We start from the raw sequence: 55,833 nt of genomic DNA, 5'->3' as shown, positions 1-55,833 counted from the left end.
ATGCCAATCCCTGATTCTGATGTGTTGTCCCGCAAGGCGCGCGTGGTCGAGCGGTTGCGCGGTGTTCTCCCTGCGGATGCGGTCATTGATGATCCGATGGAAACCCGCGCCTATGAATGCGACGCGCTGACGGCGTACCGTTGTCCGCCGATGGTTGCGGTGCTGCCCAGCACAACGGCCCAAGTGTCTGACGTCTTGCGTATTTGTCATGCCGAGGGCGTGCCTGTCGTGCCCCGTGGGTCGGGCACATCGCTGGCTGGCGGCGCGTTGCCCACCGCCGATTGCGTCATCCTGGGCGTGGCGCGCATGAACGATGTGCTTGAGACCGACTATGACAACCGCTTTGTCCGGGTGCAGACCGGCCGCACCAATCTGAGCGTGACGGGGGCGGTCGAATCGGATGGGTTCTTTTACGCCCCGGATCCGTCGAGCCAGCTCGCCTGTGCAATTGCCGGGAACATCGCGATGAATTCGGGCGGTGCCCATTGTTTGAAATATGGTGTGACAACCAACAATCTCATGGGTGTCACTTTGGTGCAGATGGACGGGACCATTGTCGAAATTGGTGGAGCGCATCTGGATTCGGGTGGTCTCGACCTGCTGGGGGTGGTTTGCGGCTCCGAAGGGCAGTTGGGTGTCGTGACCGAGGCCACCTTGCGCATTCTGCACAAACCCGAAGGCGCACGCCCCGTCTTGATGGGTTTTGACAGTGCCGAGATTGCGGGGGCCTGTGTGGGCGACATCATCAAGGCCGGTGTCCTGCCTGTCGCCATTGAGTTCATGGACAAGCTGCTGATCGAGGTCTGCGAGGATTTCGCCAAGGCGGACTATCCCATGTGCGAAGCCTTGCTGATCGTCGAAGTTGAGGGGGCCGAGACCGAGATCAACGACCAGCTCGCGCTGATCACTGAAATTGCCCGTCGACACGATCCCGTTGCGCTGCGCGAAAGCGCATCCCCCGAGGAAAGCGCGCGCATCTGGGCGGGGCGCAAGGCGGCGTTTTCGGCTATTGGCCGTGTCAGTGATTACATGTGTCTGGACGGCACCATTCCTGTCAGCGAGCTGCCTTATGTTCTGCGCCGCATTGGCGAGATGTCTCAGAAATACGGGTTGCCGGTTGGCAATGTGTTCCATGCGGGCGACGGCAATATGCACCCGCTGATCTGTTATGACGCCAACAAGCCCGGCGATCTTGAGATTTGCGAAGAGTTCGGGGCGGAGGTTTTGAAGTTGTGCGTCGAGGTCGGTGGGTGCCTGACCGGAGAGCATGGTGTTGGCATCGAAAAGCGCGATCTCATGACCTATCAATATGCCCCCTCCGATCTGGAAGCGCAGATGGCGATCAAGGACGTGTTTGACCCCAAGTGGCTGCTGAACCCCGCCAAAGTGTTTCCGCTTGCCGTATCGCAACCGCGTCGCAGCGCGCCTTTGGCCGCCGAGTAAGCGGCCAGCCCTTTCCGGATTTTTGGGAACAAGAAACATATGACCCTTTTGACAACTGAAGCGGATGTGGCCGAGGCGGTATCGGGCGCGACAGGCCCATTGGTTGTGCGCGGCGGTGGCACCCGCGCTGTAGGCCGCCCGGTGGCAGGCGACGTGCTGGAAGTGTCAGGCCTGTCCGGCATCACGCTATACGAACCCGGTGCCCTGACCATCGTGGCGCAAGCCGGCACGCCCTTGGCTGACATCGAGGCCGCATTGGCGGCTGAGAACCAGCGCCTTGCGTTCGAACCCTATGATCTGACCGGGCTTTTGGGCACGGCAGGTGCCTCGACCATTGGGGGCGTGGTTGCCACCAATGCCAGCGGTCCGCGCCGTATTCAGGCGGGTGCTGCGCGCGATTTTGCCCTTGGGGTGCGCTTTGTCGATGGCGCCGGCAATGTGGTCAAGAATGGTGGTCGCGTGATGAAGAATGTCACCGGCTATGATCTGGTGAAGTTGATGTCCGGCTCATGGGGCACTTTGGGTGTCTTGACCGAGGTGAGCCTGAAGGTGCTTCCGGCTGTTGAAGCGACCACCACACTTGTGATTGAGGGCCTCAGCCGGGAACGTGCCGTTACTGCGATGAGCGCGGCGCTTGGATCGCCTTTCGAGATTTCGGGGGCGGCATGGATCGACGGTGCCGTTTGGTTGCGCCTTGAGGGGTTTGCAAGTTCGGTGGCGTACCGTGCGACGTCTTTGCAGGATGCCTTGCGAGGCTTTGGCGACGTGATGCGGACGGATGACGCGGATTGGACCCGGGTGCGGGATGCGGTGCCTTTGCATGACCTGCCGAGGGTGTGGCGCGTTTCGGTCAAGCCGAGTGATGGGCCCGCAGTGATCGCGGCGTTACCCGAGAGATGCCAGAGCATGATGGACTGGGGCGGCGGCCTGATCTGGGTTGGTCAGGGTGATGGAGACGGCGCGGCGACCCACCGCACTCTGCAAGAGGCGGTTGCCCGGTTGGGTGGTCACGCGACGCTGATGAAGGGGCCGGATGATTTACGCGCTGCCGTTCCCGTTTTTCAGCCCGAAGTCCCGGGAGTGGCCACACTCAGCGCAGCTCTGCGCGCCCGCTTTGATCCGCGCGGTATTTTGAACCCTGGCTTGATGGTGGCCTGACATGCAAACGAACTTCAGCCCCGAGCAACTGACCAAGCCTGCAATCCAACGCTCAAACGAAATCCTGCGCAACTGTGTGCATTGCGGGTTCTGCACCGCGACCTGCCCTACATATCAGGTGCTTGGTGATGAATTGGACAGCCCCCGTGGCCGTATCTACCTGATCAAGGACATGCTCGAAAATGATCGGGAACCGGACGAAAAGGTCGTCAAACACATTGATCGTTGTCTGAGTTGTCTGGCTTGCATGACCACGTGCCCGTCCGGGGTTCACTACATGCATTTGGTTGATCACGCGCGCGAGTATATCGAAGATCGCTATAAACGCCCGCTCACGGACCGCGTGCTGCGATGGGTGCTGGCCCAGATCCTGCCCTATCCGATGCGGTTTCGGGTGGCATTGCTGGGGGCCAAGATTGGCCGCCCGTTCGCGCGGCTGATGCCCGACGCCCGCCTGCGCGCGATGCTTGAGATGGCCCCTGATCACATCCCGCCGGTCAGCCGCAATGATGACCCGCAGACATTTGCGCCCAAGGCGGCAAAAAAGATGCGCGTGGCGCTGATGACGGGCTGCGCGCAAAAGGCGCTCAACACTGACATCAATGATGCCACCATCCGGCTTCTGACCCGATTGGGCTGCGAGGTTGTCGTGGCCGAAGGGGCGGGATGTTGCGGGGCGCTGACGCACCACATGGGCAAGACCGCGGAAAGCCACGCAACAGCAGCCAAGAACATCACGGCATGGGCGCGCGAGATGGATGGTGACGGGTTGGATGCGATTGTGATCAACACGTCCGGGTGTGGCACGACGGTGAAGGACTACGGGCACATGTTCCGCAATGAACCACTGGCCGAGGATGCGGCGCGCGTCGCCGGCATTGCCATGGATGTTAGCGAAGTCTTGATGAAGCTGGACCTGCCAAGTGGTGCCCCTCAGGACATGACAATTGCCTATCACGCGGCCTGTTCGCTGCAGCACGGCCAGCAGATCAAGACCTATCCCAAGGACTTGCTCACGAAAGCCGGGTTCAAGGTCGTCGAACCTGCGGACAGCCACCTGTGCTGTGGATCGGCGGGCACGTACAACCTGATGCAGCCTGAGATCTCAGCGCAACTGAAAGAGCGCAAAGTGCGCACGCTTGAGGCCAAAAATCCCGACATTATCGCCGCAGGCAATATCGGCTGCATGATGCAGATCGGTTCGGCTGCGGGGGTGCCGGTGGTGCATACGGTCGAGCTGCTGGATTGGGCGACTGGCGGGCCACGACCAGCGGCCCTGGACCGGTCCAAATCGGATGTCCCAATTTTGCGATAAATTTGAGCACTGCCCTAATTTTGCCCCCTTTGCTTTTTAGACCGTAGGTCCAAGCCTCGGGACTTAGTTAGGTAGTGTATGCGCCGTTGGATGGCACTTTCGATTATGGCGTTGGTGGTCACGTCAACGGCCTTTGCGCAGGATGCGCACCTGCGCCGCTTGTCCACGGGGGAAGACGCCAAAGCGTGGGAAGCGGTCGGGCGGCTTAATATCGGCGGCACCGGGTTTTGCACGGGCGCGCTGATTGCGCCGAACATGGTGCTCACAGCAGCACATTGCCTGTTTGACAAAGAAACCCGCGCGCGCATCGACCACACGGATGTTGAATTTCTTGCCGGTTGGCGTGATGGCCGTGCCTCCGCCTATCGGACCGTGCGCCGCGCTGTGGTGCATCCCGACTACTCCTATGCGGGCCATGTCAACTCTGACGGAGTGCGCAATGATCTGGCGCTGCTCGAGTTGGATCATCCCATTCGCGACGGCAAAATTCGCCCTTTTGAAACCACCGCACGTCCCCGTCGCGGATCGCAGGTGGCTGTGGTGAGCTATGGCAAGGGACGCTCGGAAGCGCCGTCCTTGCAGGAATTGTGCACCGTGATGGCGCAGCAAGAAGGTGTTCTTGTGACCTCGTGCAGCGTGGATTCGGGCAGTTCCGGCGCGCCGATCTTTCTGATGCAGGACGGGCAGGTGCATATCGTGTCCGTGGTGTCCGCCAAGGCCGAGTTCGAGGGCGAGGCCGTGTCCCTCGGTACCTCGCTTGGCGCGCCCCTGGCGCAGTTGCAGGCCGAGATGACGGCCCGCAAGGATACGCTGTCTTCGCGCGTTTTGGTCGGGAAACGCCATCAGACAGGCGCAAAGTTCGTGACGCCATGATCCGGTTTCTTGTGATCCTTTGCATGGCCCTGAGCACGGGTGCGACAGCCCAAACGACGGACCTGCGCACGTTGGATACCGATTATGCAGCGGCCAGTTGGAAGGCCGTGGGCCGCCTTGATTTTGGCCGTGGCGCGTTTTGTTCGGGCACTTTGATTGCGCCCGACCTTGTGCTGACGGCGGCGCATTGTCTTTACCGCGCGGGCAGCGCTGAGGTGTGGGAAGCACAGGACATCCGCTTCAGCGCCGGATTGCGTAACGGAGAGGCGGCGGCTGTGCGCCGCGCCTCGGCCGCTGCGGCGCATGTGAAGTTTGACCCCACCGGCCCGTTGACCGACACCAACGTCGCCTATGACGTGGCGCTGATCCGCTTGGCAGAGCCGATTTCGACATTCGAGGTGCCACCGTTCTACGTCCACAACGACCGGATCGCACCGGGCCCTGTGAGCATCGTGTCCTATGGCCGGGGCCGCGCAAACGCGCAGTCGCGCCAAAAGGAATGCCAGATGCTCGAACGCTATGGCGATGCGATGGTGTTTGATTGTGATGTGACCTACGGCTCGTCCGGCAGCCCGGTGTTTTCGCACCTCAACGGGCGCGGTCGGATCATCGCGGTCGTGTCCGGTATGTTCGACCACAAGGGTCAGAAACGCTCGATTGGCATGGTGTTGCCCGACCGGGTCACCGAGCTGAAATCCCAGCTTGGCATGTCCATCGCGCCCCCGACCGCCAAGATCCGCCGGATCACCGTTGGCGGGGGCGCGCGCAGCAATATCGGGGCCAAGTTCGTTAGACCCTAGAAGGGTCTTGAACGGCTGAAAATCCTTCCCACATCATGTGCATCGGATGCCCAAACGGGGTCCGGTACCTAGCAACCCTGGGCTGCCTGTCCGACTGGAAGGGGCCCTGTCATCGCTCAAATGAGGATAAGACATGCGTACATATGATTTTGCACCGCTTTACCGCGCAACTGTCGGATTTGATCAGATCGCCGATCTGATGGACCGGGTCACTGCGACCGAGGCGAGCGCCAACAGCTACCCCCCCTACAATATCGAAAAGACCGATGAGGATGCCTATCGCATTTCGATTGCCGTGGCGGGTTTTTCGGAAGCCGACCTGAGTGTTGAGGTCAAGGAAAAGAGCCTGATCGTATCGGCGAAGAAGGTCGAGGATGAGGGTCGCACCTACCTGCACCGTGGCATCGCGACCCGCGCCTTTGATCGCAAGTTCCATCTGGCCGATCACGTGGTCGTCACCGGCGCGTCCCATGCGGACGGCATGCTGCACATCGATCTGGTCAAGGAAGTGCCTGAAGCGCTGAAGCCCCGTCAGATCCAGATTTCGAGCCAGAAGGCCATCGAGACGGATGTGGTTGACGCCAAGGCCGTGAACTAAACCAAACGGAGGCCCGGAGTGCTGGCGCACCCCGGGCCGCTTCACGTTCAGGGGGCTTTGCCCCCGTCCTGACGGACTCCCCCAAGGTATTTTTTGCGAAAGGAAGTGCTGAAGGGGCTCAGACGGTCGGCGTCTCGCCTGCCAGCACGGATTTGAACCATCCGGTGTCGATATTGCCGCCGCACAGGATCACGCCGACCTTTTTTCCCTGCATCTTTGTTCGCTCTTGCATCAGCCCGGCAAGTGGCGCGGCACCTGCCCCTTCGGCGACGTTGTGTGTTGCGGTGAAGTAGAGCCGGATCGCCTCGGCAACTTCGTCGTCCGTCACGGTGATGATCCGTTCTGCACCGGGTCCGTAGATGTCTAGGGCGGCTTGCACCGGCACCCGGACGGCCATGCCGTCGGCGAATGTGTCCGCTGCGTTGGTTTCGATCAGGCGGCCTGCCTCGACCGACAGTTTCGCCGTTTGCGCCCGGTCCGACACCACGCCGACGATTTTGGTGTCGAGCCCCAGAGCGTCCCGCGCGATGATCGTCCCACAAATGCCCGACCCGCAGCCGATGGGCACATAGACCGTGTGCAGGTCGGGTTGCGCGCTGAAAAGCTCGTAGGCATAGGTTGCGACGCCCCGCACCAGTTCGGGATGAAAGGCGGGCACGACGAACAGCCCTTCGGCTTCGGCCACGCGCAAGGCTTCGAGCCGTGCGGTGTCGAAGTCATCGCCATGTTCGATCAGCTTGGCTCCGAAAGCGCGCATGGCCGCGTTCTTTTCCACGGAGTTGCCGCGCGGCACATAGACCTTGGCCGTCAGACCGGCGTTGGTTGCCGCCCATGCCTGACCTTGCCCGTGGTTGCCGCGTGTGGCGGTGCAGATGCCCGTCACACCCGGGTGGGTGCGCGTCAGCCAGTCGATGAAGGTAAGCGCGCCGCGGACCTTGAAGGCCCCGGTCGGTGTGTGGTTTTCGTGTTTGACCCAGACCCGCGCGCCGGTGGCTGCGCTCAGCAGAGGCCAATGATGCTGCGCGGTGGGGGCCATGCGTGCGTGGACAAAGGCTGCGGCATCTTCGAGGTCGTGGGCGGTGAACATCGGCAGGTTCCTCGGGCTGTCAGAGCGTAAGGGTAAGGGGGCAGTGGTCGGACACGACCGGAGCCTGCACAACGTGGAAGTCGCGCACGGCGGTGGCGTTGCTGATCAGCATGTAGTCGGCGAATTTGCCCGGCTTGGTGTAGTGCGCCGTGCGCGTGCTGGTGAAGCCGCGCGTTGTGATGAGATCGCTCAGCCCGGCATCGCCAAGTATCTGCAAGGTCTCGCTGTCCGGTTCGACGTTGAAGTCACCGCAGATGATGCGCAGGTCGCCCGCTTCGCTGAGTTGTGCCGAGAGCGCGGCAAGTTTGTGGGCCTGTGTTGCGCGCGCTGCCGTGTCCATCTTGCCGGCCAGATCGCGCAATCCGTGCATATGCGTGATGCTGATCGCGCGGCTTGCGCCATGGTCGAACACCCGCACACCATGCGCACTGCGCGAGCGGGGATGATCACCGTACCCGTCCGGCCCATAGCTTTTGTGGACGAACCCCTGCACCTGCCCGATGATGGGCAGGGCGCGATGCACAAAGGTCGCAAGCCCCCAGTAAGACGGCACTGACGTGTCGCCGTCCCAAAGCACGCCGCGCGCCGCCGGGCAGAAGGTGGCGATGTGATCGGGCAATGCGGCGCAGACATCGGCGAAGAAGTTCGCGCGCTGGGCCAATACATGATCGCCATCGCGATAGGTGAGCCAGTCTTGATCGCTGTCGGGGCTGTGCACGACCTCTTGCAGGCACAGGATCTCGGGCCTCTCTTGAGATAGATAGGGCAGCAAGTCGCCATGCAGTTTGCCACCCCACCCATTGAGGCACATGATCTCCATCAGATGCTCATGCAGATGTATTTCATCTCCATGAAATCCTCGATCCCGTGATGCGATCCTTCGCGGCCCAGGCCGGACTGTTTGACCCCGCCAAAAGGGGCCACCTCTGTCGAGATGATGCCGGTGTTGACCCCGACGATCCCGTATTCCAACGCTTCGGCGACCTTATAGACGCGGCTGAGATCCTTGGCATAGAAATAGGAGGCGAGGCCGAAGATCGTGTCGTTCGCCATCGCGATCACATCGTCTTCATCCTCGAACCTGAACAGCGGCGCCAGAGGGCCAAAGGTTTCTTCTTGCGCCACGGCCATGTCTTGGGTCACGCCGGTGATGATGGTGGGCGCAAAGAAGTTGCTATCCATGTCGTCCTGCGCATCACCCAAGATCACTTTGCCGCCCTTGTCCTTGGCGTCTTTGATATGCTCGATCACCTTGTCGGAGGCTTCTGGGTTGATCAGTGGCCCGAGGTCGGTGCCGTCCTCAAGTCCGTCGCCCACCTTCATCTTGGCCACACGGTCTTTGAGCTTGTCGGCGAAGGTATCATAGACGCCCGCCTGCACGTAAATCCGGTTGGCGCAGACGCAGGTTTGCCCGTTGTTGCGGAACTTACACAGGATTGCGCCTTCGACTGCGGCGTCCAGATCGGCGTCGTCGAACACGATGAAGGGTGCGTTGCCGCCCAACTCCATCGAGCATTTCATGACCTGATCGGCGGCCTGTTTGAGCAGGATGCGCCCGACTTCGGTCGAGCCGGTGAAGGTCAGCTTGCGCACGGCGGGGTTTTCGCAGAACTCCTTGCCCACCTCCGAGGATGAGGAGGACGTAACCACGTTGAACACGCCCGCCGGGATGCCTGCGCGTTCGGCCAGTACGGCCATAACGATGGCCGACAATGGCGTTTCAGCGGCAGGCCGGGCGACAAACGCGCAACCGGCAGCCAGGGCTGGCCCGGCCTTTCGGGTGATCATCGCGTTGGGAAAATTCCATGGGGTGATGGAGGCCGCAACACCGATGGGCTGTTTGATCACCATGATACGCTTATCGCGCTGGTGGCCGGGGATCGTCTCGCCATAGATGCGCTTGGCCTCTTCGGCAAAGAATTCTATGAAACCCGCCCCGTAGGCGACCTCGCCTTTGGCTTCGGCCAGCGGTTTGCCTTGTTCGGCTGTCAGGATCGTGCCCAGATCATCCTGATTTTCCATCATCAGATCGAACCATTTGCGCAGCACGCCCGCGCGTTCCTTGCCGGTCCACTTCGCCCACTCCTTTTGCGCGGTCTCGGCGGCGGCGATGGCGTCGGCGACCTGCGCGCGGCTGAGGTCGGTGACCTGCGCGATCACGTCGCCACGGGCGGGGTTGGTGACGTCGAATGTGCCGTCATCCCCTTCGATCCATGTGCCGTTCACATAGGCACGCGTTTCCAGCAGCGAAGGGTCCTTGAGCAGCGATTTGAGGTCAGTCGATTGGTCGAGCATGCGGTGATCTCCTGTTCCGGGGCTGGTGCATGTGAACCAACCCGGGCTAGCATTGTCCAGTTCCAAAGGAGGACAGCGCAGTGACGGACATGGACGACGCCTATGCGAACGGGGCCTATATCGATGGGGCGGCCGACTATGTGCCCCGATGGGCGCAGACTGCAGAGGCGTTTCGGATCGGTCTGGGTGCGCGCGCGCGTCTGGGCTTGTCTTACGGCCCGTCCGAGCGGATGGCGCTGGATATGTTTCGTCCCGAAGGGGTCGAGCAAGGCACGCTGATCTTTGTGCACGGGGGCTATTGGCTGAAATTTGACCGATCCTATTGGTCGCATCTGGCGGCAGGTGCCTTGGCGAGGGGATGGGCGGTTGCGATGCCGTCCTATGATTTGTGCCCAAGCGTGCGGATCGCAGGGATCACTCAACAGATTGCCCAAGCGGTGATCGAAGTGGCAGGCGGCAGCACGGGGCCGATCAGCCTCGCGGGCCATTCTGCGGGTGGCCATCTGGTGTCGCGGATGCTTGCGCCGGGGATGTTGCCGGAGGTCGTACGCGCCCGGTTGACGCATGTGGTGCCGATCTCGCCCGTGGCGAATCTGGAACCGTTGTTGCGCACCAGCATGAACGCCGATTTCGGGATGGATACCGGCATGGCGCGCGCCGAAAGCCCGGCGCATCAGCCCAAGCCCGCGGTGCCGGTCACGGTCTGGGTTGGCGGCGAGGAACGGCCCGCCTTTCTGGAACAGGCTCAACTGCTGGCAGAGGCGTGGGGCTGCGATCACGTTGTGACGCCGGGTGAACACCATTTCAACGTGATAGACGCCTTGGCCGACCCACACAGTGACCTCATCGCCCGCTTGACGAACGGGGCCTAAATCGTCAAAGCCTGCGACAGGCTGCGGACGATGGCGTCGCCCGCGCACATATGCCGTTCCGTCCTGGACGCCGGGACCTTTCTGAAAAGGAGGGTCATCCATGACCGCTCGCCCCGATTTTTACCGCTTTCATAATGGCCCCCAAGGCGTTTTGCCTTTTGAGAATGCCGAATACGAGGCCCGCCTGTCCGAGCTGCGCGACCGGATGGAGGCGTCAGGGGCCACTGCCGCCGTGTTCACCTCGATGCACAACATCGCTTACTATTCGGGCTTTCTCTATTGTGCCTTTGGTCGCCCCTATGGCTTGGTCGTAACCGAAGACGCAGGCGTGACCATCAGTGCAGGCATTGATGCGGGCCAGCCCTGGCGGCGCTGTTATGGCGATAACATCACCTACACCGATTGGCAGCGCGACAACTTCTGGCGCGCGGTGCGTGAGGTGACGGGTGAAGGGGCCGTGATCGGCGTCGAATCCGACCATCTGACCCTCATGCAGCAGGCCAAGATGGAGGATTTCCTGAAACCTGTCGCCTCCGTCGACCTTTTTGAGACGACAATGAACCAGCGGATGCACAAATCCGAGGCCGAGATCGCGTTGATCCGGCAAGGCGCGCAGGTGGCAGATGTGGGTGGTTATGCCATCCGTGACGCCATCAAGGTCGGCACCCGTGAGATTGATGTGGCCATGGCGGGGCGTGATGCGATGGAGCTTGAGATTGCGGCACGCTTTCCCGATGCGGAATATCGCGACACATGGGTGTGGTTCCAGTCGGGGCTGAACACGGATGGGGCGCACAACCCGGTCACGGCGCGGGCGCTCGAGCGGGGCGATATCCTGTCGCTCAACACCTTCCCGATGATCTCGGCTTACTACACCGCACTTGAACGCACGCTGTTTGTCGAAACGGTGGACGACGCCAGCCTGAAACTGTGGGAGGCCAATGTCGGCGCGCATGAATTGGGCATGTCGCTGCTGAAACCCGGCGCGACCTGCGCTGAGGTGACGGCGGGCGTGAATGCGTTTTTCGAAGGCCGCGATCTGCTGCAATACCGCACCTTCGGATATGGGCACTCGTTCGGGGTATTGTCGCATTTCTATGGGCGCGAGGCCGGGCTGGAACTGCGTGAGGACGTGGATACCGTGCTGGAGCCGGGCATGGTCATTTCGATGGAGCCGATGCTGACAATCCCCGAAGGGCAACCGGGTGCGGGTGGATACCGCGAACACGACATTCTGGTCATCACCGAGGACGGAGCCGAGAATATCACCGGGTTCCCTTACGGGCCGGACCACAACGTCGTGGCATAAAAGATGGGCCGCCCCATGACAGGGCGGCCCGTTTTGCATCAGGCGATGTCTTTGACCTCGCCCACGTAGTCTTCAAGCAGCTTTTCGTTTCGGGCCTCTTCGATCCGGTTGATCCGGTCGATGCGTTGCTGATTGTCGAAGCGGTATTTGACAAAGTTCACAAGACTCAGCGTCAGCATCAGGATGCCGATGCCCCAAAACCCCTTGGTCGAAAGCGGCACGTCGGTGGACAGGTACAAGGACAGGGCAAGCAGCGCATAGGCGGCAACAACGCCTGCCAGATTGAACATCATGATCGTGGTGTTGTCGGATTTATCGTTGTGCATTGGTGTATTCCTCTTTGATGGTTTTGAAGTCGTGTTACTTGGTCAAACGGTCCAGTACGTCGCGCGCTGTCACCTTGGTCGAGGGGCCAAAGCCGGCCTCCGCCATGCGATCCTCAAGCCCGGTGTGATCCAGACCTGCGTTGATGTCCGCAAGGATTTGGGACTGCTCGAGCGGGTCATCCTTGCCCACGACGCGGTCAATCAACTCCTGCGCTTCATCTGCTGCGGACTGCCCTTGGACCGTGGTGTGCAGTTGCGATTGCATGGATTGTTCGCGGCGCATGGCGCGGGCCTGCAATGCCCCTTGCTTAAGGTCGATGACCTTGCGATGGCCACGCTCAACGGAACTGCGCAAACGGGTGGTTTGAGTGTCCAGCCTGTCAATCGTGCCCTGCCGGACAAGGCTCTCGTTTTCCATTTCCGCAACGGCGCTGGCGGCCTCGTGGGCAAGCTCCTCGCGTCCGGCCGCGATGGCAGCTTGTGCCCGCTCGGTCAACGTCGCGATCCGGGTGCGCAACATATCCAGCAGCTTTTGCTCTGATCTGCGCCGTTGGATCAGGCTGGCAAGCGTGGCTTTGGCGGCGTGAACCTGCCCTTCGGTCTCACGGATTTTCTGGTCGATAAGCTCGATGGCATAGACATCGCGCACACGGTCTTCGGCGCGGGCATTTGCCCCGGCAAAGAGTGTTCGGAACGTAGATAACATGGCGTTTCCCTTTCATGAACATCGTTCACGAAATGAGATAGGACAAACTTGAACGCCGTTCAAGAAAAAAGTTGAACAATGTTCAAAACACTGTGTTTCCAGTTGCAGAACGCAGCATCATTGCGATCATGCGGTGGATCTGGTCGCGCGGCACGCCGCTGATCCGGTTTTCAAGGCCAAGCATGACGATCCCGTGGATTGATGAAAACAGCGCCCGTGTCATCAATCGCACCTCGCTGTCGTCCAATGTCGCAAAGCATTCGCGGACGGGGCCATCGATGTAGTCGAACAACTGCCCCAACTCGGCCAGGTACCAATCCGGCACGTCCATATCCGTCGACATGCGCAGATCAAACAGGGCCCGCCATAGCCGTGGATGGGTCACCGCATAATCCAGATACGCATAAGACATTTCGATCAACCGGTCCGTCGCGGGCAACTCCTCTTTGCCTTGCAAGGCGGTTGCCACATGTTGGCCCAGCTTGCCGAATGTGCGGCCGTTCACCGCGATTATGATATCTTCGAGGTCGTCAAAGACGTTGTAGATGGCCCCCACCGAACACCCCGCCGCTTCGGCCAGGCCTCGCGCTTTGATCGCGGCCAGCCCGTCTGCCTCGATCTGAGCTTCGGCAACGTTGATCAACGTATCGCGCAAGGCGCTGCGACGTTCTTCGACCTTGGATCCCATGTTTGCCCCTGTGTGAACCGCGTTCAAGCCATACAGCCGCAGGCGAGAGACGAAAACCCCGGCTTGGCGCTTTATTTCTCGGGATGGTTTTGCAACAGTTTGGAGGAATTCGGGACAGTAGATGATGTAAATGCGTGTTACATTGCCTATATGTTTCTCAACACATTGATACGAGGGGAGAATTTTATGGCCGATTTTGACAGTCAGGTGCGCGAGTCCCAAGCGCAGGTGGCCGAGGCGCAAACCAAGATTGCCGAACTGACCAGCCGGATCGAGGTGGCGCGGTCCAAGATGAAATCGGGCGACGATATCGCCATCGACATCGAAAATGCGACCTTGGATGACGTGCACGCCCATACGGACGTGATGAACGCCAATATCGCCGAGCTGATCATGGGCCTTGATGACGTCACTGCGGCCTTTTCCAAAGACTTTGACGAAATGCGCAACAAGACGGGGATGGAGTCCTTCATTGGGATATTCTCCAAGGCCAAGTCCGACAGCATGCGCCAAGAGCGCGTGCGCACTGCCTCGATTGACGACAAGTTGCAGGACCTGATTTCGAAATCCGACGTGATCGTGCAGCTGCTGCAAGGCCAGTTGACCATGCTCGAAGAGCAGAAGGTCAAGGTTGAGGGCAACCTGACTGAAACACTGGATGAGCGTGAAATGACGGTGCAGGAACTTGCGGCCCTGCAAGGTGAAATACAAGGAATGGACCCCAAGATCATCACGCTGGAAAACCAGATCGCTTCCGAAACCGATGCGGCCAAACGCACAGCACTCGAGACTGAGCTGGCAGAGATGAACAGCGCTTATAACCAGATGGTGCAGGACGAACAGGTTAAGCTCGCCAAGTCCCAAACGCTGGAACGCTACATCGAAAAGGGCAAAACCTGGATCGACTCGTTACAGAATCAGGCGGCGACCCAGATGGTGCTGATCAACAAGTTGCAGACGGACACGAAGCAACGCGTGGTGCTCTATGACGCCCTCACCAAATCGTTGAAAACCGCGCAGCAGCAGGACGTCGCTCACCGCATCAACGAGATCGGCGTGCAGACGGATCAGGAGGCGCAAACGGCTATGGCCGGGATTGGTGCGGCGACCAACAAACGGATGGCCGACATGCTTGAGGCGCACGAGGATCACATGGTGTTCGCCCGTGATGTCCTGGAGCAAAAGGCCAAGGCCGACGAACGCTTTGCCCGCCGGTTCGCGCAGATTGTCGAGAAACACGACAGCAATGCGTATGGAGGTTAGGCCATGAAACTCGGCCTGATCTGTGTCGCGGTTTCAGTGTTATGCCTTGTGGGGTCGATGGCCTTCGGCGCGCCCTTGTGGGTGAACGGCGTGGGGCTGGTGGCCGGGATTGCGGGGTTGTTTCTGCTCAGCCGGAGGCGCAAGGGCTGAATGACGCTGTCACGATCCAAACAAGCTAGTCCTGGACGTCAAATGTTGCGGCGGGTGCTGTTTCTGGCCGGTGCACTGCTCGCACTCTTCGGCACCCATTTTTTCGAGGCGCCATGGTGGGGCTATCTGCCGGGCATTGCGTTGACGTTGTTTGCCTTGGTTTGGCTCGGCGCATCAAATGTTGAAGCTGACCGAAGTGGCCAACAGTTTTGGGCTGGTGGCGGTGGATCGACCGGCGGTGATAGTGGTGGGGGATGTTGACACAATCCGAGACCATAGGCCTCACGGATCTCTTCGCCTCGCGCCGCTATTTCCGCAAGTTCGAGACGATCATCTCGCATCTGGGTCGTGTCGCCGGAGTCATGGAGGCCGACGGCAATCTGGACCGGGCCGAGGTCAAGATCCTGACCCGCTATATCACCGAACTGACGTTCACTTTTCGCGCCCTATCCCTGAAATACCTGCTGGTGGGGCGGGATACAGGCCGGTTCTTTGGCTCGCTTTCCATTGACGCGCACGAGAGCGGCTTTCCGGCCGCGGACGAGATCATCACGATGGCCAGCGACACCCAACAGGCCGAGCGCCATCTGGCGGGCATGCCCTCGGCGCACGAGCTGAAAAAACAGATGGTCGAAGTGATTGTCGGCGAACGGGTGGTGCCAACCAAGCTGCAATTCGCGATGTCGCAGCGGCTCTATTACGAAGAGTTGCTGCGTGGGCAGTTGTTCTGGCCGCGCAATGATCCACAGGCGGTCTGGACGGGCAATCTCACCGAAGAAAGGCGCACGTTCCGCCTGCACTGGGCGGTCTATGACAGTCAGGTCAACCTGCCCGTGATCTACATGATGGATGTCGAGGACACCGGGCGCACCGCCTTGCCCAAGGATCAGCGCCGCTGGCCCGAAGCGCAGGCGCATTTGATGGCGCAGGCACTCGGCGGGTTGAAACTGGTGACAATTGCCAAAGGCTTTGACGAGGATTTTGACGACCTGCACCCCAAGCGGCTGCGCCGGTTTCATGTGGGGCCGATGTATTCCTCGGCCTTCACCAAGCAGTCGGGGCCGATTTCGCAAGTGCTTGAGGCGGCGCGCGCGCCGGAAGGGCAGGATTGGTCGCTGGTCTGGACCGAAGAGGATTTACGCTCCGAACGGGTGATGACCGAACGGTCGGGCTGGTTTTCGTCTGTTGAGCGGCAGGTGTTCGCGCTGGATCCGTTTGCGGGGCGGGGCGCGGAAACCGGCGCCACCCGGATGGAGCGCAGCATCGTGTTGCCCGCCCGGGTCTATCAGGCGCTTGAGGAAATGGGGCCACCGGGATTTGCGTCGGTGCGCAAGTTTGTGGTCAGCCCGACGGGCCGAGTGTTGCGGTATTGAACGGATGCGCGCGCCGGGCTGTAGAGCCTCCGGCGGGAGTATTTGAAGAACAATGAAAGAGGGACAGAGATGAGCCAGACGTCGGATCAGATGGAGTTGCGTGAGGCCGAGATTGTCGCGCATTACCCGGTGGCTCTGGCGCTGTTGCAGGGGTTTGACCACGCGCCGCGGATCGGCAAGGCCGAGGTTGCAGCAGCGCCCGAGCGGTCGTCCGGCATCGGAACCCGCCGTCGATTTCGCACGACCACCCCGGGCCTTGTGACCCGCCGGTCCGTGCCCACAGGTGCAGTGCAGTTGATGGCCACAATCGAAGGGGCGGATGATGACGATGCGCTGGTCTCACCGATGCAGGCGACGGTTTTGAATGCGCTGCGCCGGGCGGTGTCGATCGCGCTGGCTGTGGCCGAGAATTACGCGGCCGTGTCTGGGTTGGGGGACCTCAAGCGCGCCAATCTTGAGGGGGCTTTGCCCGCCGCGCGCAAGGCTGAGTTTGCCGAACTACTGGCGGCAGAGGCGTTGATCACCCTTTACGTTTTTGCCAATGCGACCGCGTACCTTCTGTCTGCGCATCAGTCGGAAACAGTCGTAGAGGTGGGCGAGGTCGAAGAGGTGTTGACCGACAATGGCCAAACCGCCCTGCATGGGGCCTTGTGGGAACTTGACCGCAACATTCAGACCTATGCGCCGGACGACGTGCATCTGGTGGCCTGTGTGGCTGCCTATGCCGAGGCGTTGATGGAAAAGGTTGCCTTGCGCGCGCAGAACGCCCCTCGGCTTGAGGCATTCCTGAATGCAAGCTGGCATGTCGAGGCGGATGATTTCACGGTTCAGGGGTTCTCGCCGGCGTCCAAGGCGAAGTCCTCCACCCTGACCATGACCTTCAAGAAGCCGCATGAGGTCGTGGGCAACCACATCGCCAAATATCAGGCCATGAAACTGGCCAAGATGTTGATGGCTTACGACTTTGATCGCCGTCTAAACCCGTTTGCAGAACTGGGCGGGTTTATCTTTACCTTCATGGGCGATGGCAAACCGGGCACGGGCAAGACGACGCTGATCCAGATGATGGCAGGGCTGCTGAATGATTATTGTCAGGTCGCAGGCTATCCGTTTCGCTATCAGAACCTCTCTACCGACAACATCGACAGCTATCAGGGCAAGTCGGGTCAGAACGCCAAGGCGTTCATCAACAATGTGCTTGATCCGTCCGTGATCGGCTTTGGCACCATCGACGATATCGACCAATTGGCGGGCAAGCGGGGCGACCGGCAATCCAGCGCCGGGCAACTCGAAATCACCGCCGTACTGATGGAAAGCTTTGCCGGGGCCAACACCGTCGTGCGCGGCAACTGCACCTTTGGCATGTTCTCGAACTACCCTGAGAATGTTGACGATGCGCTGCGCCAGCGGGCCGGGGCGCGGTTTCTGGTGGATGGGCCGCAGACGCGCGAGGACTACATCGACATCCTCTATCTGTTGATGGGCAAGAACCACGACATCCCGCTTGGCGCGCATGAGGTGTTTTCAGCGCAAGAAATCAAGAAAGCCGTCGCCGCCAGTTTCGAGTCTCATTCCCGCCCGCACGAACCGGGGTTGATGGAGGTGTTTGACCGGGTCGATGCGCAGGTGGGCGCGCTGGATACGATTGCGAAACTGGGCACTTACCTAAAGGCGATTCAGGAAGCGGATGACCGGTTCACGGGCCGTGCGATCAAGAATATCACCGATGCGGTCAAGGTCCGGGCGATGGATTTTGAGCTGCCCGATGAGTGGATGGAGGACCCCGAGTTGTTCCTGTTCCACGACTACGACACCAAGAAGTCGATGATTTCAGAGCTGCGCGTGCCCATCACGGTCGACATGGTGGTGCAGGAAATCAACCGCTACGCCGACAGCGAATTCCGCTATGCGGACAAGTCGGATGAGGTGGCCGTGGAGGCAATGGTGCGCGACTTCGGGCGGCAGGAAGCGGCGAAGAAACGGTGGTTGGAGAGTAAGACGTGAGCGCCGAGCCGCATGTCAACGAGCGGTATTTACCATGATGCTGGTGCTATGGATATCTGCTTTGGCGCTGGTGTTGGGTTGTGTATTGCCGTTGCACTGGGGCGTCCTTGGCTTTCTGAGCGGCGCGTTGGTTTTGTTCGTGGTGCAGGTCACGATCAATGCCGCGACAGGCTTTGCCGGGGAGTCGATTGAGGACTCTCTCTTGCTCTTTAACGGGTCGTGGGTGGCGTATATCGGGTTCAATTTACAGATCAGCTATCGGGCCTTCGCGGTTCCGGCGATTGCACTGGCCGCGGCACTGATTTTTAGGTTGGGCAGGGCCGCATCATGATCCGCCTCATCCAATCTGGTCTCATGTACGGCAACCTCTTCCATGTCGCCTCGCCCGCGCTGGTCGACCGCTATAACCGTGCGCTCAAGCATCTGACTGGGCAAACCACGACACTCACTGATTTCTACATCGACATCTCTGGCTTCTCGCCCGAGGTGGGCAATGACCTCAACGACCCGCTCTACCTCAACCACAATGGGGTCAATCGACAGTTCATCCTACTAAGCACGGAGCAGCGCAATTGCCCGTTGCTGGATGCCAAATTCTCGACCTCGCTGCCGATCCTGCAACGGTTTATTGCGGAAAACGAGGCGGCCTTGTTTGCGCTTACGGCCCGCGATGCAGTGGCCGGGGAGTTGATTAATTCGATCTATGATCTGAAGGACCCCAAGCGGCTGTTCGACATTCGCGCCATCACGGTCGAGGCGGATACGACCATGGGCACGGTGCGCAATGCGGCTGACCTTGCGGCCAAGGTCGACACGTTTCTGACCCAAGAGGATGCGTGGTTTGACGATGTTCTGATCGGCGAGATGATCACGCTTGCAGGCCAAACCGGGGATGTGACGCGCAATCCTGTGCAGTTGAAACCGCTGAAGGTCGAGCAGGGCAATTTCTGGACGGCGCATTTCGGTGGGCTTTATGTGTTCCAGTCGGTTGATCACCCGGCCACCATTGCAGTCGGGGATAAGCCTGACGATTTGCCCACCAAATACACGTTCGATCTGACCGAGCGGAACCGGATCGCCAAGTTCCTCGAGTTCAATGACCTGGTCGAACCTGTGGTCAAGGCGCGCGGCATCGACGGGGCCGCGATCCTGCGTCAGAAGATGGACTTCATCCTTGTTGCAGCCGTGACGGCAGCGGGCGTTGATCTGGCAGGCACCACGCGGCGCGATATGCGGATGTTGGCGCGGCGGCACTCGGATCTGTTGCCGGAGGCGTTTCATGGGTTGGCCGCACTGGTGAACTGGGCGGAGAACGGCGGGTCATGGCCGCGCATTTCGTCGGACCACCCGGCCTATTTCTACACATTGCGGGCGGCCGATACGCCGGATCATGCGCTGGTGAATATGTTGCTGTCGGAACTGTCGCCCCTTGATGTGCGCCAGCTGTTCATCTGTCACAAACAGGCATTTTACGCGGCCTATGCCACGTGGCCCGAGCGGCAGAAGGAATATGTCGCGCGCTATCTCGAAGCCGAGTACAAGGCCGACAAAGCGGGTGCGCGCGAAGCCCTGTTCGGCCACGACGCGCCCTTGACGGAACCGCAACCAAAACCCCGGGATCTGATCGAACGTGTCGGGCCGTGGGGCGCTGTGAGGAGGTAAGATATGGCTTTGATCCGATTGTTTTTTATCGCCTTTGTGGTGCTCAGCATCGTTTACCTCAGCCTGTCGCTGTATTCGCGAGCGCGGGCACGCGCCCGGTTGGAGGGCGAATGGGACGAAAGCGACAAGACCATGCCGCGCGATGCTTTCGTGCGCGAAGGTCTGCAGGACTACGACGGGTCGCTGCGTCGTAAACTGATCTGGGGGGTTTATATCGTGCCTATGGCGCTGGTGTGCCTTACCATCTATCTCGTGAACTTTGCCTGATTGGGGACCTTGATGCGCTATATCGGTTGGACTTTGCTGATCATTTTCTGGGTCGGGTTGGGGGCGTTCCTGCACTACACGCTGCCGCAACGCGACATCGTGCGCTTTGTGAACACCTATGAGGAACGCCAAGACCTGAGCGACTGGACCCGCATGTTCTGGTCGCGCCCGGATGAACAATCCGACACGCTGGTCAACCGAGACGTCCAGTTCCTGCAAGCGGTTCGGGCCAACGGCAAACCCATCGTCTATCGCAACGAAGACACGGGCTGGAGCTGGCCGCCCTATTTCAAATTCGACACGGCCAACCTCTATACGGAGGCCAACGATGCGATTTCGACCCGCGCGGCCCCGGAATGGTACGTCATCACCCATTACGGGTGGCGCAACGAATTCCTGACGGTGTTTCCCAATGCGATTTCGATCCGTGAGGTCGAAGGGCCTGATGCGTCCAAGGGTATCCCATGGGTGAACATCATTGTGCTGACCCTGCTGGCCGCCCTGTTCTATGGGATTTGGGTGCGCTGGCGTCGGTTCCGTCGCGCACGGATCGACCCAAAGATCGAGGAATTGCAGGACAGTTGGGAGGCCGCAGGAGACGCGGTTCAGGACCGGCGCGGTCGGTTCCGTCGCTGGTTGGGGACGTGGCAATCCAAGTGATTGACGGGGGCGGAGGACACCTCCGCCTTACGCTGTCAGGGCAGGGGATCGGTACGATACAGGCGGATCCGCAATCCGCCATGCGCGATTGTCGGACCGTCCGGCAAGAACGGCAGATCGGTCGCGTTCGCCAATCCGCCTTCGCTGGTCACAATGCCCACGCGCCAGCCGCTGAACCGTTCGCGCAAAACTTGCCCGAGCCGTCCGTAAACCGGATACAGCGCCTTCTTGTTGCCGATCCGCGCCCCATAGGGCGGGTTGACGATCACGATACCGCTTGGGCCCTCGGGTGGGGTGATCTCGCCGGCATTGGCGGTCTGGAACGTGGCCAGATCAGAGACCGCGGCCCGTTCAGCGTTGGAGGTGGCCATTCCAATGACCCCTTGATCGCGGTCTGATCCATAAAATTGCGCCTGTGGTGTGTTGCGCCGGGCATGGGTGCGCAGTGCCGCAAAGGCGGCGGGATCAAAGCCAGCGAACTGCTCAAACGCAAAGTGGCGCGCGCGGCCCGCCTGAAGGTTGGCTGCAATCTCTGCCGCTTCGATCACGAATGTGCCCGACCCACACATCGGGTCAAAGACCGGTTGCGAACCGTCAAAACCGCATTGGTGCAGGAACATCGCAGCCAGCGTTTCGCGCATGGGGGCCTTGCCCACCGCCGTTTTGTGCCCGCGCTTGTGCAACGGGTCGCCGGACGTATCCACGCTTAGGATCACGCGATTGTCGTCAATGCGGACCTTGAGCGTCACGGGCGCATCCGCTGCAACCTGCATACCGGCGCTTTCGATCAGAGCGGTCTCGATCCGTTTGGTCGCTGCACCTGCGTGGTAAATCTTGGATTTGCGAGAGGTTGCGACCTCGACCCGGATCGGGACATCTGCGCGCAGCACGTCGCCCCACGGAAACTTGCGGGCGCGTTTGTCGAGTTGGGCCAGATGAAAGGCCATGAATTCACCGATCCGCACAAGGATGCGGGTTGCGCCCCGCAGCTCGAGGTTGGCGCGCCAGAGCTCGGGCCAATCTCCCGCCAGTGTCACACCGCCCGGAGTGATGTTGCGGACATCAAAGCCCGCAGCACGGGCCTCGTCCGCCAGCGTGGCCTCAAGGCCGGGCAAAGTGATCGCAAACAGGGTGAGGGCGGGATCAGCAGACATGAGCGTCTGCATAAAGCGTCATGGGCCAGGGTTCGAGGGGTTTCTGAACCGGGTCGCGGTCAGTCTGAAAACAGATAATCGGCGGATGCAACTTCGCGCGCCTTGTCGTCGGACATGGTGAGAAAATTCGCGAGGGCTTTGGTGTTGTCCTCGATATCGGCGGTTTCGCGGATGCGGTCGAAGTGTTCGAAATCGGCATCACGGATCCGGTCGGATTCAAACACCATGTCGTTGCGGATCGTTGGCAACAGCCGCTCAAGCGTTTCTTGCGAGGTCTGTTCGCCCGCCAGACCGACGCGCATGGCGTGTCCCACAAGGTAGTCATCGCTAAAGTCGCACTGGATTTCGAGCATGCGTGTAATGGACCGGTCGCCTGCGAAATCCTGCAACAGATCGAGGTTGCTTGGGTCCATGCAGACGATCAGGCGGTCGGTTTCGTAATAGTCGAACAACATCCGCATCAAGGCCCGCCGGTGCCGCGTGCGTTTTTCGAGCGTCTTTTGAATGCCGCCCAGATCAGGCAGAGGGGTATGCTCTTCGTTAAAGACATATTCCATCGCGGGCACATTCGTGACCTGCCGGATCTGTTCGAGCAGGCGTTTTGCGACGTGCCATTTCTTGCAAATGATCACCAGCAACTCGCGATTTCGGCCCAAGGTGCTTTCGGTTTCCCAGAAACGCGTGGCAAAACGGCGCCCGATCCGACCCCGTCCGGTTAGAAACTTGAACAGGCTCGCCCCTTCGTTCGAAACCTGGAATTGGACATTCTCGGCCGCATAGAGCAGACCGAGGCGCCGCTTGAGGTCATGGCTTTCGGCACTGATCTTGCGGGCGAACAGAAAGTCCTGGCTGAGCAGCAGGTCATAGTGATCATCGTAGAACGTGACCGGCATCCCATAATCCGTGAACAGCAAAAAGGTCAGGGTGCGGGTGCGAATTTCGTCTTCGGGCACCACATGGCGCACGACGGTCTGAAAGAAAGTCTCATCCGGGATCCAGGTGCTGCGGAAAAACCGCATCACGTCGCGGCGCTGGCGGGTGAATTCCAGCACCCATTCGATGGTGCGTCGGCGCAGACACCACCACTGGCTGCCGATCTGGACCTGAATGTCCGCCGGGATGTCGCGGGTCAGGCCGAGGCGTCGTTGGGCGTTGAAGGCCGCGTAAAACCGGCGCTTTTGCGTGCGCTCGTTGAAGAAATGGCGATAGATCAGCCGCTCTTCCTTCATCCCGGTCTTGATCCAGTCGCTTTCGAAATAATCGAAGCTTTCGATAAAGTCGGCGTCGTTGTCGTCGAGGAAACGATGGGTGTATTCGGCAGACTTGATCGCCATGCAGTCGCCCGACAGCATGTAAAAATGGGTGGCGCGCGGGAACGCCTCAACTGCGCTTTCGACGGCATAAAGGGTGGCTTGCACGAGGCTCCACTCCCCCCAGCCACATCGGATACGACGGTGGGCAAAGGTGACGTTGGCGTTGTCTTTGAGAGCGGCGTGGATTTTGGCAAATTGGGCGCTGTCAGAGCGCGCGTCGAAGTGGATCGACATGTAATCGCCAGCTGTCGTCAATCGTTCCGCCTGTTTGATGATGGCGTCCGGGTCCTTGTGACACAGAAGTATGTAGGCGATTTTTGCCATTTTGGAAACTTAACTGCCTCTTTACCTGCTATTGTCTACGTAGATAAAGCTAAGGAGAGATTGAATAAACCTGATTTCTTTGGTTTTTTGAGAACAGTGAAAGTCACACAGGGATGTGACGGCGTAAAAGGGACGAGCAGTATGGGATTTCCCGGCACTTGGATGACGGAGAGCGAGAGCGTGGTGTACCGCGTGGTGCCCAAATGCGCCTGCTCGACCATCGGCCAGATCATGTATTATTCGGATCATGGTGAGTTCTTTGACGGTGATATTCACGACGCCAAGGGTGGCATGCACAAATGGGCGCTCGAGCAGAGTCAGCCGATCATTACCGAAAACGTAAAGGCCCATGAAAGCTACTCGTTCACCTGCGTGCGCAATCCTTACACGCGCATCCTCAGTTCCTTCTTCGACAAGATTTGCGGCATCCAGCGCAACGGCAAACGGTATCGGGGCAACCTCGTCCCGCTCTTGATCCAGAAATACGGGATCGAAGTGGGCGGGGACGATGGCAAGCAGGAATTCGATCAGGTCAAGTCCTTCCGCCGGTTCCTGCTGTTTGCCCGTGACACCATCCGCTGGCGTCGCCCAATGGAGCCTGACATTCACTGGTCGGCCATGTCCGGGCATGTGTCGACGTTCATTGTGAACGGTGGGCGCTATGACAAGATCATCTGGACCGAAAAGTTCAATGAGGGCATGGAGGATGTCATGTCCGCCATCGAGACGCCGCATAGCGTGAACATCGCCGACATTCCTCGTTTTAATGAAAGTGAGGGGCATGGTCCCAAGCGGGCTCATCCGGTCGAAGACTACTTTGACGATCTGTCGATGCATCTCGTCTATGAAATCTTCAAGCGCGATTTCGACCTATTCAAATATGACTTTGAAGACCCCAGCAACAAGATGCCAACCGGCGAGATTGATCTTGAGGAAGTGCACAAGAAACTCGGCGACTAAGGCAGCAAACCGCGCGGAGGACACCTCCGCCTTACGCGCCATCCGGTAAGGCGGAGGTGTCCTCCGCCCTCTACGTTGCCGCCTTGATCGCCGCTGCGATCCGCGCTGCGATTGCCGCACTGCCCTTGTGCGAAGGGTGGATCAGGTCCGGCCCGTGAAAACTGCGATCTCCGTTGGGCACAAGATCGGCCATCGACACAAACCAGATCCCCCCATCGCGGGCAGCCATGCGGGCCAGACGCGCCTCCAGCGCATCGCCGTAGGCTTTGCAGTGGTCAATCGAGGATGGCACACCCGGCGTGCGCAAATAGCCTGCGTAAACAACCTTCGCGCCTCCCGCCCGCGCGGTTGAGACCACATCAACAATCTCGCCCGTCTTTCCATCTGCCGAGATGAGCCGGTCAAGCTTGGCATTGCAGGCCCGGCACCCGCAGGTCAGCCACAGATCGTTGCCCCCGCCGTTCACGATCACCCAATCCCAATCGCTGGCCTGATATTGCCGCCCGATGCGCAGCCCAAGGCTCCCGCTGATCGGAAGGGCATACAGATATTGTGCGCCGGACACGGATCGATCGACCACCGGTTCGCCCAAGCGCGCCTCAAGCTGGTGAGCAACGGATTTACGCGATGCGCCGTGGATTGCGAACATGCTGTCACCCATCATCAGGACCCGGGCATTTGCATTTCTGGACACGCTTTCGGTGCATCCGGCCAAGACCAGAAGTGCCAATACACTCAACCAAATTCGCATCATGTCGTCCCTTTTCCTGTCGCGGCCCAGTATCGCGCCGATACTCCTGCGATTCGGTAAAACCGCCGCAGCCCTTGCGCGCCCCAGGTCCACCCCCTACATCCCATCCCCATGGCCCAAGGTAAATCAGATCCCAACTACAAGGTCGCCGCCGAAAACCGGCGCGCGCGCTTTGACTATGCGATCGAGGATGATCTGGAATGTGGGATTATCCTTGAAGGCTCGGAGGTCAAGTCCTTGCGCAAGGGTGGGGCGAATATCGCCGAAAGCTATGCCGCCGTCGAGGATGGCGAGCTTTGGCTCGTGAATTCCTATATCGCGCCTTACGAGCAGGCCAAGATGTTCAAACACGAAGAACGCCGCCGCCGCAAACTTCTGGTCAGCCGCAAAGAGCTTGCGAACTTGTGGAATGCGACCCAACGCAAGGGCATGACCCTCGTGCCGCTTGTCCTTTATTTCAACCACAAGGGGATGGCCAAAATCAAAATCGGTATCGCCAAGGGTAAGAAATTGCACGACAAGCGCGACACCTCCGCCAAGCGCGATTGGGGTCGTCAAAAGCAACGTCTGCTCAAACAGGGCTAAGCCCTTGCCTCAACGCGACTGCGGCGTTACCCAAGGGCGTTTTTGTACCGCCTGAAGGGACTGCCCCGATGTCCGATGATCCCAAAACTCTCGTGTCAACTGCCTGGCTTTCAGACCACCTCAAGGACCCCGATCTGCGGGTGCTGGATGCGTCGTGGTATCTGCCGGACGCCGGGCGCGATCCTCAGGCCGAATATCATACGGCCCACATCCCCGGCGCACGATTTTTTGACATTGATGAGATCAGCGATGCCCGCTCGGACCTGCCGCATATGGCCCCGCCGGTGGAAAAGTTCATGTCGCGGATGCGCAGCATGGGCGTGGGTGATGGGCACCAGATTGTCGTCTATGACGGGGCCGGATTGCTGAGCGCGCCGCGCGTGTGGTGGCTGTTCAAACTGATGGGCCATCGTGATGTGGCCGTGTTGGATGGTGGTTTTCTCAAGTGGCAGGCCGAAGGGCACCCGACCGAAGACCTCGCCCCCGTCGTCAAGGACCGCCACCTGACGGTGCGCTATCAGAACCAGCTTGTGCGCGATGTGACCCAAGTCAGCCAGGCCTCGAAACTGGGGACCACCCAGATTGTCGATGCCCGCGCCGCTGCTCGCTTCCGGGGCGACGCGCCAGAGCCGCGCGAAGGTTTGCGAGCCGGTCACATTCCCGGCGCGCGTAATGTCCCGTTCAACACGCTTTTGAACACGGATCAGACCATGAAGTCGCCCGATCAGCTTCGCGCCGTCTTTGAGGAGGCAGGCGTTGATCTGAGCGCACCCGTGATTACAAGCTGCGGGTCCGGGATCACAGCTGCCATCCTTGGCCTCGCCCTTGAACGGATCGGCCATGATCGCTGGTCGCTTTATGACGGCAGTTGGGCCGAATGGGGCATGTTCCCCACCGTGCCCGTCGCAACCGGAGACGCCTGATGTTTGAACACCTGAGTGCCCAGAAACCCGATGCCATCCTGCAATTGGTGCAGATGTACCGCGACGACCCGCGCGACCAAAAGGTCGATCTGGGTGTTGGGGTCTACAAGGACGCGACCGGCAACACGCCTGTGATGCGCGCAATAAAGGCCGCCGAACAACATTTGTGGCAGGCCGAAACCACCAAGACTTATGTAGGGCTTGCGGGCGATCCGGCGTTTTCGGACGCAATGATCAAGCTGGTCCTTGGCGACAGTATTGCGCGCGATAAAGTCGCCGCCGCAGCCACCCCCGGTGGGACAGGCGCGGTGCGACAAGCGTTTGAGTTGATACAGATGTCGAACCCGAATGCACGGGTGTTCGTGTCAAATCCCACATGGCCCAACCACCTGTCTATCCTCAGCTATCTGGGGATCGAGACGGTCCTTTATCGCTATTTCGATGATGCCACGCGCGGCGTTGATTTTGACGGTATGATCGAGGATCTGAAATCCACCAAACCCGGCGATGTCGTGTTGCTGCACGGGTGCTGTCACAACCCCACCGGCGCGAATCTGACGATGCCGCAATGGCACGAGGTGATCAAAACCCTGCAAGACACGGGCGCGACGCCCATGATCGACATCGCCTATCAAGGCTTTGGCGACGGCTTGGACGAAGACGCGGCAGCCACCCGCGCCGTTGCAGCGGTGGTGCCTGAATGTCTGATCGCAGCGAGCTGTTCCAAGAATTTCGGGATTTACCGCGAACGGACCGGCATCATGATGATGGTGGCAAATGGCACCGACAAGGGGATCGCCCAAGGTACGCTGGCCTTCCTCAACCGTCAGAACTTTTCGTTCCCGCCCGATCACGGGGCGCGTTTGGTGACGATGATCCTGAATGATGATGCGTTGCGCGCCGACTGGCAGGCCGAGTTGGAAGAGGTGCGGCTGTCGATGCTGTCCCTGCGCGAACAGCTTGCGCGCGAACTACAGCAGCGCGCCGGTTCCGACCGCTTCGGCTTTCTCGCGCAGCACCGTGGTATGTTCTCGCGCCTTGGCACCACGCCCGAGATGGTGAAAAAGATGCGCGAAGATCACGGGATCTACATGGTTGGGGATAGCCGTATGAACATCGCCGGTCTGAACGCACAGACCGTGCCGATCCTTGCGGACGCGATTGTGCAATCAGGCGTCTGACCCTTTCTTTGTTCCAGTAAATGCTCAAAAAGCCCGGCCTGCCATCTGCGCAGGCCGGGCTTTTCACATAAAAAGACCGGGCGCGAACGCCCGGTCAGGTTTGTCTCTAAGGTCGAGAGGAAGGAGCTCAGCCTTTGGAGAATTCAGGATAGGCTTCCATGCCCAGTTCCGACATGTCGAGGCCGTTGATCTCGTCCTCTTCGCTGACCCGGATGCCCATGGTCACCTTCAGGATGAACCAGATGATGCCCGAGGCCACGACGGTGAACACACCCACCACGAGGATCGAGTAAAGCTGGACGCCAAGCGACGCATCGCCATTGGTCAGAACGACCGCGATCGTGCCCCAGATGCCTGCGAACAGGTGAACCGGGATGGCACCGACCACATCGTCGATCTTCAGTTTGTCGAGGAATGGCACTGCGAAGACGACGATCACACCACCAACGGCACCGATCAGGGTCGCGGCCCCAAGGGAGGGCGTCAGCGGCTCGGCTGTGATCGACACGAGGCCCGCAAGCGCGCCGTTCAGCACCATCGTGAGGTCGGGCTTCTTGTAGAGGAGCTGTGTCAGGATCAGTGCCGCAATCGCACCACCGGCAGCGGCCGTGTTGGTGTTGGCAAAGATGCGCGACACGTCAGCCACATCACCCACGGTGCCCATCGCAAGCTGCGAACCACCGTTGAAGCCGAACCAACCCAGCCACAGGATGAATGTACCCAGTGTGGCCAGCGCCAGGTTCGAACCGGGCATCGGCACGACGCGGCCTTCCTTGTTGTACTTGCCGATACGGGGACCAAGGATCAACGCGCCCACAAGAGCCGCCCAGCCACCGACCGAGTGCACGACAGTCGAACCGGCGAAGTCGAGGAAGCCCATTTCGTCCAGGAAACCACCGCCCCATTTCCAGCTGGCTTGCAGCGGATAGATCACGGATGTGAGCACGATCACGAAGATCAGGAAGGGCCAGAGCTTGATCCGCTCGGCCACGGTGCCCGACACGATAGATGCCGTCGTCGCACAGAACATCAATTGAAAGAAGAAGTCCGAGCCGGTCGAGGCATAGCCATAGTCGTCAGCGGCGTCGGCTGTCACGCCGACCGCTTCCAGAACCCCGGGGCCCCAGACGCCTGACAGGACGCCTTCCATCATCCATGTGCCGAGCGGGTACATGAGGTTGTAGCCGATCAGGTAGTAAAAGATTGCCGCCAGCGAAAACAGCGCGATGTTCTTGGTCAGCTGCATCGTCACGTTCTTGCTGCGCACAAGGCCAGCCTCGAGCATGGCGAACCCGGCCGCCATCCAGAACACCAGAAAGCCGCCGATGAGGAACAGCAGCGAGTTGAAGATGAACACGCTGTCGGTCGAGGCGTTCACCCCGGGCGTCGGCCCGTCCTGAGCGAGCGCCAGCGTCGGCAAGGCGGTGAGGGCCGCGCCAACGAGGAGAGATTTCGTAAGTTTCATTGTCCGTTTTTCCCTTTGCTGGAGCGCTTAGATGGCGTCTTCGTTGGTTTCGCCGGTGCGGACGCGCACGGCCTGTTGCACATCAAGGACAAAGATCTTGCCGTCCCCGATTTTGCCCGTCTGGGCCGTTTTCGTGATGGTTTCGACGATCTGGTCGGCCATGCTTTCGGCAACCACGATCTCGATTTTGATCTTGGGTACGAAATTGACCGCGTATTCGGCACCGCGGTAGATTTCGGTGTGGCCCGATTGTGACCCGAACCCTTTGATTTCCGTGACCATCATGCCGCGCACACCGGCTTCGGTCAGCGCTTCGCGGACCTCTTCCAGTTTGAACGGTTTGATCGTTGCAATGATGAGTTTCACTCGTGTCCCCTTTTCGTAAGCAGGCTGCGCTGCAATATGGTCCGCAAAAGAGGGTATTGCGGCGGTCAGGCAAAGATTGGGTCGGTGAATATGGGCGCTGCGATCTGGTAGTGTGCGTAAAAAATGCGCAAATCCGCTTGATCGCCTAAAAATTAATCACTCAGGAATCGCTCAATGTTTGGATGCAGGACGTGGCAATGCGGCACAAACCCGATATGGTAGGCAAAACAAAAGGCCGGGCAGGGGTCAAACATGAGTGATTCAAGAAAAGGCAAACGGCCTTTGGTGGCGGATCGGCGCTATCCCAAAACCCGTGCCAAAACCACCGCGAAAAAGCCCGCGCCCAAGCGGCGCAAGGCGGCCAAGCCCAAGCGCTCGGGCAATATTCTGACGCGCGCGTTCCGGTGGGTGTTGCGCCTGATCTGGAAAGTCACGTGGCGTGTCACCTTTGTCGCCTGCACGGTTCTTGCCTTGGCGGTCGGGTACTTCTGGACAACGCTGCCGGATGTGGAGCGCCTGCTGGATGGTCGCGCGCGCGGCTCTGTGACCTTGATGGATCAGGACAATGCCGTCTTTGCATGGCGCGGCGATCAGTTTGGCGGCGCGGTGACGACCGAGACTGTTGCGCCGGGGCTGAAAAACGCCGTTGTCGCGACCGAGGACAAGCGGTTTTACCGACATTTTGGTCTCAGCCCGCGTGGCATCGCGAGTGCGGTGCGCATCAACCTTTCCGAAGGGCGCGGTGCGTTGCAGGGCCATGGCGGCTCCACGATCACACAACAGACGGCCAAGTTGCTGTGCCTTGGCGTGGAATATGACCCATCCGAGTGGAAGACTGAGGCGGCTTATGTCGCAGATTGTCGCCGCGGATCGCTGGCCCGCAAAGCCAAAGAGGCGATCTATGCGCTGGCGATGGAGGTCAAGTATTCCAAGGACGAAATCCTCTCTATCTATATGAACCGCGCTTACATGGGTGGTGGGGCCTATGGGGCCGAAGCCGCCTCGCAGCGCTATTTCGGCAAGCACGCCGCCGAGGTCACGCCCGCCGAAGGGGCGATGTTGGCCGGTTTGCTCACCGCGCCGTCGCGTCTTGCCCCCACATCCGATTTGCAACGCTCGCAAGATCGTGCGGCAACCGTGCTGCGGCTGATGGGTGAACAGGGGTATCTGTCAGGCGCCGAAGTGGCAAAGTGGCAGGCCAATCCAGCCGTGCTGTCTGCTGCTGCGCGGCGTCAGGCGGGGGGCTATTTCGCGGATTGGGTCATGTCGACCGGCCCCGAGTTCTTTACCCGCAACACCACCGAAGACGTGATCATTCGTACCACCCTTGATCAGCGCATTCAGCGCAGCGCCGAAGAGGCGTTGAAGTTCGTCTTTGAAAACAAGGTCCGTGAGGGGTCCAAGGCGCAGGCCGCCATTGTGGTGATGAGCGCCGATGGGGCCGTGCGTGCCATGGTCGGTGGGCGGGAAACCCGCGTGTCAGGCGTGTTCAACCGCGCCATTCAGGCCGAACGCCAGACCGGGTCCGCCTTCAAGCCCTTTGTATATGCGGCCGCGCTTGAGCTGGGATACTCGCCGTATGACACGGTGGATGATGCACCCCTGACCATCGACATCCCCGGCTCGGGCCCATGGTCGCCCAAGAACTACGACAACAAGTTCCGGGGTCGGGTGACACTGACAGAGTCGCTGGCGCAATCGTTGAACATTCCTACCGTTAAGGTCGCCGAAAGCGTCGGGCGCGACCTTGTGCGCCGGATCGCCAGCGATTTCGGGATTGAGAGTGATCTGGCCGCAGGGCCTGCGCTCGCGCTTGGCGCGTCTGAAAGCACATTGCTTGAGATGACCGGGGCCTATGCGGGCATTCTGAATGGTGGCTCGTCTGTCACACCCTACGGTCTGATCGACTTGCGCCTGCAGGGCGATGACCAGCCGCTGATGGGAACCGGGGGCGGCATCGGAGAGCGGGTTATTCAGGAAAATGCGGCTGCCGAGCTGATCTGGGTGATGGAAAAGGTTGTCAGCCAGGGCACTGGCGGGCGCGCTCAATTCGGCGGGCGCGAGATTGCAGGCAAGACCGGCACGACCCAGGCAGCGCGGGATGCCTGGTTCATCGGCTTTACGGCGGATTACGTCACCGGAGTCTGGATGGGCTATGACGACAACACGCCCCTCACGGGTGTGACCGGCGGTGGCCTTCCGACCGAGATTTGGAAGGAAACCATGGTGCGCGTGCATGAAGGGTTGCCGGTGCGCCCCTTGCCGATGCGCGCACCTGCGGGTGTTGCCCCGCAGCCTCAGCAACCAGCACCAAGGTCGCAGCAGCGCGATGTCCCCCGCTCGACCGAGGGGCTGATTCAGATGTTGTTGAACGACATTCTGGGCGGTGGCAGCGGATCCCGGACCAACGAAAATCGCTCCGGGTCTGATCGATAATCAGCCGAGTGCGCGCAAATCCGCGATCATCGCGTCGATGTCGCCGCCATTGCGGTCGATCAACGCGCCCACTTCTGTCCGTTCCGTCAGCAGCAGGTTCACCCCTTCGATGAACATGTTGAAAAACAGCTCTCTGCCCGAGCGGTCAGAGACATGGAATGTCACCGTGAACGGAGCCTCGCCGCGCAGGAAGGCCGTGGTTTCAACCTCGATCCAGTTCTTCACGGTTTTGGCCCCTTTGACCTCAAGCCGCCCGCCGATGAATTCACGGAACCGCTTGCCGTATTTGCGCGCGATGTATCCCTGAAAGGCGGTCGAAAACGCCCGCTTCTGGGCCGCTGTGGCACGCCGCCCATCCACGCCCATCGCATAGGCCGAGACATAGGAGGTATCGCTATAGCGGGCAAAGATCCCCTCGAAATCGCGGATCATCGCGGCCTCGCTCTTGCCAGAGGCGATCACCCGGTTGATCTCACCCACCAGCGCGTTGACAAGGTTGCCCGCCCCCGCTTCGGTCAAGGCTAATGCCGGGAGGGCAGACATGACCGCACTGGCACTGCTCAGTGCGAAAAAATGACGTCGTTGCATGGTCAAAACCCCTCTGTATCCAGTGCAAACGGGTCGATTTCCTGTGCTTGCACCGATTGGCCATCACCCAATTTGAACCTGCGATTCTGCAGATAGATCAGCCGTGCCTGCGCATAGCTGTCTGCACTGTCGTACAGGATCGAATCCACTGTATCTGAAAACCGCCCCCGCGTCCCAAGCCCGGCTGCGACACCGGCGATTGTGCCGTAATACGCTTCGGGGCTGTCGAGGATATAGGTCAGCGGGTTGGTGAACAAATCGACAAACTTGCCGGTCGCATTGCGGCTGGTCGAAGGGCCAAGCACGGGCAGCTCAAGATAGGCCCCTTCGCCCACACCCCACACAAACAACGTCTCGCCAAAGTCGGTGTCATGGGCGGGCAGTTTCAACTCGGTCGCGGCATCGAAAAAGCCCAAAAGGCCGATTGTGGAATTCGTCACAAAGCGTACGGTTGATACGCCCGCACCGCGCAAATCCCCCTGTAATAGCGAGTTTACCACGACCGAGGGCTCGCCCAGATTGGCGGCGAAATGGCCAATGCTGTCTTCGACTTCGTCCGGAAGTGCGGCGGAATATCCGATGGCGGCGGGCCGTACGATGTTGCGGTCAAGGTTCCGGTTGAACTGGTGAACGCGGCGGTTGCGGTCCTCATAGGGGTCATAGACGCCGTCGACCACGCCCGGCCCGCTGGTGGGGACAGCACAGGCCGCAACCGACAGGCCGACAACACACGAGATCGCCACACGGGACAGACGAGCAAATAGAGGCACTTAAAATCTCCGAAACCAATTCATGCTTTACCTAAACCGTCTGCGCGAAATGCCCAGAGAAACCGACATAGAATTCACAGTTGTGGCAGTTGCGCGACAGGCAGAATACGCGGTTGACCCGTGATGCCCAGCCAGACCGCCAGGCCACGCAAAAAGGTGCCGATGCAAAGCGATCCTAGACAAACAGGCCGGGCCGAACTGCGCGCCGCCAGAGCGGCAACTCGCAGACTTTACTGGGTTGTCGGTCTGTTCAGCCTGTTTGCAAACATGCTGATGCTGACCGGGCCTATCTATATGTTGCAGGTCTATGACCGCGTGTTGTCCAGCCGCAGCGAGGAGACGTTGATCGCGCTGTCACTACTGGTGGTGTTCTTGTACGGCGTCATGGGACTCCTCGATTTTGCCCGGGGCCGCATCATGGCCCGCGTGGGCGCGCGGTTTCAGGCAGATCTTGACCGACGGGTTTTTGACGCGGTTGTGCGCAAATCTGCCCTGTCCTCGGACATCCAGTCGCAATCTGGTCTGTCTGACCTGCAAGCTGTGCAGCGGTTTCTGACCTCGCCGGTTTTGTTGGCGCTGTTTGACCTGCCCTGGACACCGATTTTTGTCGCAGCGATTTTTATGTTTCATCCGATGTTGGGATGGCTGGCCGTGGCCGGGGGCGGGGCGTTGATCCTGATCGCTCTGGCCAACCAACTGCTGTCGCGCAGGCCACAGCAAACAGCCAATGATGCAGGCCATCGCGCCAACGCACTGGCGGATGAAATTCGCAACGAGGCTGAAATGGTACAGGCGATGGGGATGCGCGACGCGGCCTTTGATCGCTGGCAAAAGGCGCGTGGAGCTGCGCTTGAGGCTCAGATCGAGGCAACGGACGTCGGAGGCGGATTTTCCTCGCTGACCAAGACGCTGCGTCTGTTTTTGCAAAGTGCGATGTTGGGGCTTGGAGCCTTTCTTGTTTTGCGCAACGAGATGACGCCGGGTGCGATGATTGCGGGCTCAATCTTACTGGGCCGGGCGTTGGCCCCGATCGAAGCGATGTTGACGCAATGGCGCATCGCGCAGCGTGCCGCTCAAGGGTGGGGCGCGCTTGCTGATCTGCTTCAGGCGGTCCCTCCTGAGACGGCGCGCACGTCGCTGCCCAAACCGAAAGCCCATCTGAGCGTCAACGACATGAGCGTGGTGCCGCCGGGCGAACGGTTGCCTGCGCTCAAAGGGTTGAGCTTTGAGTTGCCAGCCGGGCAGGCGCTTGGGGTCATCGGGCCGTCAGGTGCAGGTAAATCCACGTTGGCGCGGTGCCTGACAGGGGTGTGGCGACCGGCAGCCGGGGCAATCCGGTTGGACGGTGCCGCACTGGATCACTATGGGCAGGATGTCTTGGGGCACCATATCGGGTATCTGCCGCAGCGGGTACGACTGTTCGAAGGGACCATCAGCGAAAACATCGCGCGACTGTCAGGCACCCCCGATCCGCAAAAGGTGGTCAAAGCGGCGCAAAAAGCGGATGCGCATAAGATGATCCTGGCGCTGCCGGATGGCTATGACACCCGGATTGCTGCCACATGCCAGCGCTTGTCTGGCGGTCAGATGCAACGCATCGGCCTTGCGCGCGCGCTTTATGATGATCCGGTGATCCTCGTGCTGGACGAGCCTAATTCCAACCTTGATACGCCCGGCACGCAGGCCTTGAACACTGCAATCCGGGGGGCAAAGGCCGATGGGCGGTCTGTCGTGATCATGGCGCATCGTCCGGCCGCCATTCAGGAATGCGATCTGCTGCTGGTGATCGAGAACGGGGTGCGATCCGCGTTCGGCCCGCGGGATCAGGTCCTGCGCTCCATGGTCAAAAACCATGCCGACATTGGTAGTGCGCCTGCTGATGCGCGCGGGGCTGCATGATGACAGGGCGTTGGTCTGCGCGGGGGCCGGTCTTGGCCGGAGTGGTCGGGTTGTTCGGGCTTTTGGGCGGCATGATCTTGTGGGCGACGACGACCCGGATCGCCGGTGCGATCATCGCGCCCGGGCATGTCGAAGTCGATCAAAACCGCCAGATCGTCCAGCACCCAACGGGCGGCGTTGTTTCCAAAATTCTAGTGAAAGAAGGAGACGTGGTGCAGGCTGACGATCTGCTGATCTGGTTGGATGACACGCATATGCGTACGTCGTTGGAGATCGTTGAAGGGCAGTTATACGAGTTCACCGCCAGACGTGCCCGGCTTGAGGCCGAACGCGACGGGCGCGATACGATCACCTTTGATCCGGGTTTGGTGCAGGCGCAAACCACGCGCCCCGAAGTGGCGGAATTGGTGACGGGGCAGCGCAATCTCTTCAATGCGCGGCGAGATTCGATTGCAAGCCAGGCCAGTCAGTTGGAACGGCGCAGCGCTCAGATCGAAAATCAGATTGTCGGGATCACTGCGCAGGAACAGGCCTTGGCGCGCCAGCGGGGCCTGATCCAATCCGAACTGGATGCCCAGCAAAGCCTGCTGGAACGGGGGCTGACCCAAACCTCGCGCGTGCTGGCGTTGCAGCGCGAATCCGCATCGTTGGATGGCCAGATCGGCGAATTAGCGGCCTCCAAGGCCGAGTCCGAACAGCGCCTGATCGAGATTGAGATCGAAGTGCTGCGGCTGACCACGGCGCGCCGTGAAGAGGCCATCACCCGTCTGCGTGATCTGCGTGCGCGCGAGATGGAACTGGTGCAGGAACAGCGCGCTCTGCTGAGTGATATTGAGCAGATGACCCTGCGCGCCCCAGTATCGGGCATCGTGTACAATATGCGCGTTCAGACCATGCGGTCGGTCGTGCGCGGTGCCGAACCCATCCTCTTTATCATTCCCCAGGACCGTCCGCTGGTGATCGCCGCCCGTGTTGATCCGGTGCATGTCGATCAAATCGTGTTGGGACAACAGGTGAACCTGCGCTTTTCCGCGTTGGATCAACGCACCACTCCAGAATTGGTGGGGCAGGTGGTGTTGGTGTCTGCGGATGTCTTTGATGATGAGGCAAGCGGCGCGCGGTTCTATCGGGTCGAAATTGCACTGAATCCGGGAGAGTTGGGTAAACTTGCGGAAGGGCAGGTTCTTATTCCCGGCATGCCGGTCGAGGCGTTCTTGCGCACGGCGGATCGATCGCCCATGGCGTATCTGATGCAGCCGATGGCGGATTATTTCAATCGGGCGTTTCGCGAATCCTGATCTTGACCCTTTTACCTTTGCGCGCTGCGGTCTAGCGTCGGGGCAAACGCATAGCCCACGAAAGGGATCGCCTCATGTCCATCGAAACCCGCCTCGCCGATCTTGGTGTCACACTGCCCGACGCGCCCGCACCCGCGGCCAACTATGTCCCCTTCGTCCAGATCGGCGATATCGTCTATGTGTCGGGCCAAATCTCGAACGGGCCAGAAGGGTTGGTGACCGGTAAATTGGGCGCGGATATGGATATTGAGGCGGGTGCCGCCGCCGCGCGCCTGTGCGCCATCAGCCTGCTGGCCCAAATCAAGGCAGCGTGCGGCGGGGATATCGACCGGCTGGTACGCGTCGTGAAACTGACGGGCTTTGTCAATTCCACCGCCGATTTCACCAATCAGCCCCAGGTGATCAATGGCGCGTCCGACTTTCTTGTCGAGGCTCTTGGGGACGCGGGCCGTCACAGCCGTTCGGCGGTGTCGGCGGCATCATTGCCCTTGGGTGTCGCGGTCGAGATCGAAGGCATCTTTCAGATCAAATGAGCCCGCGCCTGCCTGCCGACTTTCTGAACAGCCCGTTGGCGCATCGTGCCTTGCATGATGTGACGGACGGACGTCCCGAAAACAGCCGCGCTGCGATCCGTGCTGCGATCCGTCACGGGTATGGCATCGAAATCGACGTCCAGTTGAGTGCCGACGATCAGGCGATGGTGTTCCATGACTATGCGCTCGAACGGCTGGCGGACGGGTCGGGACCGGTTCGCGCGGTTGCCGCAAGCGCGCTGTCGCACGTGCCGCTTTTGGGCGGCGACGAAGGTATCCCGACGCTGGACGAGGTTCTGGAAATTGTTGCAGGTCGGGTGCCCCTGCTGATCGAGATCAAGGATCAGGACGGCGCGATGGGGTCCGATGTCGGCCCATTGGAGCTGGCAACCGCCCAAGCCATCACCAGCTATCAAGGCGCGGTTGCGGTAATGTCCTTCAATCCGCACGCGGTTGAGCGCATGGCGGAGTTGTGCCCTGACATTCCCCGCGGTCTGGTGACCAGCAGCTATGATCCCGAAAACTGGCCGCTGCCTGTCGCCATATGCGAGCATTTGCGACAGATCCCCGACTTTGATCGCGTGGGTGCCACATTCATCAGCCACGAGGCCGCAGATCTGAAGCGGCCGCGCGTGGCGGAGCTGAAAGCGGGTGGGGCGAACGTCTTGTGTTGGACCATCCGTTCGGCGCAACAAGAGGCAGAGGCCCGCCAGGTCGCTCAAAATGTGACCTTTGAGGGGTATCTGCCGCCGCCGCCAGGTTGAACCTGTCCGGATTCGACACACATTCAGTCATCCAAGACAAGGAAAGCCCCGCGTGCAGGATCACGAAACGGATCAATCCGCCGAGCAAGAGATCGAGATCCGGGTGCTGCCGTCGCTGAACGCGATTGATGCGGCCACGTGGGATGCGTGCGCGTGTCCTGAAGCGGCGCAAGGGGGCCGCCCGAACGATCCTTTTACCACGCACCGGTTCCTTAAGGCGCTTGAGGACAGCAATTCGGTGGGGCCCGGCACAGGCTGGCAGCCGCAATATCTGCAAGCCAAGATCGGCAATCAGACCATCGGCGTGGCCCCGATGTATGGCAAGGGGCATAGTCAGGGTGAGTACATCTTTGATCACAACTGGGCGCACGCCTTTGAACGTGCGGGCGGGCGGTATTATCCAAAGTTGCAAATCGCCGTGCCGCATACGCCCGCCACAGGGCGGCGGTTTCTGACCCATCCTGATTTCGCGCAGACAGGGTTGTCCGCCCTGGTGCAAGGTGCGGTGCAACTGGGCGCGACCAACAAGCTGAGTTCGCTGCACGTGACCTTTTGCACCGAAGCGGAGCGGGACGCGGGGGCCGAATTGGGTCTTATGCCGCGCGCCACGCAGCAGTTTCACTGGCTTAATGCCGGCTATGAAGATTTCGATGGGTTTCTTGCCACTCTCAGCAGTCGCAAGCGCAAGAATATCCGCAAGGAACGCCGTCAGGCGCAGGATTTTGGCGGCACTATCCAGACCTATACCGGCGATGACCTGCGCCCCGAGCACTGGGATGCGTTCTGGCAGTTTTATCAGGACACCGGCGCGCGCAAATGGGGCACGCCGTACCTCACGCGCAGGTTTTTCGACATCGCCCACGAGACCCTGCGTGATGACATGGCGCTCGTTCTGGCCGAGCGGGATGGGCAATATGTGGCCGGTGCGTTGAATTTTATCGGCGCGCGGTCCCTCTATGGCCGATACTGGGGGTGCAGCGAACACCACCCCTGTCTGCATTTTGAACTGTGTTATTACCGCGCCATCGACATCGCCATCGAACGGGGACTGGACCGGGTCGAGGCGGGCGCGCAGGGCGAACACAAGCTGGCGCGTGGCTATCTGCCGACGCAGACCCACAGCCTGCACTGGGTCGGTGATCCGGGCTTTGCCGATGCGATTGCAAGTTACCTCGAAGCCGAGCGTGAGGCGGTGGAAGAGGAGATTGAAATTCTCACGGACTATGGCCCCTTCAAGCGGGTTCAGATCGAGGAACAGGAATGACCGAAAAGCTGAGTGATGAGACACGCGACACCCTGCTTGGCCCGTTGTTGGACACGGGATGGGCGGTGGCCGATGGGCGCGATGCGATCCACAAGACGTTTGAGTTCTCCAATTTCGTGGAGGCATTCGGCTGGATGACCCGCGTCGCGATCTGGTCGGAAAAGTGGGATCACCATCCCGAATGGTTTAATGTCTACAAAAAGGTCGAGGTCACGCTGACCACTCATGATGTGGGCGGGGTCAGCACGCTGGATCTGAAGCTTGCGCGCAAGATGGACAGCCTTGTGGGCTAGGGTGGGCCGGAACCCGAACGTACGCCGGGTTCCTCAAGGTGGCTATTTGGCGGCAGCTTTTTCGTATTTTTTGTTCTTCTTGAAGAACGCCTTGACGTATTTCCACCCTTCGAATTTCGGGTTTTTCGGCTTGCCTTTCATCCGCGTCAGTTTGGCGTAGTGATGCAGGCAGTCTTGGGTGAACTTACTGCCAGTTTCTGCTTTCTCGAATTCGATGTGGAACGGATCGCCGCCGTCTATTTCGAACTTCGGCTTGCCTTTGTGATTGTTCACACCCTGTTTTTTGAACGCTTTGCCAAACTCAATGACAAACCGTTCATAAAGGACCGGAAAGTCCTTCTTGAGCATCTTCAACCCGCCCGTATCCCACTTTTTGACGCCGTTTACCGTCAATTGAACGTGCCGCGCAGCGCCAATCATGTGCGCGGATCGGCATGAGGACGTCTGCCCTGGTTTCGTGATGATCAATTCGGCCTGCTTTTTCGGTGTACGCTTGTTGGCGACGTCTGATTTTGAGACGACAACGCGTACGGTCGGATATTCTTTGAGCTTGTCGAATATGCCCGGCCCCTTGCTCTTGTCCGCTTTGCCACTTTCGAACAGGTCGTAGACCGGGCCCATTCCTCCCTTGGGTCGTTTCTTGCTTTGGAGCCGGTCCTTGAGGGCGAGGAACTGGTTGAGGTCTTCGACCTTCATAGCGGCGTTGATGTCGTTGGCCATCAGGTTTGCAGCGGCATCAATGTCCTTTTCCACGGAAGCCATGTGCGGTTCTCCTGTCAAATGAATTGCTGAAAATGTCTTTGTGTGCAGAGCCGGAAAATAACGACCCCATGATGGCGACAGCTTAGATTTTGCACGCATAGCGTGTCAGGTCTTGAATTCCCCACCTTTACAAGTCTTCCGAAGATCGCACAAAAAAGGCCCCCCGCATCCGGGAGGCCCAATCTGCGCGATGATGCCGGCGTTTACATCGCGTCGAGCAAACCTTCTCCTCCCGACACGTCGCAGACGCCGGGGTTTTCCTCTTCTTGCAGCAGCGTGATCGTGCCGTCCTCGACCACCATCGCATAGCGGGTGGAGCGGTTGATCAGCCCCACGGGTGGTGCCGAAAACGTGCGCCCCATCGCGCTCGTGAATTCCGCTTCTGCGTCACCCAGCATGGTGATCCCGGCGTCACTGGCGCCTGTCGATTTGTCCCATGCGTCCAGCACAAAGGGGTCATTGACCGACACGCAGATAATCTCGTCCACGCCTTTTTCGACAAACTGATCCTTGGTGCGGATAAAGCTGGGCACGTGAGCCGTGCTGCACACGCCCGTGTAGGCACCGGGCAGGGCAAAGATCACAACTTTGCGGCCTTTGGTCTTTTCGCTCAGCTTGATCGTGGCCGGGCCGTCATCGCCCAGATAGACCAGAGTTGCATCGGGAAGTGTGTCGCCTTGGGAAATTGCCATTGCGTAGCGCCTTTCTTGGAATTGCGTGTGCCTTGCTCTGCGATATAGGCTGCGGGTCGGCAAAGGGCGAGACCAAAGGGAAATTATATGAGCCATGTTGTGGTGATCGGTGCGGGCCAGGCGGGGTCATCTTGCGTGGCAAAGCTGCGCAATGGGGGCTTTGAGGGTCGCGTGACGCTGGTCGGGGCCGAGGCGGTTCCGCCCTATCAACGTCCCCCTTTGTCCAAGGCCTATCTGATGGGTGACATGCCGCTGGAGCGGATGTTTCTGCGGCCCGAAGCGTTCTACGGCGAGCATGATATCGACCTGCGATTGGGCTGCACGGTGAAGGGTGTCGATACAGCCGCGCAGACTGTCGATCTGGGGGGCGAGGTGCTGGCGTATACTGATCTGGTGTTCGCGACCGGATCTGTCCCTCATCGCTTGCCTGCGGCCATTGGCGGTGATCTGGGTGGCGTGTTCACGGTGCGCGATCTGGCGGATGTGGACGGCATGGCCCCGCGGTTTCGACCCGGCGCATCGGTTCTGATCGTGGGCGGTGGCTATATCGGTCTAGAGGCCGCAGCCGTCGCCTCAAAGCTGGGTCTGGATGTGGTCTTGGTTGAAATGGCAGAGCGTATCTTGCAGCGCGTCGCGGCCCCCGAAACCAGCGCCTATTTTCGACAGCTTCACGCGGATCATGACGTGGACATTCGCGAAGGCATTGGACTGGCCCGGTTGTTGGGTGATGGGGATGTCGCGGGTGCTGAATTGACCGATGGTACCACGCTTGAAGTTGATTTCGTGGTCGTCGGCGTGGGCATCGCGCCGGGCACCGACTTGGCCGCACAGGCGGGGCTGACCCTCGACAACGGAATTGCCACTGACGCGCAGGGCCGCGCGTCAGCGCCGCATGTCTGGGCCGCTGGCGATTGCGCCTCGTTCCCCTATCAGGGGCAACGCATCCGGCTGGAAAGCGTGCCAAACGCCATTGATCAGGCCGAAGTGGTCGCCGAAAATATACTTGGGGCGGGTAAGGATTACGTCGCCCGCCCGTGGTTCTGGTCAGATCAGTTTGACGCCAAGCTGCAGATTGCAGGACTGAACACGGGGTATGACCGCGTCGTGACCCGCGACGGGGGCAAAGCCGTCTCCTTTTGGTATTACAAGGGGGATCGGTTGCTGGCAGTTGACGCCGCCAACGACCCGCGCGGTTATATGATCGGCAAGCGGTTGATCGAGGCGGGCAAAAGCGCGCCGCCGGAGGTGATTGCGAACGCCAGCAGCGACCTCAAGGCGCTTTTGAAGTGAGGATAATTGCAGGACGATGGCGCGGTGTGCCTCTGGCCAATGTAGGCAAAGGCGACGTGGCTGCCCATCTGCGCCCCACTCCTGATCGGGTCCGCGAGGCGTTGTTTTCCATGCTTGGCAGTCGCGGCGCTGTTGAGGGCGCGCGGGTGCTGGATTTGTTTGCGGGAACGGGGGCATTGGGGCTTGAGGCATTGTCGCGCGGTGCCGCGTCGGCTGTCTTTGTGGAAAACGGACGCGCCGGCCAGCGTCTCATTGCCGAGAATATCGCCAAGCTCGATGCCCGACACATCACCCATGTCTTGCGCAGTGATGCGACGAGGCTGGGTGCGTTGCCGCCGCCCCTCTTTGACCTCGTGTTCCTTGATCCGCCCTATGGCAAAGGTCTTGGCGCGCCTGCGTTGGCGGCGGCGGGCGGATCGCTGGCCCCGGGTGCCCTGATTGTATGGGAGGAAAGCACGACTATGCTGCCCCCGCCCGGATACAAGACTGTCGATAGCCGCAAATTCGGCACCGCACATATTACTCTGCTGGAGGCGACAGATGATCATTCGTGACGAACGCCCCGAAGAGGTCAACGCCATCTACGCCCTGACCCAATCCGCCTTTGCGCCGATGTCCTTTAGCGACGGGAGCGAGGGCGGGATCATCAATGCGATGCGTGCCGACAATGCGCTGACGCTGTCATTGGTCGCGGTCGAAGAGGACGAAATCATCGGTCATGCAGCCTTTTCCCAGGTCGCGGTCGATGGGCAAGACGGGCCTTGGTTCGGCCTCGGCCCCGTTGCGGTTGCCCCCGCGCATCAGTGCCAGAGAATTGGCGATGCATTGATCCGCACGGGGATCGAGCGCTTGAAGGGTGTGGGCGCTGAATGCGTTTTCCTGCTTGGCAGTCCCGATTACTATGCCCGCTTTGGGTTTCGGTCTGTGGATACGCTGTGGTACGGTGATGCCCCCAGCCCCTATTTTCAGCGGCTTGTCTTGTCAGGCAAAGAACCGCAGGGCCAAGTCGCGTTCCATGCCGCATTTGAAGGGGGGTAAGGCGCAGGTGTCCTGCGCCCTAGCTGCCGCGATAGGTGGAATATCCGTAAGGAGACAGCAACAGCGGCACATGATAATGCGCCTCTCTATCCGTGATGCCAAAGCGGATCGGGATATTCTCAAGGAATTTGACGGCGTCCCCGTTTAGCCCTTGTGCGTCCAGATACGGACCACAAAAGAACACCAACTCGTAGTGACCGACCTCCATCTTACCAGCGGGCAAGATCGGCGCGTCGGTGCGCCCATCCGCATTCGTCTCGACCTCGGCAATCTTGCGGTGCGAATTGCCCGACACCCGATAAAGCGCGATCTTGATCCCCGCCGCAGGCATCCCGCGCGCGGTGTCCAGTACATGTGTCGTCAGATAGCCCGCCGCCATTGCATATGCCCCCCGTATCTTTCAGATTGCCTGCATCTCACTCCGATCTCAAAGGGAAGTCCATGGCCGAATTGCCGCCTCGTTACCCGCGCGACTTTTACGGGCATGGCCCTGATCGCCCCGATGCGGCCTGGCCGGGCGGTGCGCGCATCGCGGTGTCCTTTGTGTTGAACTACGAAGAGGGGGGTGAGAACAGCATCCTCCACGGTGATCCCGCATCCGAAGCGTTTCTGTCCGAAATCGTCGGCGCGACCCCGTGGCCCGGTCAGCGGCATTGGAATATGGAGAGCATCTATGACTACGGCACCCGCGCCGGCTTCTGGCGATTGCATCGGTTGTTTACCGAAACGCGCGTGCCTGTGACGGTTTATGGGGTTGCGACCGCCTTGGCCCGCAGCCCGGCACAGGTCGAGGCGATGCAGGACGCGGATTGGGAAATCGCAAGCCACGGGCTGAAATGGATCGACTACAAGGACCATTCCGAGGCGGATGAGGCCGTCGATATGGACGCTGCCATCGCGCTGCACACTGAGGTGACTGGGGAGCCGCCAACGGGCTGGTATACTGGCCGCTGTTCCGTCAACACGGTGGCGCTGGCGGCGACGCGGGGCTTTGACTGGATCAGCGACACCTATGATGATGATCTTCCGTATTGGGCGCAGATCGATGGGCGCGATCAATTGATTATTCCGTACACGCTGGATTGCAACGATATGCGCTTTGCCACACCGCAAGGCTTCAACGCGGGCGATCAGTTCTTTGCATATCTGCGCGACAGCTTTGACGCACTTTATGCCGAAGGCAAAGCTGGGCGGCCTGCGATGATGAGCATTGGTCTACATTGCCGTCTGGTAGGCCGGCCCGGTCGGGTGCAGGCGCTGCGCAGGTTTATCGAGTACGTGCAGGGGCACGAGGGCGTTTGGTGTGCGCGCCGGGCGGACATTGCGGCGCATTGGGGTGCACATCATCCGCCGCAGCGGCGCACCAATTGGCATCAGCTGGACCGCGCGGCGTTTGTTGAAAAGTTCGGTGGCATCTTTGAGCATTCCACTTGGGTGGCCGAGGGCGCGCACGCGCTGGAGCTTGGCCCCGCCCATGACACCGCCCAAGGGCTTCACAATGCGCTGTGTCGCGTGTTCCGCGTAGCCTCTGACGACAAACGGATGGAGGTCCTGCGCGCCCACCCGGACCTTGCCGGGAAGCTGGCCGCGGCCAAGCGGCTGACCGAAGACAGCACCGCCGAACAGGCCAGCGCAGGCCTTGATGCGCTGACGGATGAGGAACGACACCAGTTCGACACGCAAAACAGCGCCTATGTGGCCAAACATGGTTTTCCCTTCATCATCGCGGTCAAGGATCACGACAAAGCGGGTATCCTGCGTGCGTTTGAGCGGCGTATCGGCAATGACACCTCCACCGAATTTGCCGAGGCCTGCAAGCAGGTTGAACGTATCGCGCGGCTGCGGTTGGAGGCTTTGGGATGACCTACGCATTTCCGCCTGGGGGTCTGCCGGATCAAAGTGTTTCGCCCGAGGGCACGGCCGTGTTCACCACCGCCTATGCAGTGATCCCGGCGGTCACACAGCGCGATATAGTCACCTCGTTCCTGCCCGGATGGGACGGCATGCGCATGTGGGTGCTCGCCCGCCCCCTGTCCGGCTTTGCCGAGACGTTTTCGCAATATGCCGTCGAATTGGCGGCGGGTGGTGGCAGTGAGACCCCGGAGGTGGACGAGACAGCGCAGTCGGTCCTGCTTGTCGCGAGCGGTACGGCGACCCTGACGATTGGTGGCGAGCTTCATTCTGTTGAGGCGGGCAGCTATGCCTTCATTCCCGCTGGGACGGATTGGGCCGTGCGGGCGGGCGACCAAGGGTGCCAGTTCCATTGGGTGCGCAAGCGCTATGTGGCGGCAGCAGGGGTAGCGGCCCCAACCGCTTTCGTGACCCATGACCGTGACATTGTACCCACCGTCATGCCCAACACCGACAAGTGGGCCACGACCCGCTTTGTTGATCCTGCCGACCTGCGCCATGATTTCCACGTCAATATCGTCACCTTTCAGCCCGGAGGGCGCATTCCCTTTGCCGAAACGCATGTGATGGAACACGGGCTTTATGTGCTTGAAGGGACAGCGGCGTATCTGCTGAATACGGATTGGGTCAGCGTTGGCCCCGGTGATTTCATGTGGTTGCGCGCGTTTTGCCCGCAGGCCTGCATTGCGACGGGCGACGGACCGTTTCGATATCTGCTTTATAAGGACGTGAACCGGCATGTCCCGCTTTGAGATCACGTGCGCGCCGCTGACGGCCGCCGCCTTTGCGCCGTTCGGGGATGTGCTTGAGTGCGCTGGCGCGCCGGACAAGATCATCAATGCGGGGATGTGCGGGCGCTATCACGACCGGGCGCGTCTGGATTTCGGCGATGAGCGCGGCGGGATCAGCCTGTTTCAGGCGCAGCCTCGCAGCCTGCCCTACACCCTTGATCTGCTGGAACGACACCCCGAGGGCAGTCAGGCCTTTGTCCCCATGTCACAGCATGGGTTTCTAGTGACCGTCGCCCCGGATGAGAATGCCAGGCCGGGGGTGCCGCAAGCGTTCCTGAGCGCGCCGGGCCAAGGCGTCAACATTCATCGCGGCGTATGGCACGGGGTTTTGACCCCGCTGCATCTGCCCGGTTTGTTTGCAGTTGTGGATCGGATTGGCGAGACGCCCAATCTAGAGGAGTTTTTCCTTGATCCGCCATATGTTGTGGTCTCATAGTCCCGGCCAGCCGCAGGAAGACGGCTGAGAACAGGGACATATCCATGACTGATTTGACGACCGGGGCCTTTTCGGACCCCAATGACACGCCCCCGTTGCACGAAGCCGTGCCTCTGGGATTGCAACACGTGCTGGCGATGTTCGCCTCGAACGTGACCCCCTCGATTATCGTCGCCGGTGCGGCAGGCTTGGCCTTTGGCGGCCCTGAGCAGGTCTATCTGATCCAGATGGCGATGCTGTTTGCCGGGATTGCGACGCTGTTTCAGACTGTCGGGATCGGCCCCGTCGGCGCGCGTCTGCCCATCATGCAAGGTACCAGCTTTGCCTTTGTGGGCGTGCTGGCCGGGATTGCCGCGACCCAAGGGATGGGCGTGGCGCTGACCGCCTGCCTGATCGGTGGCGCAATCCATTTCTGCCTCGGCGCGTTCATTCAGCATCTGCGGTGGCTGTTTCCGCCGCTGATCACCGGGCTCGTCATTCTGGCCATTGGTCTCTACCTCATTCCGGTCGCGATTAAATATGCAGCGGGCGGGGCGGCGAGTTTCCAGATGGAGGCGGAAAGCTTTGGTTCGCTCATGCACTGGTCTGTGGCCCTGAGCGTTGTGGTCGTGGCCCTTGTGCTGAAGTTCTTTACCAAGGGCATCATCAGCAACGCGGCCATCCTGATCGGGTTGGTTGTCGGCTACATCCTCGCGATGATCTTTGGCATGGTGAACTTTTCCGCTGTGGGCAATGCGGCGCTGTTTTTGGCACCGCAACCGCTTCCTTACGGGTTTGAGTTCAGCCTTGGGGCCGTGATTGCCGTGACCCTCGTGTCCATCGTTTCGGCCATCGAGACGGTCGGCGATGCTTCCGCCACGACCAAGGCGGGTGCCGGGCGTGAAGCGACTGACAAGGAGATCGCAGGTGCCACCTATGCGGATGGTCTGGGCACAGCGGTCGCTGCTGTGTTCGGCGGTTTGCCCAACACCTCGTTCAGCCAGAACGTCGGGATTGTCGGCATGACCGGCATCATGTCGCGCCACGTCGTGACCATTGGTGCGCTGGTGCTGATCCTGTGCGGTTTGATCCCCAAGGTCGGTGCCGTAATCGCCTCCATGCCGTTGCCCGTGCTGGGTGGTGGTGTGATCGTCATGTTCGGCATGGTGGCTGCCGCGGGTTTGAACGTGCTTAGCGAGGTCAAGATGAATCGTCGCAACATGGTCATTATCGCGGTGTCCTTGGCGGCGGGTCTGGGTCTGAACCTTGTGCCCACGGCGGTGCAGTACCTGCCCGGTGTCGTCAAGACGCTGATGACAAGTGCGGTGGCCCCAACGGCGATGGTCGCCATTTTCCTCAATCTGGTTCTGCCCGACGAGGTCTGATCGCCTGCGGCGGGCGTCGACGGGGGGCCAGCCCCCCGCACCCCGGCGGTATTTTCGGTCAAAAGAAGCAGGGCGCTTGCTCTGCTTCTTTTTTTGTGGCCCGATTGATCGACCGAACGGAGGCCATGGTATGAAAGACGACAATTTCCTGCGTGCCAACAATGCGCGTCACATGTGGCATCCGATGGGCCATCCGGGTGAGGCGATGGCGCACGCGCCCACGATCATTACCAGTGCCAACGGGTCGGTGATCGAGGACATCGATGGTCACAAGACCGTCGATGCGGTGGGCGGTTTGTGGTGTGTGAACCTTGGCTATTCCAATGATGTGGTGAAGGACGCGATTGCCAAGCAGCTTTATGATCTGCCCTATTATTCGGCCTTTGCCGGTTCAACAAATCCGCGTGCGATTGAGGCGTCCTATGCGGTGCGTTCGTTCTTTGAGGCGGATGGGATGGCGCGCGTCTTCTTTACCTCTGGCGGGTCGGATTCGGTTGAGACCTGCTTGCGCCTGGCCCGCCAATATCACCGTATCAAGGGCGAACCTGCCCGCACCAAGTTCCTGTCCCTCAAGAAAGGCTATCACGGCACCCATTTTGGTGGGGCATCCGTCAACGGCAACAATCGGTTTCGGGTGGCCTATGAGCCGTTGTTGCCGGGCTGTTTCCATCTGCCATCGCCTTACACCTACCGCAATCCGTTTGATGAAACCGACCCCGCAACGCTGGCACAGAACATCGCGGCCGCCATGGAGGACGAAATCCAGTTTCAGGGTGCGGGCACGATTGCTGCCTTTATCATGGAGCCCATTCAGGGTGCGGGCGGCGTGATCGTTCCGCACGAAACGCTTATGCCGCTGATCCGCGAGATCTGTGATCGCCACGGCATTTTGATGATCGCGGACGAGGTGATTACCGGGTTTGGGCGCACGGGCGATTGGTCCGGGTCGCGCCATTGGGGGGTGCAGCCCGACATGATGTGCTGCGCCAAGGGTATCACATCCGGGTATTTCCCGGTTGGTGCTGCCTTGATGAGCGAGGCCGTGGCCGAGGTATTTGAGCGTTCCGACGACGTTGGCGCGATCTTTCACGGGTACACCTATTCCGCCCATCCCGTGGGTGCCGCAGGTGTGACCGCCTGTATCGAAGAGACCCTGCGCCTTGATACAAAATCCAACGCCGGGCCGCGCGGTGCGCAATTGTACGACGGCTGCCGGACCCTGATGGAACGGTTCGACATCGTGGGCGATGTCCGGGGCGGGCATGGCCTGATGACAGGTGTCGAGATCGTCAGCGACCGCGGCGCCAAAACCCCGATGGATGTTGCAACGATGAAGCGGATCCACAAGGCCGCATACGAGGCAGGAGCGATGGTGCGACTGGGGGGTAACAACATTCTGATGTCGCCCCCGCTGATCATCACCGAAAGTGAAGTGGATCAGATTTTGACGGGGCTTGAGGCGGGGCTGCGCGCGGCCTGATCCGTCTGGCACCGCAAGGGGTGCGCATGCTGTCGCACCCCAATGACTTAGTCCGTGCGCCGCCTATATCTGAAGCAAGACCCGAGTTATACACCGTTTCCGCCGAGAGAGGCCGCTATGGACACCCTCATGCTGTCCCGAATTCAGTTCGGAGCAAACATATCCTTTCACATCCTGTTCCCGACGATCACCATCGCGTTGGGTTGGGTGCTTTTGTTCTTCAAACTGCGCTTCAACGCGACAGGTGACAAGAAATGGATGGCCGCCTACGGGTTCTGGGTCAAAGTGTTCGCCCTGTCCTTTGCGATGGGTGTGGTGTCGGGCATCACAATGTCCTTCCAATTTGGCACAAATTGGCCTGGTTTCATGGAAACGGTCGGCAACATTGCCGGTCCACTGCTGGCCTACGAGGTTTTGACTGCGTTTTTCCTTGAGGCGGTGTTCCTCGGGATCATGCTGTTCGGGTTTTCGCGGGTGCCGGGCTGGCTGCACACCACGGCGACTTTCCTGGTGGCCTTTGGCACCACGATGTCTGCATTCTGGATCATCGTGCTGAACAGTTGGATGCACACGCCGCAAGGCTTCGAAATGCGGGACGGAATTGCATTTGCGACCGATTGGTCTGCGATCATTTTTAACCCGTCCATGCCATATCGGTTCATGCACATGATGCTGGCGTCCGGGCTGACTGTAGCGTTTCTGATCGCAGGTCTCAGCGCCTTTCGCTGGTTGCTTGGCGACCGTTCGGACGGATTGCGGGCTGCGCTGAAGACGGGTGTATTCCTTGGCGCGATGCTGATTCCCGTTCAGATCGTCATGGGCGATTTGCATGGCCTCAATACGCTTGAGCATCAGCCCCAGAAAGTGGCGGCGATGGAAGGAAACTGGGAAACTGGCCCCAATATTCCGCTGATCCTGTTTGCGATGCCCGATGAAGAGGCGCGTGAAAATCGCATGGAGATCGGCATTCCGAACATGGCATCGATCATCCTCAAACACAAAGCTGACGGGATCGTGCCGGGTCTGAATGACTTTGTGACCGAAGATGGCGAGGTGTTGCACCCGCCCGTCGCCCCAGTGTTCTGGTCGTTCCGCATCATGATCGCGACCGGCATTGCGATGCTGCTGCTTAGCTGGACGGCTGCTATCTTGATGCTGCGCAAACGGCGCGGGCCCGATGCGCTGCCCAAGATCATGCTGTTGGCAATGGTGCCGATGGCGTTCTCGGGCTGGGTTGCAACACTGGCGGGGTGGTACACGACCGAGATCGGGCGTCAGCCTTGGCTGGTGCAAGGCGTCATGACGACGGAAATGGCCGTGGCTGATGTGCCTGTGCCTTTCGTTGCGACCACGCTGACTGCGTATCTGGCGATCTACGTCCTGTTGTTGACGGCCTATATCGGCGTGCTGTTTTTCCTTGCGCGCAAGGCTGTGACAGGTGATGTGCCACGCTCGCGCACGCCCCAATCGGGCGAAGCGATGGCGCGCCAAGTGCCGGCGGAGTAAGCAAAATGGAGCTTTTTGGCGATCCGGCACAATGGCTGCCGTTCACCTTCGCCGCACTCATGGGTGTGTCGATCCTGGTCTACGTTGTGCTTGACGGGTTCGATCTGGGTGTCGGGGTTCTGTTCCCCTTCGCCACGGACGATGAAAAGGACACCATGGTGGCCTCCATCGGCCCCTTCTGGGATGCGAACGAGACGTGGTTGGTGCTGGCGATTGGCCTGCTGCTGGTTGCGTTCCCGTCCGCGCACGGCACCATCCTGACCGCGCTCTACTTGCCAGTGGCGATCATGCTCATCGGTCTGATCCTTCGGGGCGTGGCGTTTGAGTTCCGGGTCAAGGCCCCCACACCGCATAAGGCGACATGGAATTGGCTTTTCTTTGCAGGGTCTTTGATGACGTCGCTTAGCCAGGGTTTCATGTTGGGCAAATATGTCATGGGGCTTGAAAGCACGCTTGGCACATGGGCCTTTGCGATGATCACAGCAGTTTTCCTGACCGTGGCCTATTCCTTCATCGGGGCGTGCTGGCTGATCCTGAAAACAGAATATACGCTTCAGGCAAAGTCGGTCGACTGGGCGAAAGGGGGCATATGGGGGCTCGTCCTGGGGCTTGGGGCTGTGTCGCTTGCGACCCCGCTGGTAAGCCCGCGCATCTTCGACAAATGGTTTACATATCCCGAGATCTTCGTATTGGCTCCTTTGCCGATCCTGTCTGGGATCGTGGTCTTGTTGATGTGGCGGTCGCTGCTCCGCTTGCCCAATGCGACCGACGCCGGTGCGCGCACACCGTTTCTTTACGCCATCACGCTGTTCATTCTGGCCTTTGGCGGGTTGGCCTATTCATTCTATCCCTATGTCGTGCCGGAAAAGCTCACGATCTACGAGGCCGCTAGTGCCCCTGAGAGTCTGTTCATCATCCTGGTGGGCACCGTTTTCGTTCTGCCAATGATCGCAGGGTACACAGCGCTCGCTTACACCGTTTTCAAAGGCAAAGCCGCCGAGTTGCGCTACGACTAGGGTGCTCGTGATCAAAAAGACGGCTGGGATGAATGCATCGACGTGAGGGGGCCGGGCCCCTCCGTTCCCACCTTTCCCTTCCTGCGCACCGCCTCTATCGTGGCGCGTGGAACATAAGGGACTGGTAAGATGTACGATTTGGCCGCATTCGGAGCATGGATCGAATTCGCCGTGCGCTGGCTGCATGTGATCACGGCCATCGCATGGATCGGGTCATCTTTTTACTTCATCGCGCTGGACCTTGGATTGCACCGGGACCGGAACCTGAAATCGGGCGCGGATGGCGAAGAATGGCAAGTCCACGGGGGCGGCTTTTACCACATCCAGAAATACCTTGTTGCGCCAACGGATATGCCCGACGGGCTGATCTGGCACAAATGGCAAAGCTACTGGACATGGATCAGCGGCTTTGTGTTGCTGGTGTTGGTCTACTATTTGGGGGCCGAGTTCTACCTGATCGACCCGGGCGTGATGGATCTGACAACGGTGCAAGCGGTCGGCATATCCTTGGCCTCGCTCATCTTCGGCTGGCTGGTCTACACCCAGCTATGCAAACTGTTCGTGGACGCCGATCAGACAGTTTTGATGATCGCGCTATTTGCCGTCCTGATCGCGATGGCATGGTTTTACACACAGGTCTTCACCGGGCGCGCGGCACTTCTGCATCTGGGCGCATTCACCGCCACGATCATGTCCGGCAACGTGTTTTTCGTCATCATCCCGAACCAGAAAATCGTTGTGGATGATTTGATGAACGGGCGCACGCCAGATGCGAAGTATGGGAAGATTGCCAAACAGCGATCCACACATAACAATTATCTGACACTGCCCGTGATCTTCCTGATGCTGTCCAATCACTACCCGCTGGCCTTCGCGAGCGAGTGGAATTGGGTGATCGCGAGCCTCGTGTTCCTGATGGGCGTCACGATCCGGCACTGGTTCAACACACATCATGCGCGCAAGGGCAATCCGCATTGGACGTGGGGTGTGACGGCGCTGCTGTTCATTGCGATTGTCTGGCTCAGCACCGCACCCACGGCCCAACGGGAAGCATCAGTTGTTACCCGATTCGCAACAGCAGACGGATTTAGCGAAGTGCATGAGATCGTTCAGGGCCGGTGCAGCATGTGCCACGCTGCCGAACCAGTCTGGGCCGGGTTGTTGTGGGCACCCAGAAATGTACGGCTCGAGACCGAGGCGGATCTGACCCGCAATGCGCGGGCGGTCTACCTGCAATCAGGTATCAGCCACGCCATGCCCCCCGCCAACCTCAGCTATATGGAAGAAGACGAGCGGGCCGCAATCGTGGCCTGGTATCGCGCCGCAACCGGTGGCTAGGCCACCTCGCGCTCGTCCGTAAGGCAGACGTGTCGTCCGCCCGCTTTGCGGTGGTCGAATCGCGCCAGCCCATGCTAGGTTTAGTGGCATGAACGACCCGACCCCCAACATAAGACCTGTGATCCGCCAATTGGACGATGCCGCCGTCAACCGCATCGCGGCGGGTGAGGTTGTCGAACGTCCGGCCTCCGCCGTCAAAGAGCTTGTCGAAAATGCCATTGATGCGGGCGCGCGGCGGATCGGCATCGACATCGCGGGTGGGGGCAAGACGCTGATCCGGGTCACGGATGATGGGTGTGGCATCGCAGCCGCTGACCTGCCGCTCGCGCTCAGCCGCCATGCCACGTCCAAAATCGACGGCAGCGATCTGCTGAACATCCATACGTTCGGGTTTCGGGGCGAAGCGTTGCCCAGCCTTGGCGCGGTTGGCCGGCTCACGATCACCAGCCGTGTCCCGGGCGATACAGCGGCCGAGATCGTCGTGACCGGTGGACAGCTCGGCGCGGTCAAGCCTGCGGCGCTGAATGGCGGCACCACGATCACATTGCGTGATTTGTTTTATGCAACGCCTGCGCGGCTCAAATTCCTGCGCACGGATCGCGCGGAAACCCAGGCCATTTCGGATGTGATCAAACGGCTGGCCATGGCCGAACCTTTCATCCGGTTTGAGCTGCGTGATGTGTCTGACGTGCCGCGCACGATCTTCAGCGTCGAGGCGCGAACCGGAGATCCAATGGCAGCACTGCGCGGGCGCCTGGCTGACGTCTTGGGCCGCGAATTTGCAGACAACAGCATCGCCATCGATACTATGCGCGAAGGGTTGCACCTGACTGGATATGCAGCCTTGCCGACCTATTCCCGTGGTGCGGCTGTCGCGCAATTTCTGTTTGTGAACGGCCGCCCGGTCAAGGATCGGGTGCTGATTGGCGCTTTGCGTGCTGCCTATTTCGACTTTCTGAGCCGAGATCGCCATCCGGCGGCAGCCCTGTTTGTGGATTGCGATCCGCAGCTGGTGGACGTCAACGTGCATCCGGCAAAGTCCGAGGTGCGGTTTCGTGATCCGGGTCTTGCGCGCGGTCTGATCGTGTCGGGCCTGCGTCATGCGCTGGCGGATGCCGGGCACCGCGCCTCTTCGACGGTGGCGGGCGCAACCTTGGATGCGATGCAGCCGGAGCCGACCCAGCCACGTGTGTATCAGATGGACCGCCCCGGCCTTGGCCCGCGCGGCCCTGCGCCCGGCTTTGCCGACATGGCGCAGGATTTCAGTGCACAGGTTGTCGACACGTGCGATGTGGCAGATGCGGTTGACCCGACGGATCTGCCCCTTGGCGTGGCGCGCGGGCAGGTGCATGAAAATTACATCGTGGCGCAGACTGCGACCGGGATGGTCATCGTGGATCAACATGCCGCCCACGAGCGGCTGGTCTATGAAAAACTCAAACGGCAGATGGCCGAAAACGGGGTGCCGGCGCAGGCCCTGCTGATCCCCGAAATCGTGAGCCTGTCCGCGCCCGAATGCGCGCAGCTGATGGAGATTGTCGAGGATCTGCACAAGCTGGGCCTTGGCATCGAACTCTTTGGCGGTGACGCCATTGCCGTGCGCGAAACCCCCGCAATTCTGGGCGAGGTCGATGCCGCTGCGATGTTGCGCGACATTCTGGACGAGTTGAGCGATCTGGGATCGAGCCAGTCGGTACAAGCCCGGATCGAAGCCGTCCTGAGCCGGGTTGCTTGTCACGGCTCCATCCGGTCTGGGCGGTGGATGCGGGCCGAGGAAATGAACGCCCTTCTGCGCGAGATGGAGGCGACACCCCATTCCGGCCAATGCAATCATGGCCGCCCCACATATGTCGAACTCAAGCTGGCCGACATTGAACGGCTGTTCGGGCGCACATGATCCAAGTGGGTGATATGGTTATCGACCCAAGCAACCCGCTTGTCCTGGCCGCTTTGGTCGGAGTGGTCGTTACCATTCTAATCGTCGTGTTGCTGATCATGGCCCTGCGTGCGGCAGGCCGATCTGCGCGTGCCACTGAGCCTTTGGCGCAGCAATTGGGCTATCTGGGGCAGCATGTGCAAGGCTTGGCCGAGGGGCAGGCGGGCTTGAGCCAATCTCTCCAGATCGTTTCGGATACGGCCACGAATGGGCAGGCGCAGCTGGCGCAGATGGTTGAACAGCGCCTCGCCAGTGTGCAGCAGAATATGCAGGATCGGCTCGCCGACAACGCCTTGCGCAGCCAACGCGGGCTGACGGAAATGCAGGAACGAATGCGCGAAACGCTGCACGGGTCCAGCAAACAGACCACCACCAGCCTGACGCAGTTGCAGGAGCGGCTGGCAGCGATCGACAAGGCGCAAGACAACATCACCAAACTGTCCGGTGATGTGCTGAGCTTGCAGGACATCCTGTCCAACAAACAGACCCGTGGGGCCTTTGGCGAAATCCAACTACGCGATATCGTGGGCAAGGCCCTGCCCAATGACAGCTATGCA

General features: G+C 60.1%; 57 protein-coding genes (2 of these 57 running past the window's edge). 41 read left to right on the top strand and 16 right to left on the bottom strand.

All coding sequences use genetic code 11. The annotated features are described in order from the left end of the window. The 6 genes from Q0908_RS11795 to Q0908_RS11770 form a co-directional block, all read left to right on the top strand. Nucleotides 1-1,443, top strand: partial view of an FAD-linked oxidase C-terminal domain-containing protein gene (locus Q0908_RS11795; RefSeq protein WP_299284271.1) — the 3' portion only. Its footprint begins 6 nt before the window's first position; the window shows 1,443 of its 1,449 coding nt (coding positions 7-1,449); the start codon falls outside the window, past its left edge; the stop codon is at nt 1,441-1,443. 39 nt (nt 1,444-1,482) lie between these two features. Next, the gene (glcE, locus tag Q0908_RS11790; protein WP_299284268.1) at nt 1,483-2,601 is read left to right on the top strand and encodes a glycolate oxidase subunit GlcE; all 1,119 of its coding nucleotides are present in this window, start codon (nt 1,483-1,485) and stop codon (nt 2,599-2,601) included. A gap of 1 nt (nt 2,602) precedes the next feature. Beyond that, nucleotides 2,603-3,916 carry a glycolate oxidase subunit GlcF gene (gene glcF, locus Q0908_RS11785; protein WP_299284265.1) on the top strand — a complete coding sequence of 438 codons (1,314 nt, stop codon included), beginning with the start codon at nt 2,603-2,605 and terminating at the stop codon, nt 3,914-3,916. A gap of 90 nt (nt 3,917-4,006) precedes the next feature. After that, on the top strand, nt 4,007-4,789 hold the full coding sequence (locus tag Q0908_RS11780) for a trypsin-like serine protease (protein WP_299284262.1): 783 nt from the start codon (nt 4,007-4,009) through the stop codon (nt 4,787-4,789). Continuing rightward, nucleotides 4,786-5,589 carry a trypsin-like peptidase domain-containing protein gene (locus Q0908_RS11775; RefSeq protein WP_299284259.1) on the top strand — a complete coding sequence of 268 codons (804 nt, stop codon included), beginning with the start codon at nt 4,786-4,788 and terminating at the stop codon, nt 5,587-5,589. Before Q0908_RS11780 ends, Q0908_RS11775 begins: the two co-directional genes overlap by 4 nt. Before the next feature lie 133 nt (nt 5,590-5,722). Next, nucleotides 5,723-6,187: an Hsp20 family protein gene (locus tag Q0908_RS11770; RefSeq protein ID WP_299284256.1), complete on the top strand. Its 465-nt coding sequence runs from the start codon at nt 5,723-5,725 to the stop codon at nt 6,185-6,187. Between the two features lie 118 nt (nt 6,188-6,305). Here Q0908_RS11770 and Q0908_RS11765 read toward each other — a convergent pair whose 3' ends face one another. The 3 genes from Q0908_RS11765 to Q0908_RS11755 are packed head-to-tail and all read right to left on the bottom strand — an operon-like array spanning nt 6,306 to nt 9,569. Continuing rightward, the gene (locus tag Q0908_RS11765; RefSeq protein ID WP_299284254.1) at nt 6,306-7,274 is read right to left on the bottom strand and encodes a threonine dehydratase; all 969 of its coding nucleotides are present in this window, start codon (nt 7,272-7,274) and stop codon (nt 6,306-6,308) included. Nucleotides 7,275-7,293: 19 nt separating this feature from the next. Next, a complete protein-coding gene (locus tag Q0908_RS11760) occupies nt 7,294-8,094 on the bottom strand; it encodes an endonuclease/exonuclease/phosphatase family protein (protein WP_299284251.1) in 801 nt (266 codons plus the stop codon). Continuing rightward, nucleotides 8,094-9,569: an NAD-dependent succinate-semialdehyde dehydrogenase gene (locus Q0908_RS11755; protein WP_299284248.1), complete on the bottom strand. Its 1,476-nt coding sequence runs from the start codon at nt 9,567-9,569 to the stop codon at nt 8,094-8,096. Before Q0908_RS11755 ends, Q0908_RS11760 begins: the two co-directional genes overlap by 1 nt. Nucleotides 9,570-9,658: 89 nt before the next feature. Here Q0908_RS11755 and Q0908_RS11750 point away from each other — a divergent pair, with 89 nt between their 5' ends. Then, on the top strand, nt 9,659-10,441 hold the full coding sequence (locus Q0908_RS11750; protein ID WP_299284482.1) for an alpha/beta hydrolase: 783 nt from the start codon (nt 9,659-9,661) through the stop codon (nt 10,439-10,441). A 100-nt stretch (nt 10,442-10,541) separates the two neighbouring features. After that, nucleotides 10,542-11,750, top strand: coding sequence for a M24 family metallopeptidase (locus Q0908_RS11745; protein WP_299284245.1), 1,209 nt, complete (start codon nt 10,542-10,544; stop codon nt 11,748-11,750). Nucleotides 11,751-11,788: 38 nt separating this feature from the next. Here Q0908_RS11745 and Q0908_RS11740 read toward each other — a convergent pair whose 3' ends face one another. From Q0908_RS11740 to Q0908_RS11730, 3 genes are all read right to left on the bottom strand, one after another. Further along, nucleotides 11,789-12,076 carry a hypothetical protein gene (locus tag Q0908_RS11740; protein WP_299284242.1) on the bottom strand — a complete coding sequence of 96 codons (288 nt, stop codon included), beginning with the start codon at nt 12,074-12,076 and terminating at the stop codon, nt 11,789-11,791. A gap of 34 nt (nt 12,077-12,110) precedes the next feature. Then, nucleotides 12,111-12,782 carry a PspA/IM30 family protein gene (locus tag Q0908_RS11735; protein WP_299284239.1) on the bottom strand — a complete coding sequence of 224 codons (672 nt, stop codon included), beginning with the start codon at nt 12,780-12,782 and terminating at the stop codon, nt 12,111-12,113. An 82-nt stretch (nt 12,783-12,864) separates the two neighbouring features. Further along, the gene (locus tag Q0908_RS11730; protein WP_299284236.1) at nt 12,865-13,470 is read right to left on the bottom strand and encodes a TetR/AcrR family transcriptional regulator; all 606 of its coding nucleotides are present in this window, start codon (nt 13,468-13,470) and stop codon (nt 12,865-12,867) included. A gap of 186 nt (nt 13,471-13,656) precedes the next feature. Here Q0908_RS11730 and Q0908_RS11725 point away from each other — a divergent pair, with 186 nt between their 5' ends. From Q0908_RS11725 to Q0908_RS11685, 9 genes are all read left to right on the top strand, one after another. Next, complete coding sequence (locus Q0908_RS11725) at nt 13,657-14,733, top strand: hypothetical protein (protein ID WP_299284233.1); 1,077 nt, start codon at nt 13,657-13,659, stop codon at nt 14,731-14,733. Nucleotides 14,734-14,736: 3 nt separating this feature from the next. Beyond that, nucleotides 14,737-14,883, top strand: a complete 147-nt coding sequence (locus tag Q0908_RS11720) for a hypothetical protein (RefSeq protein WP_299284230.1) — start codon at nt 14,737-14,739, stop codon at nt 14,881-14,883. A gap of 54 nt (nt 14,884-14,937) precedes the next feature. Then, entirely contained in the window at nt 14,938-15,144 is a 207-nt protein-coding gene (locus tag Q0908_RS11715) for a hypothetical protein (protein ID WP_299284227.1), read from the top strand. After that, nucleotides 15,138-16,256, top strand: a complete 1,119-nt coding sequence (locus Q0908_RS11710; RefSeq protein WP_299284224.1) for a hypothetical protein — start codon at nt 15,138-15,140, stop codon at nt 16,254-16,256. The genes Q0908_RS11715 and Q0908_RS11710 overlap by 7 nt, the downstream gene beginning before the upstream one ends. 69 nt (nt 16,257-16,325) lie before the next feature. Beyond that, nucleotides 16,326-18,260 (top strand): ATP-binding protein, encoded by a 1,935-nt coding sequence (locus Q0908_RS11705; RefSeq protein WP_299284222.1) that lies wholly within the window; start codon nt 16,326-16,328, stop codon nt 18,258-18,260. 61 nt (nt 18,261-18,321) lie between these two features. Beyond that, nucleotides 18,322-18,591, top strand: coding sequence for a hypothetical protein (locus Q0908_RS11700; RefSeq protein ID WP_299284219.1), 270 nt, complete (start codon nt 18,322-18,324; stop codon nt 18,589-18,591). After that, nucleotides 18,588-19,922, top strand: coding sequence for a DUF6638 family protein (locus tag Q0908_RS11695; protein ID WP_299284216.1), 1,335 nt, complete (start codon nt 18,588-18,590; stop codon nt 19,920-19,922). The genes Q0908_RS11700 and Q0908_RS11695 overlap by 4 nt, the downstream gene beginning before the upstream one ends. 3 nt (nt 19,923-19,925) lie before the next feature. Further along, entirely contained in the window at nt 19,926-20,189 is a 264-nt protein-coding gene (locus tag Q0908_RS11690) for a hypothetical protein (protein WP_299284214.1), read from the top strand. Between the two features lie 12 nt (nt 20,190-20,201). Further along, nucleotides 20,202-20,849 carry a DUF1523 family protein gene (locus Q0908_RS11685; protein ID WP_299284211.1) on the top strand — a complete coding sequence of 216 codons (648 nt, stop codon included), beginning with the start codon at nt 20,202-20,204 and terminating at the stop codon, nt 20,847-20,849. A gap of 35 nt (nt 20,850-20,884) precedes the next feature. On the opposite strand, the gene Q0908_RS11680 is transcribed toward Q0908_RS11685, so the two are convergent. Beyond that, entirely contained in the window at nt 20,885-22,003 is a 1,119-nt protein-coding gene (locus Q0908_RS11680) for a class I SAM-dependent RNA methyltransferase (RefSeq protein ID WP_299284208.1), read from the bottom strand. Nucleotides 22,004-22,062: 59 nt separating this feature from the next. Then, the gene (locus Q0908_RS11675) at nt 22,063-23,640 is read right to left on the bottom strand and encodes a DUF5928 domain-containing protein (protein WP_299284205.1); all 1,578 of its coding nucleotides are present in this window, start codon (nt 23,638-23,640) and stop codon (nt 22,063-22,065) included. Between the two features lie 141 nt (nt 23,641-23,781). Between Q0908_RS11675 and Q0908_RS11670 the strand changes: the two genes are divergently transcribed. After that, a complete protein-coding gene (locus tag Q0908_RS11670) occupies nt 23,782-24,600 on the top strand; it encodes a sulfotransferase family protein (protein ID WP_299284203.1) in 819 nt (272 codons plus the stop codon). A 70-nt stretch (nt 24,601-24,670) separates the two neighbouring features. Here Q0908_RS11670 and Q0908_RS11665 read toward each other — a convergent pair whose 3' ends face one another. After that, nucleotides 24,671-25,354 (bottom strand): SGNH/GDSL hydrolase family protein, encoded by a 684-nt coding sequence (locus Q0908_RS11665; protein WP_366869079.1) that lies wholly within the window; start codon nt 25,352-25,354, stop codon nt 24,671-24,673. A gap of 108 nt (nt 25,355-25,462) precedes the next feature. Here Q0908_RS11665 and smpB point away from each other — a divergent pair, with 108 nt between their 5' ends. From smpB to Q0908_RS11650, 3 genes are all read left to right on the top strand, one after another. Beyond that, on the top strand, nt 25,463-25,936 hold the full coding sequence (gene smpB / locus Q0908_RS11660) for an SsrA-binding protein SmpB (protein ID WP_299284200.1): 474 nt from the start codon (nt 25,463-25,465) through the stop codon (nt 25,934-25,936). A gap of 68 nt (nt 25,937-26,004) precedes the next feature. Continuing rightward, entirely contained in the window at nt 26,005-26,859 is an 855-nt protein-coding gene (gene sseA / locus Q0908_RS11655; RefSeq protein ID WP_299284197.1) for a 3-mercaptopyruvate sulfurtransferase, read from the top strand. Then, on the top strand, nt 26,859-28,040 hold the full coding sequence (locus Q0908_RS11650) for an amino acid aminotransferase (protein ID WP_299284194.1): 1,182 nt from the start codon (nt 26,859-26,861) through the stop codon (nt 28,038-28,040). Before sseA ends, Q0908_RS11650 begins: the two co-directional genes overlap by 1 nt. A 127-nt stretch (nt 28,041-28,167) precedes the next feature. On the opposite strand, the gene Q0908_RS11645 is transcribed toward Q0908_RS11650, so the two are convergent. Together Q0908_RS11645 and Q0908_RS11640 are read right to left on the bottom strand one after the other, a co-directional pair. Further along, nucleotides 28,168-29,505: an ammonium transporter gene (locus Q0908_RS11645; RefSeq protein WP_299284191.1), complete on the bottom strand. Its 1,338-nt coding sequence runs from the start codon at nt 29,503-29,505 to the stop codon at nt 28,168-28,170. A gap of 27 nt (nt 29,506-29,532) precedes the next feature. Further along, nucleotides 29,533-29,871 (bottom strand): P-II family nitrogen regulator, encoded by a 339-nt coding sequence (locus Q0908_RS11640; protein WP_299151566.1) that lies wholly within the window; start codon nt 29,869-29,871, stop codon nt 29,533-29,535. 252 nt (nt 29,872-30,123) lie between these two features. Here Q0908_RS11640 and Q0908_RS11635 point away from each other — a divergent pair, with 252 nt between their 5' ends. After that, on the top strand, nt 30,124-32,307 hold the full coding sequence (locus Q0908_RS11635; protein ID WP_299284187.1) for a transglycosylase domain-containing protein: 2,184 nt from the start codon (nt 30,124-30,126) through the stop codon (nt 32,305-32,307). Here Q0908_RS11635 and Q0908_RS11630 read toward each other — a convergent pair whose 3' ends face one another. Both Q0908_RS11630 and Q0908_RS11625 read right to left on the bottom strand, forming a co-directional pair. Beyond that, nucleotides 32,308-32,895, bottom strand: coding sequence for a phospholipid-binding protein MlaC (locus tag Q0908_RS11630; protein ID WP_299284184.1), 588 nt, complete (start codon nt 32,893-32,895; stop codon nt 32,308-32,310). A gap of 2 nt (nt 32,896-32,897) precedes the next feature. Continuing rightward, nucleotides 32,898-33,665 (bottom strand): VacJ family lipoprotein, encoded by a 768-nt coding sequence (locus tag Q0908_RS11625; RefSeq protein ID WP_299284181.1) that lies wholly within the window; start codon nt 33,663-33,665, stop codon nt 32,898-32,900. 162 nt (nt 33,666-33,827) lie between these two features. Here Q0908_RS11625 and Q0908_RS11620 point away from each other — a divergent pair, with 162 nt between their 5' ends. From Q0908_RS11620 to Q0908_RS11595, 6 genes are all read left to right on the top strand, one after another. Continuing rightward, nucleotides 33,828-35,564 (top strand): type I secretion system permease/ATPase, encoded by a 1,737-nt coding sequence (locus Q0908_RS11620; RefSeq protein ID WP_299284476.1) that lies wholly within the window; start codon nt 33,828-33,830, stop codon nt 35,562-35,564. Continuing rightward, entirely contained in the window at nt 35,564-36,862 is a 1,299-nt protein-coding gene (locus tag Q0908_RS11615) for an HlyD family type I secretion periplasmic adaptor subunit (protein ID WP_299284178.1), read from the top strand. The genes Q0908_RS11620 and Q0908_RS11615 overlap by 1 nt, the downstream gene beginning before the upstream one ends. 74 nt (nt 36,863-36,936) lie before the next feature. Next, nucleotides 36,937-37,395 carry a RidA family protein gene (locus tag Q0908_RS11610; protein WP_299284175.1) on the top strand — a complete coding sequence of 153 codons (459 nt, stop codon included), beginning with the start codon at nt 36,937-36,939 and terminating at the stop codon, nt 37,393-37,395. Beyond that, on the top strand, nt 37,392-38,159 hold the full coding sequence (locus Q0908_RS11605) for a glycerophosphodiester phosphodiesterase family protein (RefSeq protein ID WP_299284172.1): 768 nt from the start codon (nt 37,392-37,394) through the stop codon (nt 38,157-38,159). Before Q0908_RS11610 ends, Q0908_RS11605 begins: the two co-directional genes overlap by 4 nt. 52 nt (nt 38,160-38,211) lie before the next feature. Further along, entirely contained in the window at nt 38,212-39,423 is a 1,212-nt protein-coding gene (locus Q0908_RS11600; protein WP_299284169.1) for a GNAT family N-acetyltransferase, read from the top strand. Continuing rightward, nucleotides 39,420-39,716: a 4a-hydroxytetrahydrobiopterin dehydratase gene (locus Q0908_RS11595; RefSeq protein ID WP_299284167.1), complete on the top strand. Its 297-nt coding sequence runs from the start codon at nt 39,420-39,422 to the stop codon at nt 39,714-39,716. Before Q0908_RS11600 ends, Q0908_RS11595 begins: the two co-directional genes overlap by 4 nt. A gap of 42 nt (nt 39,717-39,758) precedes the next feature. On the opposite strand, the gene Q0908_RS11590 is transcribed toward Q0908_RS11595, so the two are convergent. Together Q0908_RS11590 and Q0908_RS11585 are read right to left on the bottom strand one after the other, a co-directional pair. Then, a complete protein-coding gene (locus Q0908_RS11590; protein WP_299284166.1) occupies nt 39,759-40,478 on the bottom strand; it encodes a hypothetical protein in 720 nt (239 codons plus the stop codon). Nucleotides 40,479-40,681: 203 nt separating this feature from the next. Continuing rightward, the gene (locus Q0908_RS11585; RefSeq protein WP_299284164.1) at nt 40,682-41,170 is read right to left on the bottom strand and encodes a peroxiredoxin; all 489 of its coding nucleotides are present in this window, start codon (nt 41,168-41,170) and stop codon (nt 40,682-40,684) included. Between the two features lie 87 nt (nt 41,171-41,257). On the opposite strand from Q0908_RS11585, the gene Q0908_RS11580 reads away from it, so the two are divergent. From Q0908_RS11580 to Q0908_RS11570, 3 genes are read left to right on the top strand one after another with little or no spacing between them, the layout of a single operon-like run. Then, nucleotides 41,258-42,460, top strand: coding sequence for an FAD-dependent oxidoreductase (locus Q0908_RS11580; protein ID WP_299284162.1), 1,203 nt, complete (start codon nt 41,258-41,260; stop codon nt 42,458-42,460). Then, the gene (gene rsmD / locus Q0908_RS11575) at nt 42,457-43,014 is read left to right on the top strand and encodes a 16S rRNA (guanine(966)-N(2))-methyltransferase RsmD (RefSeq protein WP_299284160.1); all 558 of its coding nucleotides are present in this window, start codon (nt 42,457-42,459) and stop codon (nt 43,012-43,014) included. The genes Q0908_RS11580 and rsmD overlap by 4 nt, the downstream gene beginning before the upstream one ends. After that, nucleotides 43,001-43,498: an N-acetyltransferase gene (locus Q0908_RS11570; RefSeq protein WP_299284157.1), complete on the top strand. Its 498-nt coding sequence runs from the start codon at nt 43,001-43,003 to the stop codon at nt 43,496-43,498. Before rsmD ends, Q0908_RS11570 begins: the two co-directional genes overlap by 14 nt. A 19-nt stretch (nt 43,499-43,517) precedes the next feature. On the opposite strand, the gene uraH is transcribed toward Q0908_RS11570, so the two are convergent. Further along, nucleotides 43,518-43,877 (bottom strand): hydroxyisourate hydrolase, encoded by a 360-nt coding sequence (uraH, locus tag Q0908_RS11565; protein WP_299284155.1) that lies wholly within the window; start codon nt 43,875-43,877, stop codon nt 43,518-43,520. 62 nt (nt 43,878-43,939) lie between these two features. Here uraH and puuE point away from each other — a divergent pair, with 62 nt between their 5' ends. The 10 genes from puuE to rmuC form a co-directional block, all read left to right on the top strand. Continuing rightward, nucleotides 43,940-45,361 carry an allantoinase PuuE gene (gene puuE / locus Q0908_RS11560; protein ID WP_299284153.1) on the top strand — a complete coding sequence of 474 codons (1,422 nt, stop codon included), beginning with the start codon at nt 43,940-43,942 and terminating at the stop codon, nt 45,359-45,361. Then, nucleotides 45,358-46,161 (top strand): bifunctional allantoicase/(S)-ureidoglycine aminohydrolase, encoded by an 804-nt coding sequence (locus Q0908_RS11555; RefSeq protein WP_299284151.1) that lies wholly within the window; start codon nt 45,358-45,360, stop codon nt 46,159-46,161. The genes puuE and Q0908_RS11555 overlap by 4 nt, the downstream gene beginning before the upstream one ends. Then, entirely contained in the window at nt 46,148-46,636 is a 489-nt protein-coding gene (locus Q0908_RS11550; RefSeq protein WP_299284150.1) for an ureidoglycolate lyase, read from the top strand. Before Q0908_RS11555 ends, Q0908_RS11550 begins: the two co-directional genes overlap by 14 nt. A gap of 44 nt (nt 46,637-46,680) precedes the next feature. Continuing rightward, nucleotides 46,681-48,000 (top strand): nucleobase:cation symporter-2 family protein, encoded by a 1,320-nt coding sequence (locus Q0908_RS11545; RefSeq protein ID WP_299284148.1) that lies wholly within the window; start codon nt 46,681-46,683, stop codon nt 47,998-48,000. A gap of 130 nt (nt 48,001-48,130) precedes the next feature. Next, nucleotides 48,131-49,480 carry an aminotransferase class III-fold pyridoxal phosphate-dependent enzyme gene (locus tag Q0908_RS11540; RefSeq protein ID WP_299284146.1) on the top strand — a complete coding sequence of 450 codons (1,350 nt, stop codon included), beginning with the start codon at nt 48,131-48,133 and terminating at the stop codon, nt 49,478-49,480. A gap of 117 nt (nt 49,481-49,597) precedes the next feature. Beyond that, nucleotides 49,598-50,986: a cytochrome ubiquinol oxidase subunit I gene (locus Q0908_RS11535; protein ID WP_299284144.1), complete on the top strand. Its 1,389-nt coding sequence runs from the start codon at nt 49,598-49,600 to the stop codon at nt 50,984-50,986. Nucleotides 50,987-50,991: 5 nt separating this feature from the next. Then, on the top strand, nt 50,992-52,002 hold the full coding sequence (locus Q0908_RS11530) for a cytochrome d ubiquinol oxidase subunit II (RefSeq protein WP_299284142.1): 1,011 nt from the start codon (nt 50,992-50,994) through the stop codon (nt 52,000-52,002). Between the two features lie 129 nt (nt 52,003-52,131). Beyond that, complete coding sequence (locus Q0908_RS11525; RefSeq protein ID WP_299284140.1) at nt 52,132-53,340, top strand: urate hydroxylase PuuD; 1,209 nt, start codon at nt 52,132-52,134, stop codon at nt 53,338-53,340. Between the two features lie 88 nt (nt 53,341-53,428). After that, nucleotides 53,429-55,237: a DNA mismatch repair endonuclease MutL gene (gene mutL, locus Q0908_RS11520; RefSeq protein WP_299284138.1), complete on the top strand. Its 1,809-nt coding sequence runs from the start codon at nt 53,429-53,431 to the stop codon at nt 55,235-55,237. Beyond that, nucleotides 55,234-55,833: the start of a DNA recombination protein RmuC gene (gene rmuC / locus Q0908_RS11515; RefSeq protein WP_299284135.1), read on the top strand. The gene runs 636 nt beyond the window's last position; only the first 600 of its 1,236 coding nucleotides appear in the window; its start codon is at nt 55,234-55,236; the stop codon falls past the right edge of the window. Before mutL ends, rmuC begins: the two co-directional genes overlap by 4 nt.

The organism is uncultured Tateyamaria sp. (genome assembly GCF_947494755.1).
Taxonomy (GTDB): Bacteria; Pseudomonadota; Alphaproteobacteria; order Rhodobacterales; family Rhodobacteraceae; genus Tateyamaria.
Note: the sequence above shows the minus strand (reverse complement) of the source record. Positions and strands in the feature narration are given on the sequence as shown.

Excerpts from the sequence above, each read along its gene's own strand:
- Q0908_RS11650 (WP_299284194.1), top strand. The coding sequence starts at position 26,859 with ATGTTTGAACACCTGAGTGCCCAGAAACCCGATGCCATCCTGCAATTG.
- Q0908_RS11765 (WP_299284254.1), bottom strand. The coding sequence starts at position 7,274 with ATGTTCACCGCCCACGACCTCGAAGATGCCGCAGCCTTTGTCCACGCA.
- Q0908_RS11585 (WP_299284164.1), bottom strand. The coding sequence starts at position 41,170 with ATGGCAATTTCCCAAGGCGACACACTTCCCGATGCAACTCTGGTCTAT.
- Q0908_RS11755 (WP_299284248.1), bottom strand. The coding sequence starts at position 9,569 with ATGCTCGACCAATCGACTGACCTCAAATCGCTGCTCAAGGACCCTTCG.
- Q0908_RS11735 (WP_299284239.1), bottom strand. The coding sequence starts at position 12,782 with ATGTTATCTACGTTCCGAACACTCTTTGCCGGGGCAAATGCCCGCGCC.
- smpB (WP_299284200.1), top strand. The coding sequence starts at position 25,463 with ATGGCCCAAGGTAAATCAGATCCCAACTACAAGGTCGCCGCCGAAAAC.
- Q0908_RS11555 (WP_299284151.1), top strand. The coding sequence starts at position 45,358 with ATGACCTACGCATTTCCGCCTGGGGGTCTGCCGGATCAAAGTGTTTCG.
- Q0908_RS11620 (WP_299284476.1), top strand. The coding sequence starts at position 33,828 with ATGCAAAGCGATCCTAGACAAACAGGCCGGGCCGAACTGCGCGCCGCC.
- Q0908_RS11705 (WP_299284222.1), top strand. The coding sequence starts at position 16,326 with ATGAGCCAGACGTCGGATCAGATGGAGTTGCGTGAGGCCGAGATTGTC.
- Q0908_RS11760 (WP_299284251.1), bottom strand. The coding sequence starts at position 8,094 with ATGGAGATCATGTGCCTCAATGGGTGGGGTGGCAAACTGCATGGCGAC.
- Q0908_RS11670 (WP_299284203.1), top strand. The coding sequence starts at position 23,782 with ATGGGATTTCCCGGCACTTGGATGACGGAGAGCGAGAGCGTGGTGTAC.
- Q0908_RS11710 (WP_299284224.1), top strand. The coding sequence starts at position 15,138 with ATGTTGACACAATCCGAGACCATAGGCCTCACGGATCTCTTCGCCTCG.
- uraH (WP_299284155.1), bottom strand. The coding sequence starts at position 43,877 with ATGGCGGCGGGCTATCTGACGACACATGTACTGGACACCGCGCGCGGG.
- glcF (WP_299284265.1), top strand. The coding sequence starts at position 2,603 with ATGCAAACGAACTTCAGCCCCGAGCAACTGACCAAGCCTGCAATCCAA.
- Q0908_RS11610 (WP_299284175.1), top strand. The coding sequence starts at position 36,937 with ATGTCCATCGAAACCCGCCTCGCCGATCTTGGTGTCACACTGCCCGAC.
- Q0908_RS11635 (WP_299284187.1), top strand. The coding sequence starts at position 30,124 with ATGAGTGATTCAAGAAAAGGCAAACGGCCTTTGGTGGCGGATCGGCGC.
- Q0908_RS11745 (WP_299284245.1), top strand. The coding sequence starts at position 10,542 with ATGACCGCTCGCCCCGATTTTTACCGCTTTCATAATGGCCCCCAAGGC.
- Q0908_RS11550 (WP_299284150.1), top strand. The coding sequence starts at position 46,148 with ATGTCCCGCTTTGAGATCACGTGCGCGCCGCTGACGGCCGCCGCCTTT.
- Q0908_RS11750 (WP_299284482.1), top strand. The coding sequence starts at position 9,659 with ATGGACGACGCCTATGCGAACGGGGCCTATATCGATGGGGCGGCCGAC.
- Q0908_RS11690 (WP_299284214.1), top strand. The coding sequence starts at position 19,926 with ATGGCTTTGATCCGATTGTTTTTTATCGCCTTTGTGGTGCTCAGCATC.
- Q0908_RS11665 (WP_366869079.1), bottom strand. The coding sequence starts at position 25,354 with ATGATGCGAATTTGGTTGAGTGTATTGGCACTTCTGGTCTTGGCCGGA.
- Q0908_RS11695 (WP_299284216.1), top strand. The coding sequence starts at position 18,588 with ATGATCCGCCTCATCCAATCTGGTCTCATGTACGGCAACCTCTTCCAT.
- Q0908_RS11595 (WP_299284167.1), top strand. The coding sequence starts at position 39,420 with ATGACCGAAAAGCTGAGTGATGAGACACGCGACACCCTGCTTGGCCCG.
- Q0908_RS11725 (WP_299284233.1), top strand. The coding sequence starts at position 13,657 with ATGGCCGATTTTGACAGTCAGGTGCGCGAGTCCCAAGCGCAGGTGGCC.
- Q0908_RS11540 (WP_299284146.1), top strand. The coding sequence starts at position 48,131 with ATGAAAGACGACAATTTCCTGCGTGCCAACAATGCGCGTCACATGTGG.
- Q0908_RS11590 (WP_299284166.1), bottom strand. The coding sequence starts at position 40,478 with ATGGCTTCCGTGGAAAAGGACATTGATGCCGCTGCAAACCTGATGGCC.
- puuE (WP_299284153.1), top strand. The coding sequence starts at position 43,940 with ATGGCCGAATTGCCGCCTCGTTACCCGCGCGACTTTTACGGGCATGGC.
- mutL (WP_299284138.1), top strand. The coding sequence starts at position 53,429 with ATGAACGACCCGACCCCCAACATAAGACCTGTGATCCGCCAATTGGAC.
- Q0908_RS11605 (WP_299284172.1), top strand. The coding sequence starts at position 37,392 with ATGAGCCCGCGCCTGCCTGCCGACTTTCTGAACAGCCCGTTGGCGCAT.
- Q0908_RS11630 (WP_299284184.1), bottom strand. The coding sequence starts at position 32,895 with ATGCAACGACGTCATTTTTTCGCACTGAGCAGTGCCAGTGCGGTCATG.
- Q0908_RS11780 (WP_299284262.1), top strand. The coding sequence starts at position 4,007 with ATGGCACTTTCGATTATGGCGTTGGTGGTCACGTCAACGGCCTTTGCG.
- Q0908_RS11530 (WP_299284142.1), top strand. The coding sequence starts at position 50,992 with ATGGAGCTTTTTGGCGATCCGGCACAATGGCTGCCGTTCACCTTCGCC.
- Q0908_RS11680 (WP_299284208.1), bottom strand. The coding sequence starts at position 22,003 with ATGTCTGCTGATCCCGCCCTCACCCTGTTTGCGATCACTTTGCCCGGC.
- Q0908_RS11535 (WP_299284144.1), top strand. The coding sequence starts at position 49,598 with ATGGACACCCTCATGCTGTCCCGAATTCAGTTCGGAGCAAACATATCC.
- Q0908_RS11615 (WP_299284178.1), top strand. The coding sequence starts at position 35,564 with ATGACAGGGCGTTGGTCTGCGCGGGGGCCGGTCTTGGCCGGAGTGGTC.
- Q0908_RS11720 (WP_299284230.1), top strand. The coding sequence starts at position 14,737 with ATGAAACTCGGCCTGATCTGTGTCGCGGTTTCAGTGTTATGCCTTGTG.
- Q0908_RS11775 (WP_299284259.1), top strand. The coding sequence starts at position 4,786 with ATGATCCGGTTTCTTGTGATCCTTTGCATGGCCCTGAGCACGGGTGCG.
- Q0908_RS11730 (WP_299284236.1), bottom strand. The coding sequence starts at position 13,470 with ATGGGATCCAAGGTCGAAGAACGTCGCAGCGCCTTGCGCGATACGTTG.
- sseA (WP_299284197.1), top strand. The coding sequence starts at position 26,005 with ATGTCCGATGATCCCAAAACTCTCGTGTCAACTGCCTGGCTTTCAGAC.
- Q0908_RS11525 (WP_299284140.1), top strand. The coding sequence starts at position 52,132 with ATGTACGATTTGGCCGCATTCGGAGCATGGATCGAATTCGCCGTGCGC.
- Q0908_RS11740 (WP_299284242.1), bottom strand. The coding sequence starts at position 12,076 with ATGCACAACGATAAATCCGACAACACCACGATCATGATGTTCAATCTG.
- Q0908_RS11580 (WP_299284162.1), top strand. The coding sequence starts at position 41,258 with ATGAGCCATGTTGTGGTGATCGGTGCGGGCCAGGCGGGGTCATCTTGC.
- Q0908_RS11570 (WP_299284157.1), top strand. The coding sequence starts at position 43,001 with ATGATCATTCGTGACGAACGCCCCGAAGAGGTCAACGCCATCTACGCC.
- Q0908_RS11685 (WP_299284211.1), top strand. The coding sequence starts at position 20,202 with ATGCGCTATATCGGTTGGACTTTGCTGATCATTTTCTGGGTCGGGTTG.
- glcE (WP_299284268.1), top strand. The coding sequence starts at position 1,483 with ATGACCCTTTTGACAACTGAAGCGGATGTGGCCGAGGCGGTATCGGGC.
- Q0908_RS11645 (WP_299284191.1), bottom strand. The coding sequence starts at position 29,505 with ATGAAACTTACGAAATCTCTCCTCGTTGGCGCGGCCCTCACCGCCTTG.
- Q0908_RS11675 (WP_299284205.1), bottom strand. The coding sequence starts at position 23,640 with ATGGCAAAAATCGCCTACATACTTCTGTGTCACAAGGACCCGGACGCC.
- Q0908_RS11770 (WP_299284256.1), top strand. The coding sequence starts at position 5,723 with ATGCGTACATATGATTTTGCACCGCTTTACCGCGCAACTGTCGGATTT.
- Q0908_RS11545 (WP_299284148.1), top strand. The coding sequence starts at position 46,681 with ATGACTGATTTGACGACCGGGGCCTTTTCGGACCCCAATGACACGCCC.